Below are 57218 nucleotides of genomic sequence, written 5' to 3'. Positions count from 1 at the left end.
GCATGCTCTTCACCGGTATGGTTTCGGGCTGAGGAATGATGCGGTTTTCGATATCGAGCCGATAGCTCGCCAACCATTCGTAATGAGAGATCAGGCGCTCAATGGGATCACGAAAGAACGTGAAAATAAGTTTCTCACCCGGGATGTTGTCGATTTCCTGTTTGCGGTACCCATGACCGTATAAAAATTGATAACGATCAACCGTTCGTTGGGGAAGGTAGGCGAGCGACGCTCTTAGTTCATCGGGGAAAAATTTCTTTCCAAACCGGCTCTGATAGAACTGGGCCGCAATGTCGGAGCCTGCGGTCTTCTGCATATGCAGGAAAACGATCTTCTTTGACGTCATGTCCGTCGTCGAGTCTTTCGTGACGTGTGTTATGCCGGATCTGGTTCAGGCCGACAATCGAATGCTTTCGTGTTGACCCAAACTGCTGCGGCACTGCCCCATATCCAGATTGGAAGTGTGAATGGATTACGCGCTGCCGTTGGGCTAGGCGCCAGAAGCGCGTAGCGGGTCGGCATTCGATGTACCGATCGCCGACGCTTCAATGGGCTGGTCATGCGGCGGCATGTCGAGTTGAGACAGCGCTGTTACTACAGCTTCCTCAACGGTGCAACGGGAGGTGTCGATCTCGAGTTCGGCATGGAGCGGCGGTTCATAGCGGGCCGATATGCCGGTGAAACCGGGAAGTCGGCCGTGCTTCGCCAATGCATACATGCCTTTGGGATCGCGCTTCGCACACACCTCGAGCGGAGCGGAAACGAAGATCTCGATAAACCGTTTCCCGACAAGCGAGCGCGCCTGCGCCCTATGAACGGCGAGGGGCGAGATGCAGGCGACGATGACCACGTATTGCTCGTCAAAAAAAAGCTTTGCCACATGGGCGACGCGGCGGTTGTTTTCTGCGCGGTCTTCGTCCGAGAAGCCGAGATCCGCACAGATCCCTGCGCGGAGCGTGTCGCCGTCGAGAACAACAGCTTTTACGTTACGTGCGGCCAGCGTGTCACGTAGCGAGTTGGCGATGGTTGTTTTGCCCGAGCCGGGTAGACCAGTCAGCCATACGACGGCAGCCGGCTGAGTGTTGAGATGACGCGAACTCTTGTTCATGGAGCCAAGTACCTTTCGATATTGACGTAACTGTAATCGGCGATGAACGGGTTGTCATTCAGCGGAGTCCTATAGGAAATATCCGGAGTCGTGTGAATCGGTTTAACTATGGAGATCGGAAATGTCCTACTAAACGTTGTAGGACTACTTCAATATTTATCGCGATGTGTGACATCTATCTAGAACGCTCGCAACGTTTAGTCGATTTCTGATGTTGCGTAAAAGAGATGAAACATATTAATTAACAATGATGTGATGGGATTTTAAATATCATCCCCGTCGGACTTTGTTGTCGCTGCTGGCTGATGCTGCTCCGACTGTCTGTTCATGGCTTGGGAAACGCATGCGCTGGCGTGCGTGTACGAGCTGGAAGAAAATTCGCATCTGTTTGGAGATACAAATGAAAAAATCCCTGTTGTCCGCCGCGGTGCTCGCAGCGTTTTGTGGTGTGGCGCACGCACAGAGCAGTGTCACGCTGTACGGCGTTATCGATGAAGGCTTTAACTTCACGAGCAATGCTGGTGGCGAGCGCGCTTACCAGCTTGCGAGCGGCGTGCTTCAAGGCAATCGTTGGGGCCTCAAAGGCTCGGAAGATCTCGGCGGCGGTCTGAAGGCTATCTTTCAGCTCGAAAACGGGTTTAGCCTGAACTCAGGTGCACTGGGACAGGGGCAGCGCGAGTTCGGTCGCCAGGCCTATGTGGGTCTCTCTTCGAATACGGTCGGCACGATTACGCTGGGGCGCCAGTATGACTCGATGGTCGATTACGTGGGCCCGCTGACCGCAAACGGAAGCTGGGGCGGCACGTTCTTCTCGCATCCGCTGGACAACGACAACACCAACAATTCTTTCCGCATTAATAACTCGGTCAAGTACACGAGCGTCAATTACGGTGGATTCAATTTCGGTGGCTTGTACGGCTTCAGCAATCAGCCGGGTTCGCAGAAGAACAACCGCGCATGGAGCCTGGGGGCGTCGTACGACAACGGCCCGCTGAAGGCGGCGGTTGCGTATCTGCACCTCAATCGACCCGGGACGACTGCATACGGTGCTGTCAGTGACGATGCGACGTTCGCGGCCGGCCGTCAACGTGTTGCGGGCGCGGGCCTGAACTACACGTTCGGCATGGTCACGCTCGGTGGCGTCTTCACGTACACGAATCTCAACGATACGGGCGCGCTGTCGTCGCTGATTTTCACGAACTACGAGGTGAACGCCAAGTTCGCGCTGACCCCGGCGTTGTCCCTCGGCGCGATGTACGACTATACCCATGTGCGCGCGGGCGTGCAGTCAGCTGGCGTTTGGAAAGGCCACTGGAATCAGTTTGGCGTGATGGCCGACTACGCATTGTCGAAGCGCACCGACGTGTATGGTCAGATGGTGTACCAGCAAGGGCAAGGCATTGCGCTGGCGGACATCGCCGGTACCTCGGGCCCTTCGTCCAACGATCATCAGGTCGTTACCCGCGTTGGCATTCGCCACAAGTTCTGATCGTCGCGGTCCAATGATGGCCGCTTGATGTGGCGGCCAAAAGGCGTCCGCACGTCGCGAACGGCGCGTGCGGACGTTCAGCGAAAGTCTTGGCACAAGCGGTGCCACTGGTTCGTAGCATCGACGGAACATCGCGCCACTGGGCATCCCCGTTGTTATTCGGTATCGCATAGTGGTCGAGTTTCTTGACGGGAAGGAGAGGCAGCATGAAACAAAACATCGCTGTCGCACCGATTGCATGTGCATTCTCGGGCGCAGTTTTCGCGCAGGCTTAGTCTACTATCGCACCGGCGCCTTTGAGCCTGAGGGGAACCGTGGCTGCACCGGCACCCGAGGCGAGCGTCGCGCCGGTTAAGCATCAGCGTCATATGCACCCTCATCATCGCAAGCATCACACGAGCGTCGCGGCGCCGTCCATGGCAGCTAGCCAGTAAGACGTTGCACCTGGGCGCGGACTTTTTTCCGCGCATCCGGAGCGAGCTTGCTTAGGCGACGTAAGGGGCGGTTCCTGCATCCCTGCGTCGCTTTTTTATTACGAGCACTGACGTGCGCGTCGCCCTTGTTTCGCTACGCCTGAATTTCCGGACATCGGTCTGCGTGTATCAGAAGGCCTGCGAAGCCTTTAACAATCTTTGACGCATTTTGTTTCGAAGCGCCACGAGGGCCCGCGTACCATGATGATCGCGCGGCGCGTGCATGCGTCGATTGCAAACCTTTGGGAGATTTCAATGAGCATTTTCGGTGACATCGTAAGCAAGCTTTTCGGTAAGGCAAAGCCGGATCAGCCGGCGCCTGCTGCGCAGCCCACGCCCGACCCTGTTGCCGCACAGGCGGCGACGGACGCCGCACCAGCTGCCGCCCCGCTCGCGGATGTCGACGTGGCTGCCGTGATGGAGCAACTGGTGAGCGAGAGCGGTCAAACGCTGAACTGGCGCACGTCGATTGTCGACGCTATGAAGGCGCTGGGTATGGACAGCAGCCTGGAACATCGCAAGCAATTAGCTCAGGAACTGAAGTACGGCGGAGATATGAGCGACTCCGCAACGATGAACATCTGGCTGCACAAGCAACTGATGCAAGCGCTTGCAGCGAATGGCGGGAAATTGCCGCCGGAACTGCTGAGCTGATGTCGCGTACATCCGCTTGACCTGGTTGGTCCCGGCATACCGCGCGTTAGTTCTGCGTGTGGCATGCCGGCACGGTCAGGCGACCATGGTACGTTGCGTGGATCTTAGTGCTTGACGCCGGGTTCACTTCCTTGGCAGCCCAAGGTGGTGGGAACAACCGGTTTGTCGGCTCTATCCGCGCACCGTACCATTTGAAGCAAGTCGTGCCTTCTCAAGACGCCCCCGGCGTCGGCAAGCGTGTGTGATCGGAGCCTGTCGCGAGTCTCGTCAGTTGCTTCCAGGCAAGCGCGTACCGATGCGACGGCAATGAGGCGAGTTGTCGATCATGCAGGGTCAGAATCTGCTCGATGACGACGTAGTCGTCGTGGGGCAGTGCCCATTGGGCACCATGTTCTGCATTGGTCATGCTGCGATCGAGCACATGTTCCGCGTGACGGAGCAGCGCTCGTTCATCCAAGGCTGACTTGTCAAGCATGAACCAGGCGAGATAGACGACCTTTAGCAGACAACTGATGTGGTCCGCCTCGCCGTTACCTGAACGTATCGCGACGAGTGCAAGGTGGTTTTCCAGCGACAGCGCGCGCGTTGTCGCTAGTGGCAATGGCAGGAGCATTTCTCGCGTCAATGGCTTTTTTCGCGCCGAATGGCGATGGCTGCGGGCCATGGTTCAACCGCACTCCCGCGCGCGCCGCATTGGTCGCATGCCTTTCCGCAGTGGGTAAGATTTTCTCCGGCCTGCCGCTCGGCTCGTCGTTAGATGCCGCGGCGGTTCCAGCCCTAAGCTCATTCGTTGCTCGTAATTTTTGGGATGCACCTGCGTCAGAGTGAGGTTCTCGTAGCGCGGCGATTTATAAATGAGCATATCTGTGAATTTAAAAGTGTTGCGAATTTTTGTTGCGTGATTCTATCTACAAGCAATTGATGTCGTACAGTTAAAAAGTGGATAGAGATCGAAATCGTTACACATTTTCAAAATTTTTCTATGCATTGTTATAAATGAGCCTGGAATTATGTCTATTGAATATTTTTGGATAAATTAATGTACCGTTTGACAATTGTTCGCGATTTTAATCCGTCGAGTGAGTGTCGAGAGCGTGCGGGCGTTCCTGACTGATTGTTTCGACGGGCTGCGTGAGGATGTCTCGTTGGATATGCCAGATATTGTGTGGTTTGATGGGGCGTGAAATACGACTGCCATTTGCAAGTGGTCTTTGGTTAGATTGATGGCGGGCGCATTGGTACTCATGGAATCCCTCGTGGTGCTTCGGTGATTTCTTGAGGGATGACCCAGATTATTTTGGAGGATGAATCTCGATTGGCCGAAATTCGAGTGGAGCAAAGAAATTCGTTCTCAACGTTGTGAATCGAAAAATTCGATGTTGTCGTCAAGCCTGGACATGTAAACGGGCAAAGTGCAGAAGAGGGGCGGTCTGCAGCTCAAGCCATCCGTCGTCCCTACCTTCGCTTCGCACCACGTCCTGTCAGGAAATCCTGACACCGCAAGCAGTGCCTTCCTAATCGACATTCCGCCTGCGCCGACTGCTCCGGGTTCCAGCTCGCGCCTAAGATGGTCTCGTCAGCGCGATGAAAAGGGCAGGCTGGACGAGCAGCAATCCCTGCGGGAACGCCTGGGCAAGAGCATCTGCGGATCCGGAACCGTGTCCGCCCAGCTCTCGCTGCTGCACTGGCCATACCCTTCACAAAGCGTTGCGTATGTATTCACGTACAGTGCACGTACAGCGGCTCGCCGGCATGTCCGCATTCCTCTGCTTACGTCACGAAGGTTGTTCGTGGCACGTTTTCCGCCGCAGAGTACAACACCGAAAATCAACGCCTGCTAGCGGTAATGTGAGCGAGAGGAGAATGCGGGAACAGCAGAAAGGGCTGCACACAGCGAGGAGCTAGCCATGTCGGGTCAAACGAACGCACCGCTCGACCACGAAGCCAACCTGCGAGCCTGGCTCAGCGAGTGGTATGACTACGCAGTGTCGGTGGGTTTCATTCACCCACCCTATGAGCTGAAGGAGGCGGTTGCAGAGCGGCTCGAGGGCTATTTCAACGTGGGATTGTCGCCGCATGAAGGCGCTACGGTGTTCTTTGGCACGCTGCACTGACACAGACCGAAACTCGTCGCGGGCGCAGACATGTCCACGCCGTTCACGGCTGCGGATCCGGGCGTTTGCCGTATAGCAGCGACTCGGGATGCAGCTGCAACTGATCGGCGAGCTGTTTCAGCGTTTGCAGCGTACGTGTGAGTTGCCCGAGCGCTTCATGCATGTTGCCCGTCAAGGGCGATCCTTGTTGGAGCGTGGCCTGTGCTGCGCTGAAGGACTTCCGCGCGGCGGCGAGCGTATCTCGTGCCTCGGGTACGAGTTGCGTATCGAGCTGCTCGAAGAGATTCGATGCGCTCTTCAACGCGTTGTTCAGGTTGCGGCTCGTTTCGTCGAAGGGCACGCGATCGAGCTTTTTCACGATATCGGCGATCTGCGTCTGAAGCTCGTCGAGTGTGTTCGGCACGGTCGGCAGTTCCAGGGGCGTGCGGTCGACGTCGATGGACACGGGTGGCGCCGCGGGAAACATGTCGAGCGCGACATAGAGCTGGCTCGTGACCAGATTGCCAGTGCGAAGCTGTCCGCGCAGGCCATCGGCCACCATCTTGCGCAGCAGTGCCTTGCCGGCCGCGGCGTCGCCGGATCTGATGGATTGTCGGTAACTGCGGCCCAGCCGGTCCGGAAAGAGGATGACGCTGACGGGAACGGTGAATGCCCGCCGACGTGCATCGTACTCGGCGTCGATTGCCGTCACGTAGCCGAGCTCGACGCCGCGAAAGTCGACGGGCGCGCCTACTGCCAAACCGCGGACCGACTGCGTGAATTTCATGACGACGGGCGCCGGCGGTCCTTCGGGCTCGCGCATGGCCGAAGCCTCGTCGTTGGCGAGGGGAAACGATCGGCCGCTGGGCGCGGGGTCGCGGGACGCCTGGCGCGGTGGCGTTTCGAAGGCGAGCCCGCCGGTCATCACGGTCGCAAGCGACTGTGTGTTGAGCTTCACGCCATTCGAATCGAGCCGAAGCTCCACGCCGCTTGCATGCCACCAGCGCGTTGCGGCGCCAACGTACTGGTCGTAGGGCGCGTTCACGAAAACGTCGATGGTGACGCCTGTTCCGTCGGTATCGATCGCGTAGCCCAGCACGCGTCCGGCTTTCACGTGCCGGTAGTAGACGGGCGAGCCGATATCCACCGATCCAATCGACTCCCCGCGTAGGACGTAGTGTCGGCCGGCGTCGTCGTTTGCAACCGCGGGTGGCGTTTCGAGTCCGTTGAAGCGCGCGCTGGCCTCATGCGAGCGTCCCGGATCCGCACCAATGTATGCGCCCGAAAGCACGGTCTCCAGGCCCGACACACCTGCCGCGCCCACGCGTGGACGCACCACCCAGAAGCGCGTGTCGGCAACGGCGAATTCCTTTGCATCCGCGGCGAGCTGCACGTCCACGAGCACGCGGGAATGGTCATTCGAAAGACGTATCGCTTGGACCGAGCCAACGTTCACGTTCCGGTAGCGCACGCGCGTCTTGCCAGCTTCGAGCCCTTCAGCGGTAGCAAAGGCGATGGTAATGCCCGGCCCTTTGCTACTGACCGCCTTGATGATCAGCGCGAGGCTGACCAGCGCCGCGGCAAGCGGCACAAGCCAGATCAAAGGCGGCAGCCAGCGCATGATAGATACGGTAGCAGTCCGAAGGAACGGGAAGAGAGGAAATCAGTCGAGTTGGGCGACGAGTGCGTCTGCGCCTTTTTCGATGCCTGTTTTCGCCGCGCTCAATGACCCCAAGCTCGCGCCGATGTTCATCGGATTCGGATACTGCTTGCTCACATAGGCGCGCAGCAGACGGTTCGTCGAGGCGTCGTAGATTTCAACGGCGTACATCACGTAGCCGGTGAATGCGCCCTCGAGGCCACGAACAGCCTGCACGCCGTTGTAAAGACCGCCTGCGATGTCGAAGCGGGACAGCGTGCTAATGACGGGCGTCGTCGTGGCGCCGCCCGTCAACGTCAGCCTGAGCCTCAGCGTGTTCGGCGCGGGCGTGTTCGCGAGGTCGAAGCGCGTGCGCAGCTTCTTCGCGAACGTGGTTTGCATGTAGCTTGCGAGCGCTGATTTGTCTGGCGCGCTCATGTCGCCGAACTGGTGATCGGCGCCCTGATAGATGGTCACCGGGTCCAGGATCGCGCTCCGGTAGGTGCTCCAGTTCACCTGGGCGGCGTACTCGTACGGCACACGCCACGACTTGTCCTGTGCGTCTGCACGCAGCGACGGTGACGATGCGATGCCCGCATATTTAACCGGCTGCACGTTCGAGCATCCGGCGAGCGTTATTCCCAGGCACGCGGCTGCCACCACGAGTCGCACGGATTGACCTGACCTTTTCATCCGATTCTCCATTTTCGTCCTTGCGGACCGCCCGTTGCGGGCACCGCCGAGGCCCAACGTGAAAAGAGCCCGCAGCGTAGCACCGCCATTTCTGGATGTAAACCGTCCAGACGGTTTGTGTGTTAGGATGCACCCGATATTGCGATGGACGGACGGTGATTCCGTCTGAAGGGAATGGGCGATGAAGCAGACTATCGAACGGCTGGCGGAGATGCGGCGATCGGCGATTGGCCGGTTCGTCTGTGGCCTGTATGCGGTGATTGCGGGTCGCCTGTGAAAAACGTTGCCTGGAAGGGAGGCCGCGAATGCCGCTAGTCTCGACGTTTTCGCTACCGACGAGCGCGTCCGTGCACGAGCGCGTGCTGGCCGCAGCGGACTTCTTTGCCCTTAGCTTGCCGCCGGCGTTAATGGCCGCGCTCGTTTTCGTAGCGGCCTATCTGCTCGTTGCCGTTCCGCTGTATTGGCGGCGGGACCCGCCAGAAACGCGCCATGTGTTCGGGACGATAGCGGGCCTGTTTGCAGGGCTCGTCTACATCGTGTTTATCGTCGGCATTTATCCGGATTTACGTGATGGGCATGCGGCGGCCCCCCCGGCGGCGCAAGGCCAGCAGACAGCCGGCAGCGTCTTGAAGCGATGACTGCGCGAGCAACGGTGGGCCATCATTCGCCTGCACGCCCGGCGCAAAGGCACAGGCGAGCCTGGCGCGGGCCGGTACGCCGCCTTGATAGAATCGCGGGATTCCGCCCGCAAGCTGCGCTTATTCTTCTGATGTGCCGCACGCCTCGCGCCGACACGGCCATGCGGCCAGCAAGGCACGCTGCGAGCACACAAGACGTTTGACTCGAGAGGACATGGACAATCCCACCCGTTCGGAGCGATCCCGAAGCACCGCTATTCAGGCTGCGCTTGTCATCATCACGCGCGACGGCCCAGGCGCCTTGACGTTCGATGCGCTGGCACGCGAAAGCGGAATCAGCAAAGGAGGCCTGCTGCACCAGTTCCGGACCAAGAGCGGCATCCTGAAAGCGCTCCTCGAATATCAGCGGGAGTATTTCGAAAACTTCGCGCGCAACTATGCGGCCAATCAAGGTGCGTCAGCGCAGCATCCCGCGCTGCTTTCGCAGATCGCGGTGGCGCGGGAGTCGACCAATCAGCCGCACTCGCTTGCGCGCGCGGTCCTGGCCGCGCTCGTGGAGGATCCCAATCTGCTCGACGCGTTGCGAGAAGCCGATAGCGAGAAATTCGACAAGATTCGCGCCGAAGCCGCTGACCCCGAACTCGCCCTGTTGCGTCTTGCCGCGGCGCGAGGTCTGGCGTTCTACGCATTGCTGGGCCTTCTGCCGCTTCAGGAGGCCCAGCTCGACAGCCTCTTCGAGCGTCTGCTCGACGATGACAGGTGGCAATCGGCCGAGGCGGCCAACACCGCAGGCACTTCACGCACGAGGCGCTAAAGCGCGACGCGGGCTTCGTCAAGGCAGCGATATCGTGAGATTTGCCGACTCCGGTCCGACCTTGATCACCTGGGCATAGGGCGACAGCGTGCGCAATGTGTTGTCGCGCAGATACGTGTTGAGCCCGAGATACGCCACAAGACCCACGAGCGCGAACACCGCGCCGATCACCCATAGCGGCACCTCGCGCTTCAGGCGGTGCGCCACCTGGTCCGGCAGCGGCCAGTGCGGCGCGAACGCTGCACGCTTGCCCTTCATATGGGCGATCTCGTCGCCGAGGCGAGCCGTCAGATACGCGAGCTTCTCCGGACCTTCCAGCAGATACTTGCCCTGGAAGCCGAGCAGCAGGCACATGTGGAAGACCTCGAGCGACTGTAGGCGTCTTGCGCCCTGCGCGCGGCATTCTTCGAGGTACTGAAAGAATTTCTCGCCGGCCAGCTGTTCACCGAACAGCACGAGCTGCAACGGCCGGCGCTCCCATTCCGCGCGAATGCGGAACTGCGAAGCGAGCACGGATTCGTCAATAGCGGCACAGAACGCGAACTTCGCCGCGTACACGTCTTCGGCAGCCACGTCGAGCTTCTTCGCGCCGCGTTCGAAATCGCCGAGAAATTGCTGGATGCGCGCGCGGAATTCGTCGGCGTCGCCCGGCTCGCGTCCGTTCTTCAGCAGGAACAGCATGAAGAAGCCGTCGTACAGCAGATCGAGCAGCGAGCGGACCTGATAGGTCGGTTCGCTCGCGGGCGACGATGCGGGATTCGGGGTTGCCGTCGGCGTGCCGTTGCCGAAAAGGGAGGGCGCGTAGCTCATGATGTGACCGCGATGAGTTCGAGTTTGAGATCGTCGATGCCGGAGGGCGCGTAGATGGTCGCCGATTGGGCCTGCAGCATGCGCTCGTAGAGTGGACCGCGCGCTTCGAGCGAGAAGTAGCAGGCGCCCGGACGCACCGGAATGGCGGGCGGCACCTGCGGCGTGTAGACGAGGCGCACGCCGGGCATGGCGGAGAGCACGAGCTTGTCGACGTCGTCGGGTGCGCCCACCTTGAAGCGCGCCGGCACCGCTTCGACGAGTTCGACCGTCGGCATGTTCGCGGACACCGCAACGAAGAACTGCGTCTTGTCGTCGATCTTGCCTGAGTCGAGCCGCCCGGTATGGAACGACGGACGGAGCTCGTCGAGCGCAATCGCGAAGTAGCGTGTGGAGATGACAGTCTCGAGCAGATCGCGCAGCATCGTGTCGAGTCGCGCGAAGCCGGGACCCGGGTCGTCGTGACGATAGGCCGGCAGATCGGCGAGCGCGTAGCCCTTCGAAAACGTCATCAGTTGTCCTGTCAATCTCAGCAGTTCCTGGAACAGCCGCTCGGGATGCAGCGCCGCGTGCTGGTACAGGTGCGCAAGCGTTGCAAATGCTGCGTTAGCGGTATGCAACAGCCAGAACGAGGCGATGTCGCCCGAGCGGAACTCGATGATGTTTTTCGTCGGCTCGCGGTGAAAGCCGTACAGCGCGTTCACCTTGGCCTGCAGCGCGTCGATCAGTTGGCGCAGACGCTGATGCAGGATGGGCGATGCCTCGATGGCAAGACACGGCGGCACGAACGTATCGTCGATCTCGAAGCCCGACGTCGCCGTGCGTCGCACACGCACGAGCGGCACCGCAAGCAACTGGTCGCGCGGCTCGCTGTGCGCGATCAGCTTGACGCTGGTCTTGAGGAACGCGATGTCGGCCGCGGCGGCGTCGGTGAAGTGATCTGCCACGGGGGCCTGCTCGCTCACGTAGCGCGCGACGAAGCCGGCATCGCGATCGTCCGTATAGTTCGCGCCGGTATCGCGCAGCGGGTGCAGGGCGAGGAAAAACGTGAATTCGTTGATGCCGTCCGGCAGCGTATCGAGGGCTACGGGCGGCGGAGGGTCGTCGGCCTGCGGCGCCGAGTACAGCGTGCCGTCCGGAAAGACCAGCGCGAGATCGGCCACCCGCAGCACGTTGCTGCCCAGCGCGTCGCGATCGAAGCGCACGGAACGCACGCCCCAGTTGTACGGCTGGATGGACTGAATGGACTCGAACAGGCGTGCCTCATGATAGGCGTCCTGCCGCTGAAAATGCTGCGGCCTGAGAAACAGGCCTTCCCCCCAGAGCACCTTGGCTGAATAGCTCATCTCAAACCTGTCGTATGCGTGCGGCCGAATACAAGAACGGGGCCGGCCATGCCGGATTCAAAGATTGTTAAATGACACGCCAGCGTCATTCTTATCCGCAACTCACTGAAGACAGCATATTCAGCGGTTGCGACGGCATTCCCTGTTCAGGCGCGATCACTGTGCCATTCGTAACCGTCATGGCGCAGTTATGCAGGCCGACCATTATGCCGGATTTCTCCGATTTCGCAGGATCGAACGCGAATTTCCAGCGCTGCATGGCCGGATCGCGGAACAATGCCACGATACCCAGCGCCTGTGCTTCCCTGGAAACCTTTTCAGTGGCCGAATAGCGTTGACCGGGGATTAAAGTCACCTCCCGGACACTAAGCAAATCAGCTCCCAGAGTACTTTTTTCCTTTTGAGGATCTGTAAAGGTATCGAAAGGCGCCTGCTCGAACGAGGTGGGGTCTTTTAGCGCATAGACCCGCACCACGAGGGCGAGCGGCCGGTTGTCGTTGGCCGCATTGAGGTTTGGCGCGGCAAAGAGCGTCAGGCCGATATTGCGCGGCGGCTTCTGCGCGTCGGGTACGTCGGGTTTGCCGATACCCGCTGCCTGAAGGGCAGAAGAGGCCGCGGCGCCCAGCACTGAGATGCCTGCGGCACAGCCCGCGAGCGCCACGCTCGCTGCGAGTGCTGATGCATATTGAATAAAGCGCGGATTCATTGTGAATCGGCCGGCCGAGCGCCGGCGCCTCCCCCGTCAAGCCCTGGAAAATCAGAAAAACGGCCTTTTGCCACATATTTGCACATATTTAACGATGCTCGACGCATATGCCACACGGGCTCTCCGTGTGGCAGTTCAAGCCGCTTTCAGGAAACTTTTTCCGGGCCGGATCGGATATTCCAGATAATTTCGGAAAGAATTTCTTGCTGCTAGCGGTAAAGGCCAACTGCAATTCTTTTTGTGCAATACCTCTTCGCGCGGAAGTTGAATTGTAGAAATTTGGCCTGTACTATACCCGCGCACTTCACTTAAAGTAAAACCCGGTTTGCACCGGAATTAAAAAACTCGCCTGTCGGTGAAAAAGATGAAACAGCGGCTTCACACGAAACTATCTGGGGTGGTGTTGGCGTGCGGACTCGTCGCCGGCTGCGCGACGCAAAACAACGTGGCGACTACGCCGCAAGCTTTCGACAAGGCATTGGCGGACGCAGATACGGTATCGAAGGGCGGCGATCAGGATCGCGCCATCGCGCTGTATCAGCAACTCGCCAAGAGCGACCCGACCCGCGAAGAGCCGTGGTCGCGCATTGCGCAGATCCAGTTCTCCCAGGGTCATTACGGCCAGGCCATCGTCGCTGCGCAGGAAGCCCTGCAGCGCGATCAGACGGATCGCCAGGCGAAGAGCGTACTGGCGGTGGCCGGTCTGCGCGTGGCGACGCAATCGCTTGGCGAATTGAGGCAGGACGCCTCGCTTGCTGGCGACGCAAAGTCGGACGCCCAGGTCCTCGCCAAACAATTGCGCGACACGCTGGGCGAAGAGTCGTTGTTCCCGCCCGAGCAACAGGCTGAAAAGCCCGTGCCGAAGAAGCGCCGCATCGTGCGCCGCGTGGTGAAAGAGAAGCCGGCGGTGACCGCAAGCGCAACGGGCAGCGCCGCTCCTGAGGCGGCCCCGGCCGCCGCTCCGGCGCCCGCGCCTGCAAAGGCTGCGCAGAGCGGTGGCGCCTCGGACCCGTTCAGCGCGCTGCGCTGATTCACACTCAAACGACTGTTCGTCTGCACCTGGGAGCCGTTCATGGCGAAGAAGGAAAGCATTCAGAAGCGCTTGCAAAAGGTGCGGCCGCCCCGCGTGCAGCTCACCTATGAGGTCGAGCGCGGCGACGCTATCGAAATCAAGGAGCTGCCGTTCGTGGTGGGCGTGGTTGGCGATCTCGCCGGTCAGTCTGAAGTCGAGCAGCCGAAGCTGCGCGATCGCAAGTTCGTCAGCATCGATCGGGACAATTTCGACGACGTGATGCGCGGTATCGAGCCGCGCGCCGCGTATCAGGTGGAAAACCGCCTCTCGGACGCCGGCGGCAAGTTCGCGGTCGACCTGCGTTTTCGGTCCATTGCCGACTTCAACCCGGACGAAGTCGTCGCGCAGATCGAGCCGCTGCGACGCCTGCTCGAAGCGCGCCAAAAACTGGCCGACCTGCGCAACAAGCTTGCCGGCAACGACAAGCTGGAAGACCTGCTCGCCGAAGTGCTCAGCAATACGCAGCAACTCCAGGCACTTGCGCGGGTGAGCGGTGCAGCGGCGGGCGACCTGAAAGACGGCGAAGCCAAAGACGAATAAACGCAGTACGGGGTGTGCGAGGGGTATGAGATGAACCAGCAAACGGCAGCAGCGCAACTCACGAGCGTGGACGAAGCGGATGCGGCACCGTCGCTGCTCGACGAGATCGTCGAGAAGAGCAAGGTCGCGAAGTCCGAGTCGGAGCACGCGCGCGCGAAGGACCTGATCGGCGAGCTCGTGCACCAGGTGCTCGACGGCACGGTGATCGTGTCCGACAACCTGTCGGCCACCATCGACGCACGCGTGGCCGAACTGGACCGGCTCATCTCGGCGCAATTGAGCGCGGTCATGCACGCGGCGGAGTTTCAGCGCCTCGAAAGCACATGGCGCGGGCTTCACTATCTGTGCCAGGAGAGCAACACCGGCTCCACCATCAAGATCAAGGCGCTCAACGCGACCAAGCGCGACCTCGTGCGCGACTTCAAGACGGCTATCGAGTTCGACCAGAGCGCGCTCTTCAAGAAAGTCTACGAAGAAGAGTTCGGCACCTTTGGCGGCGCGCCGTTCGGCACGCTGATCGGCGACTTCGAAATTACGCGTCAGCCCGAGGACGTCTATTTCATCGAACAGATGGCGCACGTTGCCGCCGCGGCGCATGCGCCGTTCGTAGCGTCGGCTTCGCCCGAACTGCTGGGCCTCGAATCGTTCGCCGATCTGGGCAAGCCGCGCGATCTCGGCAAAGTGTTCGACACCGTCGAGTACGCGAAGTGGAAGTCGTTCCGCGATTCCGAAGATTCACGCTATGTCGGTCTTACGCTGCCGCGCTTTCTCGGCCGCTTGCCGTTCAATCCTAAAGACGGCGCCACGGCGGAAGGCTTCAACTTCGTCGAAGACGTGGACGGCACCGACCACAGCAAGTACCTGTGGTGTAACGCAGCCTGGGCTTTTGCTGCCCGTCTGACCGCTGCATTCGACGACTTCGGCTGGTGTGCCGCGATCCGCGGTGTGGAGGGCGGTGGGCTGGTGGAAGACCTGCCCACGCATACCTTCAAGACCGACGACGGCGAAGTCGCACTGAAGTGTCCGACCGAAATTGCCATTACCGATCGACGCGAGAAGGAACTGAGCGACCTCGGCTTCATTCCGCTCGTGCACTGCAAGAACTCGGACTACGCTGCGTTTTTCGCAGCACAGTCGGTGCAAAAGCCGCGCAAGTACAGCACGGATAGTGCGAATGCGAACGCCGTGCTCTCCGCGCAGCTCCAGTACATCTTCTCGGTCTCGCGCGTGGCGCACTACCTGAAGGCGATGATGCGCGACAAGATCGGCAGCTTTGCATCGGCTCAGAACGTCGAGGTTTTCCTGAACCGCTGGATTTCCCAGTACGTGCTGCTCGACGACAACGCCACCCAGGAGCAAAAGGCGCAATTCCCGCTGCGTGAAGCGTCCATCCAGGTCGCGGAGATTCCGGGCAAGCCTGGGTCGTATCGCTCGGTGGCGTTCCTGCGTCCCCATTTCCAGCTGGACGAGCTGTCTATTTCGCTGCGGCTCGTCGCGGACTTGCCGAAGCCGGCCAATTCCTGAAATCGAAGGCCATCGCCCGGGCGGGGGCCGCCCGGGCCGTCTGTCAAAACCACCTCTTTGGGGAGTCGATGAGTTATGAAGGACATCTATTTAAAATTCGGCAATCCTGCGATCAAGGGCGAGTCGGCCGATAAGGACCACACGGGCTGGATCGAAATCGATTCGTGGAACCACTCGATCCTGCAGCCGCGCTCGGCAACGGCATCGACGGCAGGCGGCCACACGGCGGAGCGCTGCGAGCATTCCGACATGCGGTTCACGAAGGACATCGACGTGGTGAGCCCGCTGCTGTACCAGCATGCGTCGGGTGGCACGACGTTCGACGAAGTCACGATCGACTTCATGCGCTCCGACGGCGAAGGCAACCGCATCAAGTACCTCGAAATCAAGCTCAAGTACGTGATCATTTCGAGCATCACGCCGAGCGTAGTGGGCGAAGGCCTGCCGACCGAGGACTTCTCGCTGAAGTACGCCGCCGTCCAGTGGAAGTACACGCAGCAGAAGATCGGCGGCAACCAGGGCGGCAACGCGCAGGGTGCCTGGAGTCTCACGAAGAACGACAAGACCTACGCGGTCTGATCGTGCGGCGAGGTGTGCGCATTCGGTAACGGGTGCGCCGCCTTGCCGTCGTTGAGCTGACGACTGCCTGATGAAGCGCTTCGAACCCAGCTTTCTCGACAAGCTGTTCGATGACGAACCGCATCTGCCGGCGCCGGCCGCGATGCGGCAATTGTCGCTGGACGAGCTGAAAGGCGCGGTTGCGCGCGACGTGGAAGCGATCCTGAACACGCGAATCGCGCTGACCGAGGAAGAGCTCACGTCGCTGCCGGAATGCTCGCGCTCGGTGTTGACCTACGGTCTGAACGATTTCGCCGGCTTAAGTCTCGCGAGTCATTACGACCGAACCTTCATCTGCAAGTCGATCCAGCAGGCCATCGAGCGTCACGAGCCGCGTTTGCGGCAGGTCGCCGTCACGCTGGAACTCAACGGGCAATCCACGCATGCGCTGTGTTTTGCGATTCAGGCCCTGCTCGTGGTTTCGGCGGCAGAAGAGCCGGTGAGCTTCGACGCGATGCTGCAACCGGCCACGCTTCAATACTCGGTCTCGCGAACACGCGCGAGAGCTTGATGCATCTTGCCCGCCACGGGGGCGGGCGCGGCAGCACGAGAGGGGTTCGGGGATAGATTGATGGAAGAACTGCTGCCGTATTACGAGCGCGAACTGTCGTTCCTGCGTCGTTATTCGCGTGACTTCGCCGAGCGCTATCCGAAGATCGCGGCGCGCCTCGCCATGACGAGCGAGCATTGCGAAGACCCGCACGTCGAGCGAATGATCGAGTCGTTCGCATTGCTGGGCGCGCGTATCAACAAGAAGCTCGACGACGACTATCCGGAATTCACGGAAGCGTTGCTCGAGGTGCTGTACCCCCACTATCTGCGGCCGTTTCCGTCGTGTTCGATTGCGCAGTTCGGTATGTCGGCTGCCGTGAGCCAGTTGACGGAACCGCAGACCGTGCCGCGCGGCACGGAACTGCGCAGCCGGTCCATTCGCGGCGTGGAGTGCCGGTTTCGCACGGCCTACGATGTCACGCTGGCGCCGCTCGCGATCAGTGATGCGAAGTTTCTGCCGCTCGCCATGGCGCCGGGCGCCACCGTGCTGCCCCCGAACGCCACCGGCATCGTCTCGATCACGTTCGCTTCGACTTCACCTCAGCTCGATCTGGCTGCGCTGAAAGTGCCTCGCCTGCGGGCCCATCTGCATGGCGAGCAGTCCTTCATCGCGGCACTCGCCGATTGCCTCTTCGTCAACGCACTCGCCACGTATGTAGAGCCGGACCGCTGCGGACGCTGGAAGGAAATGCGCGCCAAGCCGGTCACGCAAGCGGGTTTCGACGAAGCGGACGGCTTGATCGACTATCCGGCACGGTCGCATCCCGCCTATCGTTTGCTCACCGAGTACTTCGGCTTTCCCGAGAAATTCGATTTCGTCGATTTCGATCTCGACGCCATGCTGCGTACCGCGGGTCCGTGCCGCGGCCTGACGCTTCACGTCGTACTCAAGGACGTGCGCGGCGACTCGCATATGGCGCGCCTGCTGGAAACGCTTTCGGCAAGCCACTTGCGGCTCTTCTGCACGCCCGTCGTGAATCTCTTCAGGCAGCGCGGCGAGCCGATTCGCGTGAGTCACCAGGCCGTGTCCTACCCTGTCATTGCCGAAGGGCGCAACGCGTTCGCCTACGAGATCTATTCCATCGACTCCGTCCACCTCGTGCGTCAGCGTGCGCACGAAGAGAAGGTCATCGAGTTCAGGCCGTTCTATTCGCTGCATCACGGCGAGACGGAAAAGGCCGGGCATTACTGGTTCGCTCGGCGCAATGCCTGGGTGGCGGAGAACAGCCCTGGCTACGAGACGGAGATCTCGATTGTCGATATCGACCTCGAACCCTCGGCGCCGCAAACCGATACGCTGAGCGTCGATCTCACGTGCACGAATCGCGATTTGCCCTCGCGGCTCGCCGTGGGTCTGGAAGGCGGCGACCTGTTCGTGGAAGGGGGCGCGCCGGCAGGCAGCAGCATTGCGATGCTGCGTCGGCCTACGCCCACGGCGCGCTTCGAACGTGGACGTGGCGCGCACTGGCGGCTCGTTTCGCATCTCGCGCTCAGTCATGTATCGCTCGCAAACAGCGGCCTTGCTGCATTGAAAGAGATGCTCGTGCTCTACGATCTGCGGCGCTCGGCGGTGTCGTCGCGCCATATCGAAGGCATTGTCGGCATCGAGCAGCGTGCCGCCGTGCAATGGCTGCCTGGCAAGCCGTTCGCGACCTTCGTGCGCGGCGTCGAAATCCGGCTTACGCTGGACGAGGAGCACTTCGTCGGCACGAGCGTGGCCACGTTCGTGCGCCTGCTCGACACGTTCTTTGGGCTTTACGTGCATCTGAACAGTTTTGTGCAACTGATCGTCGTGTCGAAGCGCACCGGCGAGGAGATTCTGCGATGCAAACCGCGCAGCGGCGAGTCGATCCTGGTGTAATCGAGCGTCTGCTCGACGAGCCGCACGCGTTCGAATTTTTCCAGGCCGTGCGCATGCTGGAGCGCTGGTTTTCGGACAATGATGCCGCCGCGGCCACGCGCACCGGGGACGTGCTGGCGAAGCGTATCGGCTTTCGCAGCACGCTGTCGCTCGCGTTTCCGCCCAGCGAGATCGAGCAGGCTCAACCCTACGACCACAGCGGCGATGCGCTGAAAAACAAGGATCAACGCACAGCGGCGCTGGCCAACGGCGGACTCTCTCGCGTCGATATCACGCCGTCGTTTTTCGGCCTGTTGGGCGGTCAGGGCGCGTTGCCGCTGCACTACACGGAGCAGATCGTCTCGCGCGAGCAGTTGAAGCGCGATCGCGCGGCGCGCGAATTCTTCGACGTATTCGGCAATCGCGCGACGGCGCTCTTCTACGCGGCCTGGAAGAAGTACCGCCTGCCGTTCCATTACGAACTCGATCGCGACGAACGCTATCTGCCGTTGCTGCTCGCTCTGGCGGGCGTGGGCGATGGCGGCACACGCGAGAGCCTGCAAACGGGCAATGGCGCGTTGTTCGACGAAGCCATTGCCGGTTACGCATTGCCCGCGCGACATCGTCCCGTTTCGGCGGCCTATCTGCAGCGCACGCTGTCCGATTACTTCAAGGTGCCTGTGCGCGTGGACCAGTTCGTCGGCAAGTGGTATGACGTGCCGCGCGATCAGCTCACCGTGCTGGGCGAGATCAATGCGACGCTCGGCGCGTCGGCGCTCGCGGGCGAACGCGTGTGGCAGCGCGACATGCGGGCAAGGCTGATCATCGGCCCGCTTTCGAAGGCCGATTACGAGTCGTTCCTGCCGGGCTTCGATTGCGCTATCGCGCTCGAACGCATGCTCACGCTGCTGGCAGGCGTCACGCTGGAGTACGAAGTGTCGCTCGTATTGCGGCGCACGGAAGTCGGCCCGAGCCAACTGGGCGGCGGCGCGCGACTGGGCTGGGACGCCTTCCTGTGCACCCACGCAGCGGACCGCGATCGCGCGGATGCGCGTTACGAATTGCACGTCATCCACTGACGAAGATCTCAAAGAAGAACCGAACCGTACGAGAACCGGACGCACCCGATGAGCACGCCCCTCAAGACCCTCATTACCAAACTCAACACGACGTGCCGCCAGGCCACGGAGCGCGCGGCCAGTCTCTGTCTTGCGCGCGGTCACTACGAGGTGGACCTCGAACATCTGTTCCTCGCGCTGCTGGACGAGCCCGCCAGCGACGCGGCAATCGTCCTGAAGGCGAGCGGCGTGGACGTGCACGCGTTGCGTGCCGACCTCGAAGGCGAACTCGAGCGGTTGAAGACCGGCAACACCAGAACGCCGGTGTTTTCCGTGCATCTCATCGAACTGTTCGAGCAGGCGTGGCTCATTGCCTCGCTGGATTCGCAGATCGGACGAATTCGCTCGGGGCATCTGCTGCTCGCGTTGTTGAGCGCGCCGGATCTCGCGCAATTCGCGCAACGCATGTCGCCGCGCTTCGCCGGCGTACGGGTGACGGATCTCAAGCATCGGTTCGACGAAATCACGGAAGGCTCATGCGAAGTCGAGCGTGCGACCGCAACCGGAGCCGATACCGCCGAAGACGCACAAACGCGTCAGGCGACCTCTGGCGGTCCTTCCCGAACGCCTGCGCTGGACACCTACACCACCAACCTCACGGAGCGTGCCCGCGAAGGCAAGATCGACCCCGTGGTGGGCCGCGAACGCGAGATCCGTCAGGCCATCGACATCCTGATGCGCCGCCGCCAGAACAACCCCATCCTCACGGGCGAAGCGGGTGTGGGGAAAACCGCGGTCGTGGAGGGACTTGCGCTGCGCATCGCGGCAGGCGATGTGCCGGCCGCGCTCGCGGGCGTTGCGCTTCACGTGCTCGACATGGGGCTATTGCAGGCGGGCGCCAGCGTAAAGGGCGAATTCGAAAACCGCCTGAAGAACGTGATCGACGAAGTGCGAAAGAGTGCGCACCCGATCATCCTGTTCATCGACGAGGCGCATACGATCATCGGCGCGGGCGGCCAGGCGGGCCAGAACGACGCCGCCAATCTGCTCAAGCCTGCACTCGCGCGCGGCGAATTGCGCACCATCGCGGCCACGACGTGGAGCGAATACAAGAAGTACTTCGAGAAAGACGCGGCGCTCGCGCGGCGCTTCCAGGTGGTGAAGGTCGAAGAGCCGGACGAGACGCTGGCCGCAGCCATGCTGCGCGCGATGGCCGGCTTGATGGAGCGCCACTTCAACGTGCGCATTCTCGACGATGCCATTACCGAGGCCGTGCGCCTTTCGCATCGCTACATCAGCGGACGGCAACTGCCGGACAAGGCGATCAGCGTGCTCGACACGGCGTGCGCGCGCGTCGCGCTCGCGCAGAGCGCCACACCAGGCGCGATCGACGACGCGAGAAAGCGCATCGAACGCACGGAGACGGAAATCGCGGCGCTCGAACGCGAGGCCGCGGGCGATGCGCTTGAAGACCCGCAGCGCTCTGAGCGGCTCGCCGCGCTACGCGCACAACTCGCGGCGGACAAGGAAACCATGACTGCCGACGAGGCACGCTACGCGCAGGAACGCGAACTGGTAACGGAGATCGCCGCACTGCGCAGCCAGATCGATACGCTGCGCGAGCGCGCGGCCGATGCCGCGCAATCCGACGAACTGCGCGAGGCGCGCGAAACACTCACGCAACACGTGGCACGTCTGCACGCGTTGCAGGGCGCGCAACCGATGGTGCCCCTGCAGGTGGACGGCCACGTGGTGGCAGAAATCGTCGCGTCGTGGACCGGTATTCCGCTGGGACGCATGGTGAAGGACGAAATCGGTACCGTGATGAACCTTCAGCCGTTGCTCGCTGCGCGCGTGATCGGCCAGGACCACGCGCTCGAGGCCATTGCGCAGCGCGTGCGAACCGCGAGCGCAGGGCTCGAAGATCCGAACAAGCCGCGCGGCGTCTTCATGTTCGTCGGGCCCTCGGGCGTGGGTAAAACCGAAACGGCGCTCGCGCTGGCAGACGTGCTGTACGGCGGCGAGCGCAAGATGGTCACGATCAACATGAGCGAGTATCAGGAAGCGCACAGCGTCTCGGGACTCAAGGGCTCGCCGCCGGGTTATGTCGGCTACGGCGAGGGTGGCGTGCTGACCGAAGCGGTGCGGCGCAATCCGTATTCGGTCGTGCTGCTGGACGAAGTGGAAAAGGCCCATCCCGATGTGCTCGAAATGTTCTTCCAGGTCTTCGACAAGGGCATGATGGACGACGCCGAAGGCCGCGAGATCGACTTTCGCAACACGCTCATCATTCTGACGTCGAACGTGGGCTCCACCACGGTGATGCAGCACTGCCTCAATAAAGGCGAAGGCGAGTTGCCCGACGCGGACGAACTGGCCGAACTGCTGCGCCCACAGCTGTACAAGGCGTTCAAGCCCGCGTTCCTCGGCCGCATGAAGGTCGTGCCGTACTACCCGATTTCCGACGACGTGCTCGCGCAGATCATCGAACTTAAGCTCGATCGCATTCGCCGCCGCGTGGAAGCAAATCATCATGCTGCGTTCGAATGGGACGAATCGCTCATCGACGCCGTGCTCTCGCGGTGTACCGAGGTGGATTCGGGCGCGCGCAACGTGGACCACATCCTGAACGGCACGCTCTTGCCCGAGATCGCGCAGCACGTGCTCGAACGCATCGCCGACGGCGAACCCATCGCGAAGATTGCTGTGCATGCGCACGAGTCGGGCGAATTCGAATACACGGTGGAGTAACGCATGCCAATCGATCTAAAACTGCTGATCGAGCCCGTGAGCGAATCGTCGCCGTGCGGCGAGGACTTGCTGTTTTCTGCGGACTTCGACGCCATCCAGCACGCGCGCCGTTTCGACGATCCCTCGCTGGATCAGGGCGAGTGGGTGACGGACATCAAGGAAGCCGACTGGTCGTTCGTGGTCGCGCGCGCCTCGGCGCTGCTGGGCTCGCAGACGAAGGACTTGCGGCTCGCGGTGTGGCTGACTGAAGCGCTGGCGATGGAAGACGGCGTGCCCGGGCTCACGCAAGGCTATGCGCTCGTGACGGGTTTGTGCGAGCGGTACTGGGAGTATCTGCATCCGCTGCCGGAAGGCGACGACGCCGAATACCGTCTGGGCAATGTCGGCTGGCTCGTGGGGCGTACGGCTGAACTGCTGCGCGCAGCGCCGCTCACGCAGACGGGCGATAGCTCGTTCAGCGCGCTCGACTGGGAGGTCGCCACGCACGCGGCGCAGGCGGCGAAGCGCGACCCCGAACACGCGGACGACATCACGCGCGGCAAACCGGCCGTCGAGCAGATCGAGGCGAGCCGGCGGGCCACGCCCGCGCGCTTTTACGTGTCGCTGCTCGCGGAGTTGAGGGCGTTCGAAGACGCGATGCTGGGCCTCGAACGCGAGCTGGATCTGCGCGCAGGCGAAGTCGCACCGAGCTTTCGCAAGGCAAAAGACGCGTACGAGTCGGTGTATCGGCTGGCCGAGCGCTTCGCGCGCGAAGCCGGCGTGAACCCGGATGCGCCCGACGGTCAGGCGGCGCGGGAATCGAAGCAGGATCAGACGGCGGGTGCGCAGGAGCGTACCGAGCCGACATTCAAGACGCCGTTGCTGCACGAGGCTGCCGTGCCCACCACACTCGCTCCCGCATCACAGACCACGCACGTGTCGAACGTTGCGTACGCCGGCATTCAAAACCGCGCGCAGGCCGTGGCTCAACTGCGCGCGGTCGCGAAGTATTTCCGCAGCACCGAACCGCACAGTCCGGTGGCCTATCTCGCGGACAAGGCCGCCGAATGGGCCGACATGCCGCTGCACGAATGGCTTTCGACGGTCGTGAAGGACGACGGCTCGCTCTCGCACATTCGCGAGTTGCTGGGCATCAAGCCCGACGCGAACGGTTGAGGGTCGCAGCTGAGGAGCAGCGGGCGTTCGCTGTTCCTCGCGGCTCGCGCGCCGCGTGAAGAGGCGCCAGCGCCTCTTCACATAGGAGCCTCGCTGATCAGAGCCCCGCTCTGAATTCGATTCGCCGATTGCGGGCGCGGCCGTCGGTGGTGTCGTTCGAGGCGATGGGCTGATCGGGGCCCACGCCTGTCGTGCTCAACTGCTGCGGCGAGATGCCTCGCGCCACGAGGTAACCCTTCACCGCATCCGCACGCGCCTGGCTCAATGCAATGTTGGACGCCCGATTACCGAGGTTGTCGGTGTGGCCGATGATCTCGACGGTCTTCGTCGACATCTTCGAAAGTACCGTCGCCATCTGATCCAGAATCGCGCGGCCTTGCGGTGTGAGCGTCGCGCTGCCGGTTTCGAATTCGATAGTGCGGTTCGCGAGCGTGCGATCGAGCAGCCCTTGCTCGGATGCGCTCACACGCAGTCCGTTCTTGATGGTCCATGTGGGGTTCAGCGCGTTGGCCATGTCGCTTGCAAGCTGCTGGCGCTGCGCTTCGTTGCCCACTTCACCTTTCACGTCGATCTGCGTGCCGTCGATCTTGAGTTGCCCCTTGCTGATCTGCTTCAACTGCGGGCCGATCAGCTTCTGCACGTTCGTGCCCCAGTTGGGCGGCGTGGCGACGTTGCCCACTTCGATCTGATCGACCACGTTGGTCGCGCCATACGTGTCGCGCAGGCGTTGTAGCACGGCTGCCTTCGTGGCTTCATCCGGCACCTTGCCGCCTACCACGACCTGGCCCGGTGCCGTGTTCGCTGCGGGCGGCACATAGGTCGTGCCGCTGCCGGCCGAGGCGCCCGGGGTTGCTGCGGCGTTGATGCTGCCGCCCGTGCCTGTGGGCGCGCCTGTCGACGCGGGAGACTGCGGCGGCAGGATCGTCGTATGGATCTGCACGCCGCTGTTGTCCACGGGCGTGACGTTCGCCGGGCCGGCGTTGTCGGCGCGCGCCGGGCCAGCGGCGGCGAACAGCACGCAGGCCGCGGCGCATGCAATGGCGGCGGTGGACGGGCGCAAGGCGTGACGGTCGATGGCGCTCATCATGCGGTCATGCTGCGACGAACGCTTCGCGAAACGTGTCGATGGCCATACGCAACGAAAGCTGCGGTTGGTCGAGATAGCTGACAAGCTTGCTGATTCCATGGTCGTTCTGTGCATGAGCGTCGATCCACTCGGGATCGTCGATGTCGATGTTGTGCGCCGCGTACGCCTGCGGATCGACGACGCTGTGCAGCGTCTTCGCCGAGGCACCGTTGAAGCCCACCACGAGCCGCTCGCGCGAGGCGATCGTGCCGATGAAGATGGCCAGCTCGAAGTCGGCGTGCGCAACAAAGGGCGCAATCAGTTCGAGCCAGAACGCGGCAACGAGACTGCGATAGAACGGGTCTGTCGGCAGCGGCAGCGTGAGACCGCGCTCCAGATGCGACGAGCCGCTCGTCATCACGGGCCGCAGCAGCGAACCGAGCGCGAGCATCGCGCCGCGCAGTTTCACCGGGTGGCCGCTTGCGAGCAGCATCTGTTCGAGTCCGGCGAGCGTCTGGTGTTCCACGAAATCGTTGAAAGTGCCGTCGTGCGGGCTGCCGGGGCCTGCGCTCGTCTCGATGGGCACGAGCGTTTCGCCCAGCGCCTGGAGCGCGCCCGCCGGCTCGGAGGCGCCCAGCAGCGGTTTCATCTGCGCGGCCACACGTGACCAGAGCCGCGCAAACGCGAGCGGGCTACGCGCGAGAAACGCGAGCGGCTGGTTGACTTCGAGCGCCGTGGCGGCAAGGAACGGAAAGCGCCGCGACGACACGTCGTGGCTCGCCATCATGTGACCCGCAATGGCGAGCCGGCTGCGTGAGCCGAGAAACGCGAAGTGCATGGGCCGCGCGTCTTCGTAGACGATCTTCCAGCGCGGGTCTTCCGCGAGCAGCTCCATGGCTTGGGCGATCCAGTGGTCGAGCGTCTGGAGCAGTTGCGGGTTATGCGCGCTTTTCACGAAGTCGCCGCGCGACGGGATCTTGCCAAAGTAGGCGATCTGCGCCTCTACGGTTTGCGTCATTGCGCACTCCCCGAATGCGATGCTGCCGATACGACAGCGGATGACTGCGTGCCTGCGCCGGCGTTCGCGGCGGGTGCGACGCCCGGCGTGGCGACGCCCGACGCGGATGCTGCTCCGGCTGCCGGGACCGTCGGCGCGGTCAGCGCCGTGGCCGCGCTCACGTCGGCCACGGAGGAGGGCAGTCGCAGCCCACGCAGGCTTTGCTGCTGGGGCGCGTCGCCGGAGCCAGCGCTGCTGCCACCGCCGCCCGTCGGCTGCGAGCTGCTGATGATGCGCATGCTGACCGCCACGGTGACGTTGCCCTGCGTCCACGACAGATCGAACGTGCCGTCCGGGCGGCGCTTGCGTTGCGCCGAGTTGATGAGTTTTTCGAGACCGTAGCGTCCCGGCTCGTTCACGAGCTGCAGCGTGCGGCCGTCGAAGGTGGTCGCTGTGAGCGTGGCGCCCGGCGAGCCTTGCGGGTTCGGCCACACGAAGTTGGTCCATTGCGGCGGCGTGTTGCGGTAGCGCAGTTGCTGTCCGTCGATGGCGATCGTGTACTCCGTCGTGCCGGTGGCCGGCTGCGGCAGGATCTGGAATACGGTCTGCGGCTCGCTCGATGACTGGCCGCTGCCTGCCGCGCCGCCCGAAAGCGGCGCTACCCAGCGGGCGAAGCCGTTCGTGAAGTCGGGCGTGAGCGCGAGGCCCATGTCGCCCCATGTGCGTGCCGTGAGCGTGTCGCCGCGGCGTACCGCGAGCGGTCCGAGCGTCGTGCCAACAAACTTCGCAATGGCGCCGTCCGGCCCGAAGACCTGGGCGATCTCGCCCGCGCCGGCTTCGATCTTCGCGTCACCCGAGAACGGATACTTGTTCGCGAGCGAGGTCTGGAAGGTCTGGTACACCTGCGCGTTCCAGATCTTGTTGACTTCCACGGTAGCGGGTTGAATTACCACGGCGTAGGCCTGCATGAGCGGACGCACGAGCAGCGGGCGCAGCGCCTTGCGTTGCGAATCCGTGAGGCCCGTCAGCATCTGCTCGTCCACGAGCTTCAGCGAGTCGGCGAGTTCGGAGCCGTTGCCGTCCAGCGTCTGCTGCATGAGCTGACGCGCGCCCGGCCCCGGGTCGCCCTGGTTCTTCAGCACGTTGAAGCGCGTGCGCACCTTCGAGAGCGAATCCATGTAATTGCGCAGCAGCGACGTGCCCTCGTGCGTCTGCACGATGCGCGCGAGCCCGGTAAATTCCTGCCCGATGGGACCCATGGGCAGCTCGACCGGATTGCCGTTGATGTCGACGTTCGCTGTTTGCGCGGGCGCCGGAGCGCGCGAGAACAGGTTCTTGAACCAGCCCGTCACGCCGGCCTGCGCACTCTTCAACACGGTATTGGCAAGCGAGGGGTTATCCCACGACGTCTGGTCGTACGCGGTTTCCAGCACCTTGCGAATGGGCGAATCCTGCGGATCGCCCAGGCGGTTCATGGCGTCCACGGCCTGGTTGAAGCTGCCGAAGCTCTGCACGGCAATGCCCTGCATGAACTTCTGCCAGTGCTGCGCGTACTCGGTCTTGTACATCTGCACGAGCGCCTTCTGGATCTGCTCGGGGCTGCCTTCCAGCGTGAGGTCGTCGGTGGCCGAGGTGTTGAGCACCCAGTCCTTCGCCTGCAGTTCCTTCGTGGCGGCGTCGCGAATGGCGGGCTGCACGTACTGGAACCACGCTTCGCGCGTGAAGGTGCCCGGAATCGCGTAGCTGCCGGCCACGAGGCCGTTATTCGATTCGCCGACGATGCGCGCCACCGTCATTGGCGCAAAACGCGTGGAGGCACGTGCCTTGATTTCTTCGTAGACGCGCTGGCGTGCCGGCATGCCGCGCACCACGCGGCGCAGGTTTTCGCGGGTCTGGTCGACGAGCGCGAGGTTCTCGTCGATCATCGGCCAGTCGTCGTCGGTGACGCGCGAGAGGTAGAACGTGATCATGCGCTCGGCGCTGCGGATCATCTCGTCGCGCGGCATGTTGCCCCGGTTCGTTTCGAGCCAGCCGCGCCAGAATCGCGCGAGCTGGTCGGTGAGATGGGCCTGTTCCACGTGGCGCTTGTCCGAGAGCATGAGGTACGTCTTCAGCGCGTTGTAGGCGTCTTCGACGTTCGTGGGCGACGCGTCGCTATAGAGGCCGCCCTGGCTCGTGGAGGCCATCGCCGCGTGTGCGGAGACGGGCATTGCGCCGGATTCGGGCGCGCGCGTCATGGGCGCGAGCTGTTCGGGATGCGCGTTGACGTCCTTCAGGAACGACGCGAGGTTCTGCGAAACGGGCGTGAGCAGGATCTGCTTGACGCCGTTGTAGTACTCGGCGAGCAGATGTTGCTCCAGCCGGTCGCCCTGATACAGGCCGAGCGAAACCGAAAGCGGCTTGTCATGGCGGAACTGTTCGAGCTGCTCGATACGGTCTTCGAGAATGTCCATGGCCTGCAGGCGCGATTGCAGGTCGCTGCGGTTCTGCTGCAGGCGCACCACGTTATCGAGATCCGCCTGCACGTTGGCCGTGAGTTGCTGATTGCCGATGGTGGACCACGTCCAGCCGCCCAGCGCAAGCGCGAGCGCCGCGACGAAGCCGAAGAAGGTGGCGTAGCGCAGCCGTGTCTTCGCCGGGCTTGCGAACTGACGCACCGTTTGCTTGTCCGCGAAGATCACCTTGGAGAACAGGTCACGCAGGAAGAAGCCGTATCGCGAGACGGCGCCTTGCGGTTGCGGCAAGCCTTCCGCCGAGAGCCCGAAGCGGTTCGCGATGCGTTGCGCGGCGGCGCTGTTCGTTTCGCCTTCCTGCAATGCGCTCGTGAAATAGAAGCCGCGGAAGATGGGCTTGTACTGGAACGGGTTGTTCTCGAACAGCGTGGCGAGAAACGCGCGCAGCGCCGGCTTGATGGTGGAGAACTCGAGCGGAAAGCTCAGTTGCCCCGGCGAGAGCTTGTTGCCGCGGCTGATGGAGAGTTGCGCGACGCTGATCTCTTTCAGGCCTTCGTAGAGTTCTTCGAAACGTTCGTCGAAGAGCGCGACGATGTCGCGTTTCTCGTCGGGCTCGTAGGGCAGTGTGGCGCCCCACACGCGGTCGTATTCGTTGCGGTCGTTGCCGCCGAAGAATTCGCTGAAGCCCGTGATGAGGTCGGCCTTCGTGAACATCACGTAGACCGGCGCGAACACTTCAAGCTTCTCGGTAAGTTCCTGCACACGCTGACGCAGGTTCTTCGCGAGGTTGATTGCGAATTCGGGGCGATTGCCCGTGAGTTCCGCGATGCTCGCGGTCACGATGATGCCGTTGATGGGCGCCTTCGGACGGTGCCGCTTGAGCAGCGAGAGAAAGCCGAGCCATTCGCTGCGGTCTTCCTCGTGCACCGAATAGCGGCCCGCGGTATCGAGCAGGATGCCCTCGGTCGTGAAGAACCAGTCGCAGTTGCGCGTGCCGCCAATGCCGTGCACCACGGCGTTGTTCTTGTCGGCGAAGGGGAACTGCAGCCCCGAGTTCAGCACGGCGCTGCTCTTGCCCGCAGCCGGGTTGCCGATCACGATGTACCAGGGCAGCTCGTAAAGCGCCGAGCCGCCCGAGACCTGACCGATCTTGGACGTCTTGATGGTCTTGACCGCATCGATGAGGCGCGCGCGCAGCGTGTCGAGTTCGGCCTGACGTGCAGGCGGCGCGGCTGCTGCCGCGGCCTTGTCGGTCTCGGCCTGCTGTTCGAGCATTTCGCCCAGCTTGCGATTGGCGCGCCGTGCACGCAGGCGCCGCACGAGCCACACCACGAGCCATAGCGCGACGAGCGCACCCAGCACGAGCGCCGGCCATAGCGGCGGTAGATCGAGCAGGCTCGCGCCGACGAACAGGACCGCTGCGAGCGCGATGAAGCCGACGATCGTGAGCGTGCGTTTACTGGTCAACACGGTGAGAAAGCGTTGCATGGGTGCCGTTCAGTGCTGGTGATGTACTCGGTGTGGTGTGCTTTTCGAGCCGGTGGGCGCAGCGCGGATGGCATGCGGCCGCGTCGGCGTTCTGCTCAGCGGCGCTGGAGTCTCGCGAGCGTAGCGGGCCCCGGTTGCCGGATCGTGTCTGGATGGCGACAGATGCCGCCCGCAGCAACTGCATGGCGGTTATCGCAATTTCGTGAAGGAAAAATGACGAAGGGTTCGAAAGTCCCGTTTGCACAGGATTGAACGCGCCATTTCCTGGCGGTGGAAATTGTTAAATGCCCCATGCGCCCCCTTTCTTATGTCGTTTTCGCGCAATTTAGTGCGCGCGGCCCAATACGAACCCGGGCTTGTGATATTCGACGTGCCCCAGATCCATCATTTTCCAGCGGCCGCCCCATGTGAGACCGACCTGCTCGGCGGTCTGTCCGTACAACTCGTAGCCTCGCATGGCCCATGGATCTTTTTCTGAAATGACCAGCTTGCCGTCACGCAAAAAGGCATTGTCCGCGGCCAATCCATATTGGTGATAGCTCTGATACGCCGCGGCATTGGTCACGTTTCCCCCCATCTGCGCGAGCCGGTTTTGCCGTTCCGGGCTGCGATAGCCTTCCAGCAAGGCCATTTGATAACCGTATTGCTCATGCATGATCTTGTACACGAGCAATAAGCGCGTTCTGAAATCGGCGTCCAGCAGGTTCCAGTCGCGGCTCGCGTCCTGCAGCGCAGGCCGCACCTGCTCGACTTCCTGCGTGGCGAAGACCTCAGGCGGAAGCGGCGGCGGGGGCACGAGCTGCTCGCCATTCAGCAGGGCAGCGATTTTTTCGTCGGGCACCCGCACATTGTCGTCATATTGAAATAGCTGACGGCCTCTCAATGCAATTGCAATCAACGGCGGCGTGGCAAGAATACCTGTGGCAGTAAAAATCAGCAAGCGCCGGCGTATCAGCAAATTTTGCACGTCGACTAAAGTTGTTTGGGAAATTTTTGCCGATTTATGTAATTGCTCGCGAGTGCGCATTGCATGCGCTGATGCACGGCGCATCACGCGTCCGTGAATCTGGAAGGCCGCACCCAGAATGGATGCGCGCACTGCCGGCAAAAGGACCATTGCCGCGGCCAGCACGACGACAAGGAAATAGAAAGTAAGGACCGCTGCAATCAAGGTGCACCCCGCAATTTGCTGGCAATTGTATTTTGTAATGCGAGACTTTAGAATCAGCCTGCTCGCCAGGTTCGGACATTATTATCGCGGCGAATTAAACAAGGATTCAATGAGACAGCGAATGAGTGCGCCGGACAGCCCGAATTCCAGAACCCCGCCCAGCCTGCTTTCCGATACGGCTCCGGCAAGCGAAGCCAACGGTTCGCGCATCCTCGCGAACCTGGAAGGCCGTGTCGTACCTCCCGCAGAGAAGAAGCCGCCGCGCGCGAAGAAGCCGCTCGTGGTGGGCGGATTGCTGGTCGTGGCGCTGGCCGCAGTGGGCGCCTGGCAACTGCAAGGGCGCTACCAGACGCATCCTGCTGGCGCAGCGCAGGGTGACGCCGCGACTACTTCAGCGACAACTTCAGCAACAACTGCCGCGGCACAGGCGAGTGGCGCGAGCGCTGCTCAAACCACTGCGGCCAGCCCCGCGCCGGCTTCTGCGTCGCAAGCGGCAACCATCGTGGCCGACGATTCGGCGAGCGCACCGAATGCGTCAGGCGCGGCGTCGTCGCCGGACGTGGCATCGGCATCAGGGGCCGCCGACGGCAATCGCCTGTCCCGCGCCCTGGCGAATGGGGCTGAGGACACAGGCGCACCGGCCTCGGCCACCACGCTGGCGGTTGCGCCGGCGAAGAACGCGAAGTCTGCCTCTGCCGCTGCGCTTGCAGCGAACAGCAAGCAACATGAGACAGTCGCATCGCGCGGCAAACATGAGGCGCCGAGTGGCGGCCACCATGCGGCGAAACCGGTAGCCGTAGCACAGACGCAGAAGTCTCGCGACACGAAGGGCGGCAAGACCCACGACGACTCGGACGCGGACTTGCTGGCCGCGCTCGTCGCGCGCACGAAGCCGTCCACCGAGTCTGAGAAGGAAGCGCCTGCGAAGCCTGCGCAGTCGAAGCAATCTTCGGCGAAGCAGGCCAATGCGAAGGAAACCTCGAAGCAAGCCCCGACAAAAATCGCGGCATCGAACGCAGGCGATGTGCGCCTCGCGGAGCGCGTGAAGGAGTGCGGCCAGAAAGGCTTCTTCGAAGACCAGCTCTGTCGCTGGCGTGTCTGCGACGGGCATTGGGGTAAAGACCCGGCTTGCCCCACTGCCGCGACGACACGGCAGCCTTGACGCGCCCGCGCGGGTGCGCGGAACCGGTATCGCGCTACCGTTAGCTGTTCTTCAAACCCTCCGGATGTAGGAACGCCGCCCTGGTTGTTGTGCCCTCGCTCGGGCGCGCTGCAGGGCGGCTTCTGCTTCAGCGTCATCCGGTCGCGGTTCCGCGAGCTCTTCCGGATTCAGTTTTCTCCCCGTCGACAAGGCCACGCCCGAAACGCCCGCGTTGCCGGACTATTGCCATGTCACGCGAGGGCGCCGTCCTGGTGGCCCTCCAGCCGTCCCACTCCGCACGCTGCGCATTTCCTCTTGCGATTTGCATAGTCCTCCAGTACGATGCGCACAAAATCTAAATGCAAATGACTCGCATTTAGATTTTGTGCGCGGATCACCAGACCAACAAAGAGCGAATCGACAAAGCATGGGAACAGACTTCGGGGCTGTGCGGCACGCGGTGCCGGCGCAGAAGCGCAACCGGTGCGCGTGGCAAATCGCCTTGGCATTTTCCTGGCTCGCTGGCCAGCCTGCCTGGGCCGCGACGACAGCCGACAGTACGAATGCCGGTGTCTCAACGACGCCGTCCGCTGCGCCGGCGAGCGGTGCGAAGCAGGGCGACACCGTGCTACCTGCCGTGACGGTCAGCGCGGCGACGGCGGGGGAGTCCGAGCAGCATCTGGAAACGAAGGTCGCGACGGGCGCGCTCGGCAGCCGCTCGCAGCTCGATACGCCGTTCTCGACCACGGTAGTGGACGAAGAGGAACTGGCGGCGCTTCAGCCGGGCAAGCTCGGCGACATCTTCATGGGCGATGCCTCCGTCTCCGACAACTCCGACGCGAACAGCGCCTGGGCCAGCTACATCACCGTGCGCGGCTTGCAGCTCGACTGGCAGAACGGTTTCAAGATCGACGGCATGCCGTTCAACGGCTACGGCATCACGCTGCCTTACGAGCAGTTCGAGCGCGTGGAACTGCTGAAGGGGCTCTCCGGCTTCATGTACGGTTTCGCGACGCCGGGCGGCATCATCAACTACGTGACGAAACAGCCTGGCGCGACGCCTGTGCGTAGCGTCGACATCGGCTATCGCAACAACGGCGTGTTTAGCGAGCACGTGGATCTGAGCCAGCGCTTCGGCCCCGACCAGATGTTCGGTGCGCGCCTCAATGCCACGCACGAGGAGGGTAAGACCTATAACGAAGGCGAGTTGAATCGAAACTCGGTATCGCTCGCACTCGACGCTCAATTGACCCGCTCGCTCTCCGCCGATTTCAACCTGCTCTACCAGGAGCGCAGCGCGTCCAACCAGCCGCCGTCCATTTCGGTTGCGCAGTACACCGGCACGAGCCTGCCCGCGACGATCAGCGGCGGCAACGGGAATCTCAGCAGCGCAGGTCAGCATCTGAACACGAACCTGCAGCTCTATACCGGCGGCATTCATTACAAGCTCTCGCCGGACTGGACCGCGAGCCTCGTGTACAGCTATAGCACCGCGCGGCGAGATCGCAACGAAAGCACGCTTTATCTCGCGAACAGCTCGGGCGACTACACCGACTCGCGCTTCTACGGCATCGAAGCGCATCAGTACAGCCAGATGCAGGCGCTCGTGGAAGGCAAGGTGCGAACGGGCATGCTTGCGCATCAACTGGTGTTCGGTGCGTCGTGGCAAAAGCAGGTGAACTACTACGAAGACGGCAGCTTCTACGGCACCATCGGCACGGGCAACATCTATTCGCCGAACCTGAATGCCTACTATCCCTCCGTCAACGCAGGCACGTACCGCGCGAGCGACATCACGCAAAAGGCCCTGTTCGCGAGCGACACTGTGCAGATCACCGAACGCTGGTCCGTGCTCGCGGGCATTCGTTACACGAACTACGAGCAACGCGGATTCGATCTGACCGGCGGACAAACTTCGTCGTACGGCAAGAACGGCGTGATCACGCCATCGTTCGCGGTGATGTACAAGCTCGACCCGCGTACGACGGTCTACGCGAGCTATGTCGAGGCACTGGAAGCGGGCGCTTCCGTCGCATCGACGTACGCGAACGCCGGTGCGCTGCTCAACCCGCTACGCAGCAAGCAGTACGAAGTCGGCATCAAGACGGCGCACAATCGCTGGAGCGCAACGGCTGCATTGTTCCGCATTGAACGTGGCGCCGCCTATGCGAACAGCGCAAACGTTTATGTTCAGGATGGCGAATCGATCTATCAGGGTCTCGAAGTTGCGGGCGCCGCGCAGATCGGCTCGCAGTGGAACGTCGGCGGCAGCATGATGCTGCTCGACTCCTGGTACGCGAAAGGCAGCACCTACAACGGTAACCGCGTGGCGGGTGCGCCGCGCTTCGTGGTGGCAGGACATGTGGGTTACATCGTGCCCGCCGTGCCGGGGCTCGAGCTTGGCGTCGATGCGAAGTTCACCGGCAACACGTCGCTGCGCGAGGCGGGCGACCTGAGTGCAGCGGGCTTCCTGCTCGTCAATCTGGGTGCGACCTATCGCACACGCGTCGGCGCTCACGACGTCACGCTGCGCGCCGCGCTCGACAACGTGTTGGGCCGCCGCTACTGGGAATTCCAGTACGCCGACTACGTGAAGCCGGGCGATCCGCGCACGATCAGCCTGAACGCGAAGATCGATTTCTGAGCGGCGTCGAGATGTCCGTGAGACCCATCCTGGTTCGCCTGCATCGCTGGTTCGGGCTTGGAACAGCGGTATTCCTGTTCCTCTCGGGACTCACGGGCTCGATCATCGCCTGGCATCGCGAACTGGATGCTGCGCTCAACCCCGCGTTCTTTTATGCCCACACGTCCGGGCCAGCGTTACCGTCGCTCGAACTGGCGAAGCGCGTTGAAGCCGCGGACCCCCGCTTGCGCGTGACCTGGCTTCCGCTTGCAGCGGAGCCGGGGCGCACGTTGCAAGTGCTCGTCGCGCCGCGAAACGATCCTCATACCGGCAAGCCCTACGCGCTCGACTTCAATCAACTGGCTATCGATCCCGCCACGGGCGCGGTTCAGGGCCGTCGCGAATGGGGCGCGTTGTCGCTTTCGCGGCTCAATCTGCTGCCGTTCCTCTACGAACTGCACTACACGCTCTATCTGCCCGGCACGGCGGGCGGCCTGGCGACAGGCGTATGGCTCCTGGGTTTTGTCGCCATCGTATGGACGCTTGATAGCGTCATCGCGTTGATGCTCACGTTTCCCAGCTTCAAGACATGGCGCAAGTCGTTCGCGTTTCGCGTGCGTCGCGGCGGTTACCCGCTGGCCTTCGACGTGCATCGCTCGGGCGGCGTGTGGGTATGGGTGTTGTTGGGCGTGATCGCTGTCACGTCGATATCGATGAACCTCAGGGAGCCGGTTGTGCGCCCTGTGTTGTCGATGTTCTCCACGCTGGCGCCCGAGCCGGAGAGCGAAGCGAAGCCCTCAGCCCAGCCGCAGCCAGCGACCTTGAGTCGCGAACGCGTTCTCGAACTTGCGAGCGCCGCTGGGCGGCAGTTGAAGCTGCGCGCGGCGCCAGGCGGACTCTTCTTTTCACCGGATCGCAACTACTACGCGGTGGGCTACTTCGCCCCCGGTGACGACTACGGCGACTATCACCTTGGCAACGCCTGGACCTATTGGGATGCCACGACCGGAACGCAGATTGCGCGTACCGTGCCGGGCGTGGGCAGCGCAGGCGACCTCTTTCTGCAGGCGCAGTTTCCGCTGCATTCGGGGCGGCTGTTCGGTACGGCAGGGCGCATCGCCATCAGCTTCATGGGCGTCATGGTCGCGACGCTGAGCGTGACGGGCATCCTGATCTGGATAAGGAAGCGGGCAGGGCGGCGGGCAGCCGCGTTGCAGACGAGGCGCGAGGGCAAAGCGAGGCGAGCGAATCCGCAACGCGATGAACGACCAAGCGACGAGCGACGCATCAACGCGCCACATGCGGCAGAACCCGCACAGAAATAACCCGGCGAGAAGCGTTCACACACCCTTGCTACGCTCAGCATGAGCGACGACGGCCCTGCCGACCTCGTGCATCCAGACCACACACGCTTACGTCATCGAGTTTCCGCGCGGCGTGTTCTCCGTCGCATTCCCATACAGATCGCCCGTTTTTCCGTTGACGATCCGCTGTGCCATTTCGTTCAGATCGACGCTGTCGTTGCGCGCGAGCAGCACATAAGCGAGCTTGTTGGCACGCCACGTCACGGTCTTCATTTCGCCTACTTGCTGCGTGCGAAGCGGGGCGTCGCCGTGCGTATCTTCAATCACGCAGAGTGCCACCGGGTCGCCGCGTTCAGGCAGATACACCATCTGAATCAGCGGACGGTTGTGGTAGTAGAGCACCTGCACGCGCTTGAACTTGAGTCCTGCCTCGCGCAGGTCGGGCACACGAATCGGCATGCCCTGGCGCTGGCTCAGGTCCGTGAGAATCTGCTCGGTGGCGGTGTGGTCTTCCTTGAGGCTTGCTACCGTTTCGCGACCGTAGAGCACCTGATAGTCGGCCACGCTACGCACCCACGGATCAACGCCGGCGTGCAGCGCATTCCCGCTCGCGAAATACGCGGTCAACACACCGGAGCAGATCGCGCCCGCGACGAACGCTGCGGCGAGCCACGGCATCTGCGTGCGGCGAGCCGGCCGTGTTGCGCGTTGCGGCGGCGTGCTCACGCTCACGAGTTCGTCGATGCGGCGCGTGAGGCTCTGCGGCACGGGCGGCAGATGCTGGCGCTCGTAGGCCGCGCGATACGGCAGGCACGATGCGCGCAACGCCGCCACGCGTACCGACAGATCGGGCGAATGCGCGACGGCGGCTTCCACCTCGGCGCGCTGCTCGGGCGGCAGTTCGCCGTCCACGTACAACATCAGCAACGTATCGTCGACGTTCGTCATAGTGCTTCCCCCTTGCGGGTGGAGGCTGGCGCCTGTACCCCGAATTGTTGTCCGACCGTCAGCCTCGCGCGCGAGAGCCGGCTCATGATGGTGCCGATCGGCACGTCCAGCACCTCGGCGGCTTCGCGATAGCTGAGTCCTTCGATGGCCACCAGCACCATGACCACACGCTGCGCGTCCGGCAGCGATTCCACCGCGCGAATGACCTGGCGGTGCATGAGATCGACTTCGGGGTTGTGTCCAGAGGGGTCGGCGAACGACTCGATCTCGTCGTCCTGCCAGTCCATGCTGCCGCGGCTGCGAATGGAGCGCGAGCGCAGTTCGTTGAGCCACGTCGAATGCACGATCGAAAACAGCCAGCTGAGTGCCGACGTGCCAGGCTGAAGCTGATTTCTTCGTTCGAGGGCGCGAACGCACGCACGCTGCACCAGGTCTTCGGCGTCGTGCTGGTTCTGCGTGAGGCGCAGCGCGAACCGCCACAGCCGCGGAAGCAGCGTGGGCAGCACGGCTGGCAGGTCGTCGTCGTTCATCGAATCGTTCCGGTATCGGTCACGCGCGTACCGGAATAACAGACAGGACGAAGAATTATTCCACGCGAGCCGCGAAATTTTGGGCGGGGACTTCGCGACGCGAAGGGACCGATCTTGAAGTGATGATTGAAGGGGATATGTAAGGCGCCGCCGAAGTGCACGAGCGCAACGGCGCGCGACGCCCTGCGGCACGCGCCGATCACAAACGGCTTAGCGCGTACCCGTCCGCATTTCGCGATATTCGCGGCGCACGATGTCCATCAACTCCGCCACCGACGTGCTCGCGCAATCGCGTTCGTAAGTCACGCGGCCGCGCTGCATCAGCATGATGCGATCGGCAATGTCGAGCGTTTGCGCGTAGTTGTGCATGATCATCGCGATCGAAAGGTTGCCCTTTTTCTTGAGCCGCATGATGAGGTCGATGATGAGTCCCGCCTCGCGGGCGCCCATGGCGGCGAGGGGTTCGTCTAGCAGCAGGATGCGCGCGTTCGAATTGACCGCGCGCGCCACGGCAATGGCCTGGCGCTGGCCACCCGAAAGCTGCTCCACAGGCAGGTCCACCGAAGGCACGTGTACGCCGATATCTTCGAGGCACTCGGCCGCGCGAAGGCGCATGGCGCGGTTATTGAGCAGACGCAGCGGGCCGCGATGCACGATCTCGCGGTTCAGGAACATGTTGTGATAAATGCTCAGCGAGTTCGCAAGCGCGAGATCCTGGTAGACGCATTCAATGCCGAGCGCGCGCGCGTGGTCCACGGAGCGCAGCTCCGTTTGCTCGCCGTGCACGAAGAGCGTGCCGCTCGTCTGCGGATGAAAGCCCGTGAGGATCTTCATGAGCGTGGACTTGCCCGCGCCGTTGTCGCCGAGAATGCCGAGAATCTCGCCCTGGCCGAGGCGGATGTTCACGCCGTCCAGCGCCGTGACCGCGCCGAAGCGCTTCACGATGTTTTCGCCGCGCAGCGCATCCACGGTTGCCGCCGCCGTAACCGGAGTCGTAGCGGTGTCCGTCATCACAGCTCTCCTTTGCGCGCAAGCCGCATGACGTGGATGTTGATGATCATCGCGGCCAGAATGGCGGCGCCCAGAATCATGTTGAACGTGAACGCGTTGATGCCGATGAGCGTGAAGCCGTCGTTGAGAATGCCGAGCACCGCCGCGCCGATGAAGCCGCCGATGATCGTGCCCGAACCGCCCGCGAGCGGCGTGCCGCCAATCACCGCGGCTGCCACGGCGAGGAACATGATCTGGTTGCCGCCTGCCTGCGGGTCGATCGAACTGATGCGAAAGCCTTCCAGAATGCCCGTAAAGCCCGCCAGCAGCGCGGCAATGATGAAGTTGCCGAGCTTGAGCCGGCGGATCTGGATACCGGCCTCGCTCGCCCCCAGCGGATTGGCGCCCGCCGCAATGGTGTGCAGGCCCCAGCGCGTGTAGCGCAGCGTGACGTGCATCACGAGCGCAATCGCCACGGCCCAGATGATTTCGCTGTAGCCCCACGCACCCATGAACGAAGCGAACGCTTCGCCCTCGGGCGGCGTCACGGGCGTGCCGCGCGAAATGGTCAATGTGAAGCCGTTGACGAAGAAGAGCGTGCCCAGCGTAGTGACGAACGATGGAATGCGCAGATACACCGTCATGGCGCCATTCACGAAGCCCACCGCCGCGGCTGCAAGCACGCCGGCGAGCACCGCCGCCCACGCGGGCGCACCGGCCTCGCTCGCGAAATGCATGACGAAAGGGGCAAACGCAAACACCATGCCGGCCGAGAGATCGATTTCGCCGCCGATCATCAGCATGATTTCGCCGCACGCGATGATGGCCGCGGGCGCGATGAACTGCGAAAGGTTCTGCAGGCTCGCGCCTGTCAGAAGGAAGTCGCGGTTCATGAATTCGAAATAGGCGCTGAGAATCAGCGCCACCACGAAGATGCGCGTCTCGCTCGAACGTGCAATCGTGCCCAGCCGCCGTTGCGGCCGGGCACTGCTGGTCTGTCTGTCAGCCACGGAAGACATTACGACTTGATCCCGCCGCTGCGCGGCACGATTTGCGCCTTGGTGCTCTTGCCTTCATAGCGCGTCGACGTATTGAGATAAGGCTCGACCGTGCCCTTCGTCACGAACTTGAGACCGGTATTGATGTTGGCCGGGCCAACCAGCCCACCGGACGCGAGGAACACGAACGCCTCCAGAACAGTATAGAAGCCCTGCACGTAGGGTTGCTGGTCGATCGTGAAGTCGAGCACGCCTTCGTGAATCAGTTGCACGGTGCGCGGCAGCAGGTCGAAGCCGCCGCCGTGTACGCCCTTCGACTGAAGATTCGATTCCTTCATGACTTCGGCCACGCCCTGCGTGCTGCCCGCGTCGACGGCGAACATGCCTTTCAGATTCTGGTGGCCGAGGTAGAACGACTTGATCTTCGAGAGTTCCTCGTTGACCGTCGCGCCCGTGGCGATGGTTTGCGCATCGATGTTCTTGCCCGACTTCTTGATGGCCGCCATCGCGCCGTCGAGACGCGGCTGGATGTTGAGCTGCCCAGGCGTAGCGATGAAGAGCGCGACGAGTCCGCTGTCGATCAGGCTCACAATGCGCTCGCCCATCTGATACCCGGACAGATACAGATCCTGACCGATGTACGCAAGACGCGGATTTGTTGTACCCGAAGGGGCGTCCGCGTTGTACGCGAACACAGGGATGCCGGCGTCGAGCGCGTTCTGAATGGGTTTGTCGAAGGCTTTCGGATCGACAATGGGCACGGCGATCGCGTCGGCTTTTGCTGCAACGGCCGCATTCAGTGCATTCACCATTTCGCTGACGTCGGCATTGGCGGACCCGGTCCATTGATAGTCCATGCCGAATATCGCAGTCGCGTCCTGAATGCCATATTGCGTTGGCACAAAGAAAGGATTTGTCGTCACGTGATTGACGAATACGATTTTCCACCGCTTATGACCTGGAAATGGCGCAGCTTCCGCCGCCTGTGCCGGCGAAATTGCACCGCCAAGCAATGCCATTGCCGTGGCGAGCCCTGTTCCCAGTGCGGCTCCCTGCAATAGTCCGCGCCGGGAGTCGTTCACCTGATCCGCGTCGTCACGCTTTTGCGCCATGATGGTCTCCTGTTTCCGTCGTGTTGAGTGTCGTATCGTCAACGGCGGCGCAAGCTCGGAAGAGAGCAGGCACCGGGCATCACAACTTCCTGCGGCGGCCGCCGGCCTGTCGCTCATGCGTGGGTGGTGGGACGGGCTGCGGCGTGGAAAAAATGCTATATCAGGCGGTTTTGTCCAATAATCGCGGTATACCCTTAACTAGTCGGACTATTTTTATGGAGCTTTCTATATAGTGGGGTTTCAGTATTTCAATTGCCTACAATGGTAATACTATAGATATTTTTCTAGATATTGGGAAAACGCAGAAAAAGACTGGATTGCGCGTCCGCCCGCTTAATGAAGCTTTCGAAATGAAATAAAGGCGGGCAACCCGTAGACATATCGCGCTACGGCGAATATCCGCGTTTGCGCAGGCCACAAAAGGAAGGGCCGGTGCTGCGCTATGGGTATAGCACAGCACCGGCCCATGCAGCGGACCTAACCTTGCGTGTTTACTTCATGTACGGCGCAATCAGCGAAAGGTCTGCGGCGCCCAGGCGATCGCTTGCCGTTTGCATCTGGTGCCAGTACGGGTAGAGCAGGGGGGGCTGGCTGACCTTGTCGAGTCGCTCGCGCTCTTCCGCGGTGAGCTTGAGATTGGCCGCGCCCAGGTTGTCGCGCAATTGCGCTTCGTTGCGTCCACCGATGATGACGGACGCCACCGCGGGACGCCCCAGCAGCCACGCGAGCGCGACCTGTGCCGCCGAAACGCCGCGCGCGCCCGCAATGTCGACGAGCACGTCGACAATGGACCACAACCGTTCCTGATCGCGAATGGGCGGCTCTTTCCAGCCTGCAAGCTGACGCGTGCCTTCCGGCGTGACGTCGCGACGATGTTTGCCCGACAGCAGGCCGCCCGCCAGCGGACTCCACACGAGAATGCCGAGCCCCTGGTCAAGCGAGATGGGCACGAGTTCGTATTCCGCTTCGCGCGCTTCGAGCGTGTAGTGAATCTGCTGGCTTACGAAGGCCGGCAGACGATCGCGCGCGCTGACGCCGAGCGCTTTCATCAGGTGCCAGCCCGAGTAGTTCGAGCAACCTACGTAACGCACCTTGCCTTGACGAACGAGCAGATCCAGCGCTTCGAGCGTTTCTTCGAGCGGCGTCACGCCATCCCATTCGTGCACCTGATACAGGTCGATGACGTCGGTCTTGAGGCGCCGCAGGCTTGCCTCGCAGGCCTCGATCAGATGGTGGCGCGAGAGGCCGCGATCGTTCGGGCCATCGCCCATCGGAAAGCGTGCTTTGGTGGCGATGAGCACGCCGCTCTTGCGTTTGCCGCCCAGCGCTTCGCCCACGATCTCTTCAGACGCGCCGTTCGAGTACACGTCTGCCGTATCGATCAGATTGACGCCTGCGTCGAGGCACATGTCGATCTGGCGGCGCGCTTCGTCGAGTCCCACTGTGCCGACGTTCGCGAATTTGCCTTTGCCGCCCATCGTCATCGTGCCGAGTGTGAGGCTCGATACCTTGAGGCCGGAACGGCCCAACTGGCGATATTCCATGATGAAACTTTCTCCGCTTGAGGGGTTACCGTGATTGCGGCCGACGCGCGACCGATTGCGTAAGGAATTCCATGACGATATAGAACATCGACCTATCGTTCCAATGGAAAAATGTGCTTAAATTAAGCGCGATTTTCGATTAATCCTGCATTCATTCCGCTTTCACTTTGCGAGGCGCAGCGTGGACCTGAAGCAACTGGAGCATTTCGTTGCCGTTGCCGAAGAGCGGCATTTCACGCGTGCCTCACAGCGCGTGAACGTGGTGCAGTCCGGCCTTTCAGCTTCCATTCGCGCACTCGAAGAAGACCTGGGCGGTCCGCTCTTCGTGCGCAGCACGCGTCGTGTCGCACTCACGGCTGCGGGCGAAGTCCTGCTCGAAGAAGCACGCCGCGTGCTCGCGGCCGCGCGCGAGGCGCGCCACGCCGTGACGCAGGTGCATGGGCTTGCGCGTGGGCGGCTCAGCATTGGCGCCATTCACGGTCTTGCCCCTTTCATCGATTTGCCCGCATCGCTGGGCCGTTTTCGCGCGGCATTCAGCGGCATCGACATCGAGCTCACGCTCGACGGCTCACGCACGCTGATCGACGACGTTCGCGAAGGCCGCATGGACATCGCGTTCACGCAACCCGCCGTGCCGATTCCCGATGACCTCGGACTGCGCATGTTCGCGTGCGAGGGCATGGTGGTGGTGTGCGGGGCGCGCCATCGCCTTGCCGGCGCGCATGGATTGAGCCTGTCCGATCTGGCCGGAGAGACCTTCGCAGACCTGCGTCCCGAATGGGGCATGCGCCGGCTCGTGGACCGCGCCTTCGCGGCAGCGGGACTGCATCGGCACATCGGTTTCGAGGTCAACGACATTCCCATGCTGCTGGATCTCGCGGCCGAAGGGCTGGCCATTGCGATGGCGCCCGAATCCGTGGCCGCCGCGCGAATGCGCGAGACGCGTGGCGCACCCATTGCCACGGCAGCACTCAACGAGGCCGACGAGCCGTGCTGGGAACTGGCAGCCGTGTTCAAGGGCAAAGAGGGCGAACCCGCAACGCCTGTGGCGCGCGCTTTTCTCGACATGCTCGGTCTGCCCGAGGTGGCTGCGTAACGACGTCTTTTGGCTTCTTTCGTTTCACCCGCCACACTTTTCGCGCGCGCATTTCGCGACATCAATCGCCGCATCTCAGACGGCATCTCGAACCGCCCCACATGTCGCCATCGATGCATATAGGGCAAGGCAAACACGCGTTCTGCCCACGGTAAAGCGAGCTTCGCTGTCGTGCTCCATGTCGCTGTGAAGCATCCTCGCTGCATCCTCACCGGTCCGCGTATTCCCCATTGCAGCCGTTTTTTTTCCATGAAACACTGCGCTCTATCTGCTGTACCGGACGATGATCCGGTATATCGGACAGCGCGGCGACCAACCTTGATCTCGTCGCCGAACGCATCGTGCGCCTCATGCGGCGGTCTGCTTGTGCCCGTCTTTTTGCACGTATTCGCATGGGATTCTTTACTCCGTATCGGGATCGAAAAATGAAACACGTCAGAGTGAGCGCGAAGTTCGCCGGTTTGTTCGTCGTAGCGGGTCTGCTCGCTCTGGCAGGCTGCACGAAAGTGGCAAGTCCCGGCGAAGGCGCCGCCGCGGCCAGCGGCTCCGCGTTGCAAGGCGTGTTGCAGCGCGGCACGCTGCGCGTGGGCGATTGCCTCACGTTCGCGCCGTTCGGCTTCTACAACAAAGACGGACAACCCGATGGCTACGACGTCGACCTCGCAAAGGAACTGGCGAAGGAAATGGGCGTAAAGCTCGAGATCGTGAACACGACCAGCGCGAACCGCATTCCGAATCTGCAGACCGACAAGGTGGACGTGGTGTTCTGTAACTTCACGCGCAACCTGGAGCGGGCGAAGGAGATCGCGTTCACCACGCCTTATGTGGTGGCGAGCGAGGCGTTGCTCGTGAAGAAGAGCAGCGGCATCAAGTCGGTGAAGGACATGTCGGGCCGCACTATTGCCACCGTGAAGGGGTCGACCAACGGCGACGAAGTGCGGGCACTCAACATCCCCGTCAAGATTCAGGAGTACGACAGCTCGCAGGCGGCCATTCTCGCCGTGAAGCAGGGCCAGGCCGACGCGATGATCGAAGACAACAACTTCCTCGCGTACCAGGCGAAGCTCGACCCGGACCTCGCCGTGACGGACGAAGCACTCGTGCCGCTCGAATACAACGCGTTCGGCGTGAAGGCCGGCGACCAGCAGTGGCTCAACTACCTGAACCTGTTCCTCTTCAACATCAACGCGTCGAAGCTCAATGCACAGCTGTACAAGAAGTGGTTCGGCGTCGATCCGCGCTATCCGCTCAACCCGCAGTTCTGAGCATAGCGTGCGGCACGCGCAGAGGGAGGCGAGATGAGTTACCAATGGCTGACACTATGGGGCTATGTGCCCGAGTTCGTGCGGGCCGCATGGCTCACGCTGCAGGTGACGCTGCTCGCCTTCTGTCTTGCGTTGGCGTTGGGTCTCGTGACCGCGCTTGCGGCCGGTTCGCGTGCACGTGTGCTGCGTTTCGCCGCGAGCGGCTACATCGAGGCGATCCGCAACACGCCGGTGCTGTTGCAGATCTTCATCGTATTTTTCGGCCTGCCGTCGCTCGGCGTGAATCTCGATGCGTACACGGCGGGCGTGATTGCGCTCGGTGTGAACGTCGGCGCCTACATGGCCGAGGTGTTTCGCGCGGGCATTCAGTCCGTGCCGCGCGGGCAGATCGAGGCCGCCGGCATTCTCGGGCTGGAGCGGCCGCAGATCTTCATGGACGTCGTGTTGCCGCAAGCCGCGCGCGCCGTGTATCCCGCGATCGTCAATAACCTGATCCAGCTGTTGCTGGGCACTTCGTTGTTATCGGCCATCGCATTGCCCGAACTCACCGGGACGGCAACGGTCATCAACTCGCGCACGCTGCTCTACATCCAGACCTTCGCGGTGACGCTGGTGGCGTATCTCGTGCTCAGCAATGCGCTCTCGTGGATTGCCGGGCGTATCGGTGCCCATCTGTTCCATCCGCCGCTCGTGGCTCCCCGTCGTGCGCGTCGCGTGCTGCCGCTGTTGCGCGAGCCGAACCGCACGCGAGCGGGCTAAACGGAGACACTACATGTCAGCCGATCTGTTGATGTCCAGCCTCTCTATCCTGCTGCAGGGCCTGCTCATGACGCTCGCGCTTTCGGCCGCGTCCATCGCGGGCGGAACGGCGATCGGGCTCGTGGCGGCCGTGCTGCGCGCATTCGGCCCGTGGGGCACGGCCCGCGTCGCAAAGCTCTACGTCGAGCTTTTTCGCGGCACGCCGATACTCATCACGCTGATGTTCATCTACTTCGGCGTGTCGTACTTCGGCTATGCAATCGATGTGTTTGCCGCGGGCGTGGTGGGCCTGAGCATCTATCAGGGTGCGTACATTGCCGAGGTGTTCCGCTCGGGCATCGAAGCCGTGCCCAGAGGGCAGTGGGAAGTCTCGCAGATTCTCGGGCTCACGAAGACGCAGGCGTTTTTCTCCGTCGTGCTGCCTCAGACCGGCAAGATCGTGCTGCCGCCGCTCGTGGGCCAGTATCTTTCGCTCGTCAAGGACACGTCGATCGTCAGCATGATCGGCATGTCGGAACTCATGCACGGTGGGCAGGCCATCGTGGATCGCATCGGTCAGCCCGTGCAGATCTACGGCCTCGTCGCCGTGCTTTATTTCGTTGTCTGCTTCCCGCTCTCGCAGTGGGTGCGTCGCCACGATCGAAGGAGGCTGCCGTCATGACCACCGCGACTGCATCGAAACCTGTCATTAATCTCACGGGCGTCAGCAAGTCGTTCGGCGCCACGCAGGTGCTCAAGGACGTGAATCTGGACGTGCGGCCCGGCGAGGTGCTGGTGCTCATCGGCGCTTCGGGTTCCGGCAAGAGCACCGTGTTGCGCATCATGAGCGGTCTCGAAACCGCGGATGCCGGCGAGGTCTGGGTCAACGAGGTGCCGCTGCACGACGCACGCCGCGCGAAGGAAATTCGCGGGCACGTGGGCATGGTGTTTCAGCAGTTCAACCTGTTTCCGCACAAGACGGCGCTCGGTAACGTGACGCTCGCGCTCATCAAGGCACGCGGCATGAACCGTGAAGAGGCGAACCGGCGCGGCATGGAAGCGCTGGACCGCGTGGGTCTTGCCGATCGCGCGGCGCACTATCCGAGCCAGCTTTCCGGCGGGCAGCAGCAACGCGTGGCGATTGCGCGCGCGCTCGCGGTGGAGCCTGGCATCATGTTCTTCGACGAGGCCACCTCCGCGCTGGACCCGGAACTGGTGGGTGAAGTAACCGACGTCATGCGCGGCCTCGCACGCGAAGGCATGACGATGGTCGTAGTCACCCACGAAATGGGTTTTGCGCGCAAGACCGCTGACCGCGTGGTGTTCATGGACAAGGGCGTGATTGCGGAGCAGGGCGCACCCGAGCAGATTTTCGTGAACCCGCAGAACGAACGTACGCGGCAGTTTCTGCATCGCGTGCTGGACCACTGAAACGGCACGGCGCACATGCGCGTGCCGGGCGCTGCGGGCAGGCGCCTCGACAACATCGAATCGACACACGACACACATGGCCGAGAAAGACGAAGGAATCTCCGCGCCCGCATCGTCGCGGGCACGAGGCGTGGAACGCATCATCGACATCTTCAGGCAACTGCACACTGCCCGACGACCCATGACCATGCGCGAGCTGATCGAGGCAACCGGTGCGCCGCGCTCGAGCATCTACGAACTCGTGGCCATTTTCTCCGAGGCCGGCTGGCTCGAACTGAGCGGCGACGGCAGCGTGTTCTTCGGCCGCGAAATGCATTACTTCGGGGCGGACTACGCCGCGCACAACGACCTGATCAGCCGCGCGCATCAGTCCATCTTGTCGCTCGTGCGCAAGCACGATGAAACGGCGCAACTGTGCACGCTGGAAGGCAACAAGTACACGGTGATGCTCTCTGAGAGCAGCTCGCGGCCGTTCAACATCAGTTCCGACATCGGCGTGAAAGTGCCCATTCCATGGACCGCGACGGGCCGCCTGCTGCTGGGCCACCTGAGCGTCAACGAGATTCGCGCGCTGATTCCCGACGAAGACTTCGTGCTGGAAAACAGCACGCGCATTGCGTTCGACGACTTCCTGCGCGACGTACAGCACGCCGACGCACAAGGTTATTGCTGCACGGAAGGCCTCTCGCATACATTCCGGCTCTGTATGGCCGCGCCGATTCGCGACCGCGCGGGCACTGCGGTTGCGGCGCTGTGCTTCATGACGAGCCGCGACACGGACCCGAAGAAGCGCGAGCTGATGCTCGAGGACCTGATCAAGTCGGCAAAGGCTCTATCGGAGCCTTATTCGCGGCTGTAACGCAAACCTGCATCGAGCAATGGAGCGCAGCGACATGGAAGACACGACGCGGTTCTGGATGGTGGAGGGCGCGCCGACGCCCGTGGGCCCTTTCTCGCATGCCACGGAGAGCGATGGCTGGATCTTCGTCACCGGCCAGATGCCCACTTCGCCGGACGACGATAGCGCGCCATTGCCCGAAGGCGTTGTGGCGCAGACACGGCGTGTCATGGACAACCTCGTCATCGTGCTGGAAGGGCTGGGTCTCGGCCTCGAACACGTGGTGTCGACGCGCATCTTTCTTACCGAGTTCAAGCGCGACTACGCCACCATGAACGCGACTTACGCCAGCTATTTTCCCAAGGGCAGACTGCCGGCGCGAACCTGCATCGGCGTGACAGGTCTTGCGCGCGATGCGCTGGTCGAGATCGACTTCATTGCGCGTCGGCCGGGCTGATGACGTTCCCGGCACGTGCACCTCACGCGTAGGCCGCGATGGCTTCCCGCGTGCCGTGCTGCAACGCCGTGAGTGCGTCGAGCAATGCGCGTCTTAACGGCTCGCTCTGTGCCAGCGCAGCGGGAAACACCTCGCGCACGTCGAGCAGAGCCTCCATCAAGGCACGATTGTTCTCTCCTGCCGATACCGCGAGCCCGTGCAAGCGTTCGGCCAGCGGGTCGTGAATCTCGTACGACGTACCATCGTCGCGGCGCCCGCGCAGAAAACGCATCCAGGCGGCGACGGCGAGTGCGAGTCGATCGAAAGGCCGGTTTGCCTCGATGCGTTCGGCAATCGGCGCGACGAGGCGCGGCGGAATTTTCTGGCTACCGTCCATTGCGATCTGCGCGCAGCGATGTTTGAGCGCAGGGTTTGCGTAGCGTGTGAGCAATGCATCGCGATACGCGAGCACGTCGAACGAGGCGGGTACACGCAATGTGGGCGCAATGTCCAGCGTCATCATGGCGTGAATCAGACGGTGCAACTGCGGATCGGCAATCGCGGCGTCCACAGTGTCGATACCCGCCAGCATCGAGAGATAGGCCATCGTCGAATGCGTGCCGTTCAGCATGCGCAGCTTGGCCATTTCGAACGGCGTCACGTCGTCCACGAGCTGCGCGCCCGCTAACTCCCATGCGGGACGTCCGAGCGGAAAGCGGTCTTCGATCACCCACTGACGAAACGGCTCGCAGGGCACGGGCGCGGCATCGCCGTATCCGTGTGCGGCCGCAGCGGATGCGCGGTCGGCGTCTGTCGTCGCCGGCACGATGCGATCCACCATCGTGGACGGAAAGGCGACCTCGGCGGCGATCCAGTCGGCGAGTGCCGGGTCGAGTGCGCGCGCGAATGAAGAAACCACCTGCCGCAGCGCCGCACCGTTGTGTGCAAGGTTGTCGCACGAGAGCACGGTGAACGGATTGCCGCGACGCGCGCGCAGTGCCGCCACGAGAATGCCGGGCACGGTCTTCGGCGTGTCGGGATGAGCGAGATCGTGCGCGATGTCGGGATGGTCGAAGTCGACGTTGCCAGTGCGCGTATCGCGGCAATAACCCTTCTCGGTCACGGTGAGCGAGACGATGCGTACGTGCGGGTCGGCGAGGCGTGCAAAAAGCGCAGCCCGGTCATGCGGCATGGCGAGCACCTCGCGCAGCGCACGCACGACCGTGACGCGCTCGCCTTCGGGCCCGCGTTCCACCACGCTATAAAGGCTGTCTTGTGCCATCAGCGCGTCGCGCTTCGTCACGTCGCCTTGCAGCGTCACACCGCAAATACCCCATTCCCCGCCCGCTGCAATCATTGCCTCTTCGGTATAGAGCGCCTGATGCGCGCGATGAAAGTTGCCGATGCCGAGGTGCACGATGCCAGTGCGCGGTTCGTGCCACGCGGCCGAAAGCAAATGATGACCGAGCGAGGGCAACGCATGCCGCGTGAGACGTGATGTATGAGCGAGGGTCATGACGGCGCGGAAAATGGGTGAATGAAGTGAAGAAGTCGGGGCGACGCAAGTGAGTGTGCCTCAAGCCACGCGGTCTGGACGAGCCGCAAGCGCAATGCCGCGCGACGTCCGCGTTATCCCTGGGGCGACGAAAAGGCGATCTGGTCTTGCGCGAGAATACTTGTATGGTAGCATGACCAAACCTTATCGAAAGACACGAGCATGCAACGTGTGCGAGCAGACAAAAGCCTCGCCGCCGTGCGTCTGAAGGCATCATTTCCTCACCTCGCTGCAAGGATCGAAGAATGAAGATTGTTCGCGCGGACGTGATCGTCACGTGCCCCGGCCGCAACTTCGTCACGCTGAAGATCGTGACGGACGAAGGCCTGTACGGCATTGGCGACGCGACGCTGAATGGCCGCGAACTCGCGGTCGCTTCGTATCTCAAGGACCATGTGTGCCCGACACTGATCGGGCGCGACCCTGGCCGCATCGAAGACATCTGGCAGTACCTGTACAAGGGTGCTTACTGGCGCCGTGGGCCCGTCACCATGACGGCGATCGGCGCCGTGGACATGGCGCTCTGGGACATTCTCGGCAAGGCCGCGAATCTGCCGCTGTACCGGCTGCTGGGCGGTGCCTCGCGCGACGGCGTAATGGTGTACGGCCACGCCACCGGCCGCGACCTTCCCGAGGCGCTGGAGCGCTATGCCGAGCACGTCGAGGCCGGCTACAAGGCGATCCGCATTCAGTGCGGTATCCCGAACATGGGTTCGGTATATGGCGTCTCGAAGCGTGCGGGCGCCTACGAGCCGGCGACAAAGGGCGCGGTGGACGAGCAGAGCTGGTCGACGGAGAAGTATCTCGATTTCGTGCCGAAGCTCTTCGAGGCCGTGCGCGAGCGCTTCGGCTTCGACACGCACCTGCTGCACGACGTCCATCATCGGTTGACACCCATCGAGGCGGCGCGTCTCGGCAAGGCCATTGAACCGTACCGGCTCTTCTGGCTCGAAGACCCGACGCCCGCCGAAAATCAGGCCGCGTTTCATCTGATTCGGGAACATACGGTAACGCCCATTGCGGTGGGCGAGGTGTTCAACAGCATCTGGGACTGCAAGCAGCTCATCGAAGAGCAACTGGTCGACTACATTCGCGCGACGCTCACGCACGCGGGCGGCATCACGCATCTTCGGCGCGTGGCGGATCTCGCGTCGCTCTACCAGGTGCGCACGGGCTGTCATGGCGCGTCTGACCTGTCGCCCGTCTGCATGGGCGCGGCGCTGCATTTCGACCTGTGGGTGCCGAACTTTGGTGTGCAGGAATACATGGGCTACCCCGAAGCAGCGCTCGATGTCTTCCCGCATGCGTGGCGTTTCGAGCGCGGCGTGATGCATCCGGGCGAAGGGCCGGGGCACGGCGTCGATATCGACGAAGCGCTGGCGGCACGTTATCCCTACGATCCCGCGTGGCTGCCCATCGCGCGGCTCGAAGACGGCACACTGTGGAACTGGTGAGGAGCTGACCATGCTGGCTGCGGTATTACATGAGCCCCAACGCATTTGTATCGACGAATTCGATCCGCCCGAACCCGCCGCAGGCCAGGTCCGCGTGCGCGTACGCGCGGGCGGCATCTGCGGATCGGACCTCTCGTATTACTTCAAGGGCAAGAGCGGCGACTTCGCGGTGCGCGAGCCGTTCATCCTCGGGCACGAGGCCGCGGGCGAGATCGACTGCGTGGGTGCAGACGTGACCGGCCTCGTGCGAGGGCAGCGCGTGGCCGTGAACCCGGGGCTCGCGTGCGGCACGTGCCGCTTCTGTCGCATGGGCATGCCGAACCATTGCCTCGACATGCGCTTCATGGGCAGCGCGTCCACGTTTCCGCACAGCCAGGGCATGTTCCGGCAGTTCATCGTGGTGAGCGCGACGCAGTGCGTGCCGGTGCCGGAAAGCCTCGGCTTCGCGCAGGCATCGATGGCCGAGCCGCTTGCCGTCGCGTTGCATGCGGTGAAGCAGGCCGGCTCGCTCGTGGGCGCACGCGTGTTGCTCGTCGGCTGCGGGCCTATCGGATGCCTGTTGCTTGCCGTGGCGCGGCGTGCAGGGGCGCATCGCGTGGTGGCGGTGGATCTTTCCGACAAGGCGCTGCAAGTGGCTCGTTCGGTCGGCGCAGACGAAACCGTAAACGCCGCGGATACCCACCAGATCGCCGGCTGGTCAGCGCAGCGCGGCACGTTCGACGTCGTGATCGAAGCCTCGGGTAGCCCTGCCGGGCTCGATACCGCGCTGCGTTCGGTGCGTGCGGGCGGCACGGTGATGCAGGTGGGCAATCTGCCGGCAGGGCAATCGCCGGTGGCGGCCAACCTCGTGATGTCGAAAGAGATTCGCTACATGGGCTCGTTTCGCTTCGCCAACGAATACGCGGTTGCAGCCGATGAAATCGCATCGGGCCGCATCGACCTGAGCCCTTTGATGACGCATTCGTTTTCGCTTGCCGAAGCGAATCGGGCATTCGAGATTGCCCATGACCGTTCGCAGTCGATGAAGGTGCATTTGAGTTTCGATTAACGACCGCCGGACCTGGCCGCATCTGTGGTCCCATGTTTTTCACCAGACGCCCGTCAAGAGGCGAATATCAGGAGACACTTCATGATCAGGAGTCAGCGCTGGTTCGTCGTCGCCCTGTTTTTTCTCGCGGGCATCATCAACTATCTCGATCGCGCGGCGCTTTCCATCGCGGCGCCGCTGATCCAGCAGGACCTGCACTTCTCGCATGCGCAGCTCGGCATCGTCTTCAGCAGCTTTTTCATCGGCTACGCGTTGTTCAACTTCGTGGGCGGCGTGCTGTCTGACCGGTTGGGTGCGAAGCTCGTATTCGGTGTCGCGATGGGCGTGTGGTCGATCTTCTGCGGAGCCACGGCGCTTGCCACAGGAATCGTTTCGCTCATCGTGCTGCGCGTGCTGTTCGGCATGGGCGAAGGGCCGTTCAGCTCCACGAACAGCAAGATGGTCAACAACTGGTTTCCGCGCCGCGAAGTGGCGAGCGCCATCGGCGTGATCAGTTCGGGTACGCCGCTGGGCGGTGCGCTGGCGGGGCCTGTGGTCGGCTATCTCGCGGTGCAGTTCGGCTGGCGCTGGGCATTCGTCGGCATCATGCTGCTGGGTCTCGCATGGCTCGTGCTGTGGGTCACGACGACGACCGAGCGTCCACACGACCATCCGCGCATTTCCGGCGAGGAACTCGCGCTGATCGAGGCCGGACAGGCCGGGCAAGAATCTGCCACGCTCGCGCCGGAGGGCGCTGCCGCACCGCTCGGCTACTACCTGCGCAAGCCGCTCGTGCTCGCCACGGCGTTCGCGTTCTTCTCGTACAACTACGTGCTGTTCTTCTTTCTCTCGTGGTTCCCCACTTACTTGACCGAGGCACATCATCTGAGCCTGCGCGACATGAGCTTTGCCACAGTCATTCCTTGGCTGCTCGGCAGCATCGGGCTCGCACTAGGCGGTTTCGTGTCGGACGGCATTTTGCGCATGACCGGTAAGGCGCTGCTGTCTCGCCGCATCGTGCTGGCCGTCTGTCTTGGCGCCACGGCAGTGTGCGTCGCACTTGCGGGCCGTGTGGCAAGCGTGAGCGGCGCGGTGACGTTGATGTCGCTTGCCATCTTCTTCCTGTACGTTACTGGCTCCGTGTACTGGGCCGTGATTCAGGACACGGTGCCGCGCGAACACGTGGGTGGTGCAGGCGGTTTCGTGCACCTGCTCGCCAACCTCGCCGGCGTGATCGGCCCCGCGATTACCGGCTTCATCGTGGAAGCCACGCATGGTGCGTACGGCAGCGCCTTCGTGCTGGCAGGCGGTGTGGCCGTACTCGGATCGATCTGCTCGGCTATCTGGATTCGCGAGCCTCGTGCACGGGCTTTGAGCGTGAAACGCGCGTGGTAGGATGGCGCGGTTCGAGCCAGTCCACGCCGTTCACGCCTTGCCGCGTTTTACTGGACTGTGCTCTGCCCATCTGCTCCGCTCAACCGAGATGAAATCCGCTTCGAACCGTACCTCCGCCACTGCGCGTGTTGACCCGGCTGTCGCTCCGCGCGCTGCGGCGCCACGCGTGTCGCGTGTCACGCGCGCGGGGCGTGCCGCAAGCACGGCTGCGGCACGCGTCGCACTGCCCGACCTCACCGATCAAGTGCAGCACGATTCGCACGAACCCATCGGCAAGCAGATTTTTCGTGCGCTGCGTGAGGCCATTTTCGTGGGACACATGACGCCCGGCACGCCACTCTCGGAAAAGGAAGTCTCCGAGATGTTCCATGTTTCGCGCCAGCCCGTACGTGAAGCGTTCATCAAGCTGGTGGAAGCAGGCGTGCTTCAGGTGTTGCCGCAGCGTGGCACCTTCGTGAAGCGCATCTCGCCGCGCCAGGTTCGCGAAGGGCGGTTCATCCGCGAAGCGATCGAAACGGCAGTGGTGCGCAAGGCCGCTGCATCGATCAGCGACACCCAGTTGCAGGACCTTGCCGACAACATCCGCGAACAGAAAGTCGCGGCGCGCGCAAACGACACGGCAGCGTTCCTCACACTCGACGAAGCATTCCACCGCTCCATCGCGCAGTCCATCGACTGCACTGCCGCCTGGGACACCATTCAGGACATCAAGGCGCAGATGGACCGCGTGCGCTACCTCAGCTTGCCCGAGGTGTCGCCGCTCGATTTGCTGATCCGTCAGCACGCAAAGATTCTGGCGGCGTTGCGCACTCACGATGCCGGCGCCGCGGAGGAAGCAATGCGCGCGCATCTGCGTGAAATACTCGTCTCGCTCGGGCCCATCGCGGCACGCAACCCCGACTGGTTCGAGGCCGACGAGCCCGAGCGCGTTCCGCTTTCCACCTGAAGTCCACCTGAGCGCGGGCCGAGCCGGGGCACCCGCGTGCACGAATCCATCGAAGAGAGGCGAACATGGACAACGCGTGGCAGTTCCAGCTCAGACTCACGGCTTCGGAGGCGCTGGCGCCCGGGCTGCGCAGCGATCCCTCCGGGCACGCGTACGCGCCGTTGCACGAGGTGCTGCAACGACATGGCGCGCAGTTGGTGTGTCAGTACGACGCCTTTGCCGGCTATGTCAGCGAGGCCGAGAAAGAAGGCGTCGAAAGATATCCGCTTTATCAGTGGACGAAAGACACGATCGAAAACCCCGCGAAACAGGCGAAATACCTGAAGTCGTTCACGGTGTACGTGAAGGGCGACGAGGTGTACGGGAAGGATGTGGCGGACGCGCTGGAGCGTGAGCTACTGGTACTCGTGAATGAGGGTAGCGGTATCGAGCGCGTGGCGAAGTTCGATACGAATCCGGCCAACAATCCGCAGCCGCCTCAGCGCTGACTGCGGATTGCGCGGGCCGCGTGCGCAGCCTGCTACGAGCGGCGTGCCGAACTCTTGCGCACGGTGGCGTCGAACAGCGCCTGCGCGGCGGCCAGTTCGTCCAACGCCTGTTCGAGTTCCAGCACGGCGCGCGAGTGATCGCGCTGCGCGCTGTCCGTTGCGGACGGCTCGGCACGCGTCGCGCGAAACGCCATATCGACCTTGCGCGTTGCCCAAACGAATCGCTCCGCCGCGCTTGCTTCCCGTGAATGCGAGCTCATTGCCATAGGACTCTCCATTGTTCATGGTCTTCGCGGTGTTCGGGCCGCGAGCCAACGTAGAGAGATAGCTTGCCAGGAAGCGCGCACAAACACCAGGACAATGTTGCTCACGGCACACGCAAAATGTGCATCGGCGATATACCGTGCACGTACCGCTGTTAACTTTCCGCGAGCGGTGTTAACCTTGCCGTTTTTCCCGCTCGGCGGCGGCGCTCACACTCCTTCGCGCCATCGCAGTCCTGGTGGTTCATGCCTTGTTTCAAGCTGGTTTTCGCGCGATGACGGTGGGGAACATCCGCGCATCGTCGTCGATGAATTCGACTTCCGTGAAACCGGCTTCTTCGAGTTGCTGCGCCGTCTGGGCATGCGTGCGATACGCACTCCACTTCGCATCGATCACGCGCACGAACAGCAGATATTGCAGCTGGAGCAGGGCGGGCTGCGTCTTCGCCATGTCCCAGGGCGAGTCGGCCGACATCGTGGGCGCAGGCGTGAGGAAACTCGTAATGAGCGTGCCGCTCGGCTTGAGCGCCTTGAAAAACGAGCGGTACAGCGCGACGACGCGCACGTCGTCCGGCTCGTAGATGTTCAGGCCGTTGCTGGTCAGCACGTCCACGGCGTTTTCGAGCGACAGCGACCAGGCGTCTTCGCGGCGCAGCGTTACGCGCTCGCTCAGCCCGCGTGTTTCGGCGAGCTTGCGCGCGGCATCGAGTGCCTGTTGATCGAGATCGATGCCCGTCAGCGTGACGTCTTCGAGCCCCTCGTAGTCGAGCAGCAACAGTTCGCCCATCAGCCCGCACGGCACCGATGCCAGCGCCATGCCGGGCGCGAGCCGCCTTTGCAACTGCTCGCGAAAGATGCCGAAACGCTGACGCGTGGCGAGCGTGGCCGGCAATGCTTCGAACACGCGTCGCTCCAGATCGGTGAGGGAATTCGCGTGTGCCGCCGAGGGGTCGTAGGTCACGAGTTGATGGGTCCACCACGCGTTGAGCCCGCGGTTCACCAACAGAAAGCGGCCCAGCTCGAAGCGGGAGAGTTCGTCGAGCAGCGCCAACTGCTGGTCGAGCGTGACGCCGGGCAGCGCCGGGGCCGCACGCAATCGCGACCTGGCCGATTCCAGCACGGCCTCAAAGCTTGCTTCTTCGCCGGGCCCGTGGGAGATCAGCCGGCCTTGCGCGGCGTCTGAAAGCGAGGTGGTTTTTTCCATGACTTTTGCACTTACCTTTCGTTGACCGATGCATCCCGACAGGACACGGGCGGCGCAAGCAGAGCGACGTTGCCTTTTCGAAGCGCGACGGCGCCTGGTGCTAACCCGAGGAGCGTTCGACTATTGCACGCGGGCGTGCGATTATCGAACGTCGACATTTCGGGCCCGATTGCTCTCGTGCGGCTGCCGCCACTATCCTGCAAGCCACGGACGATATCACCGTGGCGCGCATGGCGGCGGCGATCCGCGCAACGCTCGCCGCCGCGCCGAAGACATATCCAGATAGAAAGTTCAGGAGACACATCATGCATTCAGCCGTCGATTCATCGCGCCTCGCGTACGGGGACAACACGCGCAGCGAAGCCCGGCGGGCGGCGCTCGGCAGCTTCGTCGGCGCGGTGGTGGACTGGTACGACTTCCTGTTGTACGGCATCGTCGCGGCGCTCGTGTTCAACAGCGCCTTCTTTCCGAACGTGAGCCCCACGATGGGCACGCTCGCCGCATTCGCGACGTTCGGCGTCGGCTTCCTGTTCCGGCCGCTCGGCGGCATCGTATTCGGCCACTTCGGCGACCGCCTCGGCCGCAAGCGCATGCTCGTGCTCACGGTCATGATGATGGGCCTCTCCACCATGTTGATCGGCTTCTTGCCCACCTTCGCGAGCATCGGCTGGTGGGCGCCCGTGTTGCTCGTGACGCTGCGCGCCATTCAGGGCTTCGCGGTGGGCGGCGAGTGGGGTGGGGCGGCGCTGATGGCCGTGGAATCCGCGCCGGCGAAGAAGAAGGCGTTCTACAGCAGCGGCGTGCAGGTGGGCTATGGCGTGGGGCTCGTGCTGGCCACGGGGCTCGTCTCGCTGCTCAGCCATCTGCTCGACAACGCCGCGTTCAAGTCGTGGGGCTGGCGCCTGCCGTTCGTGTTTAGCGTGGTGCTCGTGCTGATCGGTCTGTGGGTGCGTTCCAGCATGGCGGAGTCGCAGGAGTTCGTGGAAAAGGTCGAGAAGGGCCACCGCAAGCTGCGCATGCCCGTGATCGAGGCGCTGACCCGGCATCCGAAGGCGTTTTTGCTGATCGTTGCGCTGCGTCTGGCCGAGCTGTTCTCCATGTACATCGTGACGGCGTTCGCGCTCAGCTACTCCACGACGAACCTCGG

The 57218-nt window shown here is 62.7% G+C and carries 51 protein-coding genes (2 of these 51 only partly in view); 30 read left to right on the top strand and 21 right to left on the bottom strand.

Annotation, left to right across the window (positions count from 1 at the left end; all coding sequences use genetic code 11):
• Both PXJ20_RS22225 and cysC read right to left on the bottom strand, forming a co-directional pair.
• Positions 1–346 carry the beginning of a sulfotransferase family 2 domain-containing protein gene (locus PXJ20_RS22225; protein WP_421031188.1) on the bottom strand. 863 nt of this gene lie to the left of the window's left edge, so only the first 346 of its 1209 coding nucleotides appear in the window; it begins with the start codon at positions 344–346; the stop codon falls past the left edge of the window.
• Positions 347–490: 144 nt separating this feature from the next.
• Positions 491–1108: an adenylyl-sulfate kinase gene (gene cysC / locus PXJ20_RS22220; protein ID WP_421031187.1), complete on the bottom strand. Its 618-nt coding sequence runs from the start codon at positions 1106–1108 to the stop codon at positions 491–493.
• Positions 1109–1508: 400 nt separating this feature from the next.
• Between cysC and PXJ20_RS22215 the strand changes: the two genes are divergently transcribed.
• Both PXJ20_RS22215 and PXJ20_RS22210 read left to right on the top strand, forming a co-directional pair.
• Positions 1509–2597: a porin gene (locus tag PXJ20_RS22215; protein ID WP_421031186.1), complete on the top strand. Its 1089-nt coding sequence runs from the start codon at positions 1509–1511 to the stop codon at positions 2595–2597.
• A gap of 728 nt (positions 2598–3325) precedes the next feature.
• Entirely contained in the window at positions 3326–3724 is a 399-nt protein-coding gene (locus tag PXJ20_RS22210; protein ID WP_026121948.1) for a DUF3597 domain-containing protein, read from the top strand.
• A gap of 211 nt (positions 3725–3935) precedes the next feature.
• On the opposite strand, the gene PXJ20_RS22205 is transcribed toward PXJ20_RS22210, so the two are convergent.
• Entirely contained in the window at positions 3936–4388 is a 453-nt protein-coding gene (locus PXJ20_RS22205) for a hypothetical protein (RefSeq protein WP_421031185.1), read from the bottom strand.
• A 1243-nt stretch (positions 4389–5631) separates the two neighbouring features.
• On the opposite strand from PXJ20_RS22205, the gene PXJ20_RS22200 reads away from it, so the two are divergent.
• Positions 5632–5838 carry a hypothetical protein gene (locus PXJ20_RS22200; RefSeq protein WP_042301234.1) on the top strand — a complete coding sequence of 69 codons (207 nt, stop codon included), beginning with the start codon at positions 5632–5634 and terminating at the stop codon, positions 5836–5838.
• Between the two features lie 43 nt (positions 5839–5881).
• Here PXJ20_RS22200 and PXJ20_RS22195 read toward each other — a convergent pair whose 3' ends face one another.
• Positions 5882–7438, bottom strand: coding sequence for an intermembrane transport protein PqiB (locus tag PXJ20_RS22195; RefSeq protein ID WP_421031184.1), 1557 nt, complete (start codon positions 7436–7438; stop codon positions 5882–5884).
• 42 nt (positions 7439–7480) lie between these two features.
• Positions 7481–8149, bottom strand: coding sequence for a DUF3313 domain-containing protein (locus PXJ20_RS22190; protein WP_421031183.1), 669 nt, complete (start codon positions 8147–8149; stop codon positions 7481–7483).
• A gap of 347 nt (positions 8150–8496) precedes the next feature.
• Between PXJ20_RS22190 and PXJ20_RS22185 the strand changes: the two genes are divergently transcribed.
• Together PXJ20_RS22185 and PXJ20_RS22180 are read left to right on the top strand one after the other, a co-directional pair.
• Positions 8497–8787 (top strand): hypothetical protein, encoded by a 291-nt coding sequence (locus PXJ20_RS22185; protein WP_176048895.1) that lies wholly within the window; start codon positions 8497–8499, stop codon positions 8785–8787.
• Between the two features lie 214 nt (positions 8788–9001).
• Positions 9002–9601, top strand: coding sequence for a TetR/AcrR family transcriptional regulator (locus PXJ20_RS22180; RefSeq protein ID WP_421031181.1), 600 nt, complete (start codon positions 9002–9004; stop codon positions 9599–9601).
• Between the two features lie 18 nt (positions 9602–9619).
• On the opposite strand, the gene icmH is transcribed toward PXJ20_RS22180, so the two are convergent.
• The 3 genes from icmH to tssJ all read right to left on the bottom strand — a co-directional run bounded on the left by icmH (position 9620) and on the right by tssJ (position 12460).
• Entirely contained in the window at positions 9620–10411 is a 792-nt protein-coding gene (gene icmH, locus PXJ20_RS22175) for a type IVB secretion system protein IcmH/DotU (RefSeq protein WP_017777314.1), read from the bottom strand.
• Positions 10408–11754, bottom strand: coding sequence for a type VI secretion system baseplate subunit TssK (gene tssK, locus PXJ20_RS22170; protein WP_017777315.1), 1347 nt, complete (start codon positions 11752–11754; stop codon positions 10408–10410). The genes icmH and tssK overlap by 4 nt, the downstream gene beginning before the upstream one ends.
• A gap of 91 nt (positions 11755–11845) precedes the next feature.
• Complete coding sequence (gene tssJ / locus PXJ20_RS22165; RefSeq protein WP_017777316.1) at positions 11846–12460, bottom strand: type VI secretion system lipoprotein TssJ; 615 nt, start codon at positions 12458–12460, stop codon at positions 11846–11848.
• A gap of 364 nt (positions 12461–12824) precedes the next feature.
• Here tssJ and PXJ20_RS22160 point away from each other — a divergent pair, with 364 nt between their 5' ends.
• The 9 genes from PXJ20_RS22160 to tssA all read left to right on the top strand — a co-directional run bounded on the left by PXJ20_RS22160 (position 12825) and on the right by tssA (position 23570).
• A complete protein-coding gene (locus tag PXJ20_RS22160) occupies positions 12825–13490 on the top strand; it encodes a tetratricopeptide repeat protein (RefSeq protein ID WP_026121950.1) in 666 nt (221 codons plus the stop codon).
• Positions 13491–13532: 42 nt separating this feature from the next.
• Complete coding sequence (gene tssB, locus PXJ20_RS22155) at positions 13533–14072, top strand: type VI secretion system contractile sheath small subunit (RefSeq protein ID WP_017777318.1); 540 nt, start codon at positions 13533–13535, stop codon at positions 14070–14072.
• Between the two features lie 30 nt (positions 14073–14102).
• Positions 14103–15596: a type VI secretion system contractile sheath large subunit gene (tssC, locus tag PXJ20_RS22150; RefSeq protein ID WP_421031180.1), complete on the top strand. Its 1494-nt coding sequence runs from the start codon at positions 14103–14105 to the stop codon at positions 15594–15596.
• A 75-nt stretch (positions 15597–15671) separates the two neighbouring features.
• On the top strand, positions 15672–16175 hold the full coding sequence (locus PXJ20_RS22145) for an Hcp family type VI secretion system effector (protein ID WP_017777320.1): 504 nt from the start codon (positions 15672–15674) through the stop codon (positions 16173–16175).
• A 70-nt stretch (positions 16176–16245) separates the two neighbouring features.
• Positions 16246–16725: a type VI secretion system baseplate subunit TssE gene (tssE, locus tag PXJ20_RS22140; protein WP_017777321.1), complete on the top strand. Its 480-nt coding sequence runs from the start codon at positions 16246–16248 to the stop codon at positions 16723–16725.
• Between the two features lie 60 nt (positions 16726–16785).
• Entirely contained in the window at positions 16786–18627 is a 1842-nt protein-coding gene (tssF, locus tag PXJ20_RS22135; RefSeq protein ID WP_413214250.1) for a type VI secretion system baseplate subunit TssF, read from the top strand.
• Positions 18591–19685: a type VI secretion system baseplate subunit TssG gene (gene tssG, locus PXJ20_RS22130; protein ID WP_421031179.1), complete on the top strand. Its 1095-nt coding sequence runs from the start codon at positions 18591–18593 to the stop codon at positions 19683–19685. The genes tssF and tssG overlap by 37 nt, the downstream gene beginning before the upstream one ends.
• 48 nt (positions 19686–19733) lie before the next feature.
• Entirely contained in the window at positions 19734–22415 is a 2682-nt protein-coding gene (gene tssH, locus PXJ20_RS22125) for a type VI secretion system ATPase TssH (RefSeq protein ID WP_421031178.1), read from the top strand.
• 3 nt (positions 22416–22418) lie between these two features.
• Positions 22419–23570, top strand: coding sequence for a type VI secretion system protein TssA (gene tssA / locus PXJ20_RS22120; protein WP_421031177.1), 1152 nt, complete (start codon positions 22419–22421; stop codon positions 23568–23570).
• A 97-nt stretch (positions 23571–23667) separates the two neighbouring features.
• On the opposite strand, the gene PXJ20_RS22115 is transcribed toward tssA, so the two are convergent.
• The 4 genes from PXJ20_RS22115 to PXJ20_RS22100 all read right to left on the bottom strand — a co-directional run bounded on the left by PXJ20_RS22115 (position 23668) and on the right by PXJ20_RS22100 (position 30745).
• Positions 23668–24654, bottom strand: coding sequence for an OmpA family protein (locus PXJ20_RS22115; RefSeq protein WP_421032597.1), 987 nt, complete (start codon positions 24652–24654; stop codon positions 23668–23670).
• A gap of 7 nt (positions 24655–24661) precedes the next feature.
• On the bottom strand, positions 24662–25654 hold the full coding sequence (tagF, locus tag PXJ20_RS22110) for a type VI secretion system-associated protein TagF (RefSeq protein WP_017777327.1): 993 nt from the start codon (positions 25652–25654) through the stop codon (positions 24662–24664).
• On the bottom strand, positions 25651–29574 hold the full coding sequence (tssM, locus tag PXJ20_RS22105) for a type VI secretion system membrane subunit TssM (RefSeq protein WP_017777328.1): 3924 nt from the start codon (positions 29572–29574) through the stop codon (positions 25651–25653). The genes tagF and tssM overlap by 4 nt, the downstream gene beginning before the upstream one ends.
• Positions 29575–29899: 325 nt before the next feature.
• Positions 29900–30745, bottom strand: coding sequence for a M15 family metallopeptidase (locus PXJ20_RS22100; protein WP_026121951.1), 846 nt, complete (start codon positions 30743–30745; stop codon positions 29900–29902).
• A 121-nt stretch (positions 30746–30866) separates the two neighbouring features.
• Between PXJ20_RS22100 and PXJ20_RS22095 the strand changes: the two genes are divergently transcribed.
• From PXJ20_RS22095 to PXJ20_RS22085, 3 genes are all read left to right on the top strand, one after another.
• The gene (locus PXJ20_RS22095; RefSeq protein ID WP_421031176.1) at positions 30867–31907 is read left to right on the top strand and encodes a hypothetical protein; all 1041 of its coding nucleotides are present in this window, start codon (positions 30867–30869) and stop codon (positions 31905–31907) included.
• Between the two features lie 406 nt (positions 31908–32313).
• On the top strand, positions 32314–34530 hold the full coding sequence (locus PXJ20_RS22090) for a TonB-dependent siderophore receptor (protein ID WP_421031175.1): 2217 nt from the start codon (positions 32314–32316) through the stop codon (positions 34528–34530).
• Positions 34531–34541: 11 nt separating this feature from the next.
• Complete coding sequence (locus tag PXJ20_RS22085; RefSeq protein ID WP_421031174.1) at positions 34542–35834, top strand: PepSY-associated TM helix domain-containing protein; 1293 nt, start codon at positions 34542–34544, stop codon at positions 35832–35834.
• A gap of 87 nt (positions 35835–35921) precedes the next feature.
• Here PXJ20_RS22085 and PXJ20_RS22080 read toward each other — a convergent pair whose 3' ends face one another.
• From PXJ20_RS22080 to PXJ20_RS22055, 6 genes are all read right to left on the bottom strand, one after another.
• Positions 35922–36761 carry an anti-sigma factor family protein gene (locus tag PXJ20_RS22080; RefSeq protein WP_017777333.1) on the bottom strand — a complete coding sequence of 280 codons (840 nt, stop codon included), beginning with the start codon at positions 36759–36761 and terminating at the stop codon, positions 35922–35924.
• Positions 36758–37291, bottom strand: coding sequence for an RNA polymerase sigma factor (locus PXJ20_RS22075; RefSeq protein ID WP_017777334.1), 534 nt, complete (start codon positions 37289–37291; stop codon positions 36758–36760). Before PXJ20_RS22075 ends, PXJ20_RS22080 begins: the two co-directional genes overlap by 4 nt.
• Before the next feature lie 210 nt (positions 37292–37501).
• Entirely contained in the window at positions 37502–38302 is an 801-nt protein-coding gene (locus PXJ20_RS22070) for an ATP-binding cassette domain-containing protein (RefSeq protein ID WP_126876533.1), read from the bottom strand.
• Positions 38302–39300: an ABC transporter permease gene (locus tag PXJ20_RS22065; protein ID WP_126876532.1), complete on the bottom strand. Its 999-nt coding sequence runs from the start codon at positions 39298–39300 to the stop codon at positions 38302–38304. The genes PXJ20_RS22070 and PXJ20_RS22065 overlap by 1 nt, the downstream gene beginning before the upstream one ends.
• On the bottom strand, positions 39300–40391 hold the full coding sequence (locus PXJ20_RS22060) for a sugar ABC transporter substrate-binding protein (protein ID WP_017777337.1): 1092 nt from the start codon (positions 40389–40391) through the stop codon (positions 39300–39302). The genes PXJ20_RS22065 and PXJ20_RS22060 overlap by 1 nt, the downstream gene beginning before the upstream one ends.
• 491 nt (positions 40392–40882) lie before the next feature.
• Positions 40883–41935 (bottom strand): aldo/keto reductase, encoded by a 1053-nt coding sequence (locus PXJ20_RS22055; protein ID WP_017777338.1) that lies wholly within the window; start codon positions 41933–41935, stop codon positions 40883–40885.
• A 181-nt stretch (positions 41936–42116) separates the two neighbouring features.
• Here PXJ20_RS22055 and PXJ20_RS22050 point away from each other — a divergent pair, with 181 nt between their 5' ends.
• From PXJ20_RS22050 to PXJ20_RS22020, 7 genes are all read left to right on the top strand, one after another.
• The gene (locus tag PXJ20_RS22050) at positions 42117–43031 is read left to right on the top strand and encodes a LysR family transcriptional regulator (protein ID WP_017777339.1); all 915 of its coding nucleotides are present in this window, start codon (positions 42117–42119) and stop codon (positions 43029–43031) included.
• 425 nt (positions 43032–43456) lie between these two features.
• A complete protein-coding gene (locus PXJ20_RS22045; RefSeq protein ID WP_421031173.1) occupies positions 43457–44296 on the top strand; it encodes a transporter substrate-binding domain-containing protein in 840 nt (279 codons plus the stop codon).
• Positions 44297–44329: 33 nt separating this feature from the next.
• The gene (locus PXJ20_RS22040) at positions 44330–45055 is read left to right on the top strand and encodes an amino acid ABC transporter permease (RefSeq protein ID WP_421031172.1); all 726 of its coding nucleotides are present in this window, start codon (positions 44330–44332) and stop codon (positions 45053–45055) included.
• 13 nt (positions 45056–45068) lie between these two features.
• Positions 45069–45716 (top strand): amino acid ABC transporter permease, encoded by a 648-nt coding sequence (locus tag PXJ20_RS22035; RefSeq protein WP_421031171.1) that lies wholly within the window; start codon positions 45069–45071, stop codon positions 45714–45716.
• Positions 45713–46465: an amino acid ABC transporter ATP-binding protein gene (locus tag PXJ20_RS22030; RefSeq protein WP_421031170.1), complete on the top strand. Its 753-nt coding sequence runs from the start codon at positions 45713–45715 to the stop codon at positions 46463–46465. Before PXJ20_RS22035 ends, PXJ20_RS22030 begins: the two co-directional genes overlap by 4 nt.
• Before the next feature lie 76 nt (positions 46466–46541).
• Positions 46542–47324 (top strand): IclR family transcriptional regulator, encoded by a 783-nt coding sequence (locus tag PXJ20_RS22025; RefSeq protein ID WP_233411454.1) that lies wholly within the window; start codon positions 46542–46544, stop codon positions 47322–47324.
• 34 nt (positions 47325–47358) lie between these two features.
• Positions 47359–47760 carry a RidA family protein gene (locus PXJ20_RS22020; protein ID WP_421031169.1) on the top strand — a complete coding sequence of 134 codons (402 nt, stop codon included), beginning with the start codon at positions 47359–47361 and terminating at the stop codon, positions 47758–47760.
• A 22-nt stretch (positions 47761–47782) separates the two neighbouring features.
• Here the strand turns inward: PXJ20_RS22020 and PXJ20_RS22015 are convergent, their stop codons facing one another.
• Positions 47783–49255: a mannitol dehydrogenase family protein gene (locus PXJ20_RS22015; RefSeq protein ID WP_421031168.1), complete on the bottom strand. Its 1473-nt coding sequence runs from the start codon at positions 49253–49255 to the stop codon at positions 47783–47785.
• Positions 49256–49539: 284 nt separating this feature from the next.
• Here PXJ20_RS22015 and manD point away from each other — a divergent pair, with 284 nt between their 5' ends.
• The 5 genes from manD to PXJ20_RS21990 all read left to right on the top strand — a co-directional run bounded on the left by manD (position 49540) and on the right by PXJ20_RS21990 (position 54604).
• The gene (manD, locus tag PXJ20_RS22010) at positions 49540–50748 is read left to right on the top strand and encodes a D-mannonate dehydratase ManD (RefSeq protein ID WP_421031167.1); all 1209 of its coding nucleotides are present in this window, start codon (positions 49540–49542) and stop codon (positions 50746–50748) included.
• 10 nt (positions 50749–50758) lie between these two features.
• Positions 50759–51796: an L-idonate 5-dehydrogenase gene (locus PXJ20_RS22005; protein WP_421031166.1), complete on the top strand. Its 1038-nt coding sequence runs from the start codon at positions 50759–50761 to the stop codon at positions 51794–51796.
• Between the two features lie 81 nt (positions 51797–51877).
• On the top strand, positions 51878–53170 hold the full coding sequence (locus PXJ20_RS22000) for an MFS transporter (RefSeq protein ID WP_421031165.1): 1293 nt from the start codon (positions 51878–51880) through the stop codon (positions 53168–53170).
• Between the two features lie 88 nt (positions 53171–53258).
• A complete protein-coding gene (locus PXJ20_RS21995; RefSeq protein ID WP_421031164.1) occupies positions 53259–54116 on the top strand; it encodes a GntR family transcriptional regulator in 858 nt (285 codons plus the stop codon).
• 65 nt (positions 54117–54181) lie between these two features.
• Positions 54182–54604 (top strand): hypothetical protein, encoded by a 423-nt coding sequence (locus tag PXJ20_RS21990; RefSeq protein WP_421031163.1) that lies wholly within the window; start codon positions 54182–54184, stop codon positions 54602–54604.
• Between the two features lie 32 nt (positions 54605–54636).
• On the opposite strand, the gene PXJ20_RS21985 is transcribed toward PXJ20_RS21990, so the two are convergent.
• Entirely contained in the window at positions 54637–54870 is a 234-nt protein-coding gene (locus PXJ20_RS21985) for a hypothetical protein (RefSeq protein WP_126876519.1), read from the bottom strand.
• Positions 54871–55123: 253 nt separating this feature from the next.
• Positions 55124–56071, bottom strand: a complete 948-nt coding sequence (locus tag PXJ20_RS21980) for an SAM-dependent methyltransferase (protein WP_421031162.1) — start codon at positions 56069–56071, stop codon at positions 55124–55126.
• Between the two features lie 305 nt (positions 56072–56376).
• Between PXJ20_RS21980 and shiA the strand changes: the two genes are divergently transcribed.
• On the top strand, positions 56377–57218 hold the 5' portion of the coding sequence (gene shiA, locus PXJ20_RS21975) for a shikimate transporter (protein ID WP_413214267.1). 463 nt of this gene lie beyond the right edge of the window; the window shows 842 of its 1305 coding nt (coding positions 1–842); the start codon lies at positions 56377–56379; the stop codon falls past the right edge of the window.

This window comes from Paraburkholderia sp. A1RI_3L, from assembly GCF_048957895.1.
Lineage (GTDB): Bacteria > Pseudomonadota > Gammaproteobacteria > Burkholderiales > Burkholderiaceae > Paraburkholderia > Paraburkholderia kururiensis.
Note: the sequence above shows the minus strand (reverse complement) of the source record. Positions and strands in the feature narration are given on the sequence as shown.

Bases quoted from the DNA above. Each gene is read 5' to 3' on its own strand.
- cysC (WP_421031187.1), bottom strand. From the start codon at position 1,108: ATGAACAAGAGTTCGCGTCATCTCAACACTCAGCCGGCTGCCGTCGTA.
- PXJ20_RS22215 (WP_421031186.1), top strand. From the start codon at position 1,509: ATGAAAAAATCCCTGTTGTCCGCCGCGGTGCTCGCAGCGTTTTGTGGT.
- PXJ20_RS22210 (WP_026121948.1), top strand. From the start codon at position 3,326: ATGAGCATTTTCGGTGACATCGTAAGCAAGCTTTTCGGTAAGGCAAAG.
- PXJ20_RS22205 (WP_421031185.1), bottom strand. From the start codon at position 4,388: ATGGCCCGCAGCCATCGCCATTCGGCGCGAAAAAAGCCATTGACGCGA.
- PXJ20_RS22200 (WP_042301234.1), top strand. From the start codon at position 5,632: ATGTCGGGTCAAACGAACGCACCGCTCGACCACGAAGCCAACCTGCGA.
- PXJ20_RS22195 (WP_421031184.1), bottom strand. From the start codon at position 7,438: ATGCGCTGGCTGCCGCCTTTGATCTGGCTTGTGCCGCTTGCCGCGGCG.
- PXJ20_RS22190 (WP_421031183.1), bottom strand. From the start codon at position 8,149: ATGAAAAGGTCAGGTCAATCCGTGCGACTCGTGGTGGCAGCCGCGTGC.
- PXJ20_RS22180 (WP_421031181.1), top strand. From the start codon at position 9,002: ATGGACAATCCCACCCGTTCGGAGCGATCCCGAAGCACCGCTATTCAG.
- icmH (WP_017777314.1), bottom strand. From the start codon at position 10,411: ATGAGCTACGCGCCCTCCCTTTTCGGCAACGGCACGCCGACGGCAACC.
- tssK (WP_017777315.1), bottom strand. From the start codon at position 11,754: ATGAGCTATTCAGCCAAGGTGCTCTGGGGGGAAGGCCTGTTTCTCAGG.
- tssJ (WP_017777316.1), bottom strand. From the start codon at position 12,460: ATGAATCCGCGCTTTATTCAATATGCATCAGCACTCGCAGCGAGCGTG.
- PXJ20_RS22160 (WP_026121950.1), top strand. From the start codon at position 12,825: ATGAAACAGCGGCTTCACACGAAACTATCTGGGGTGGTGTTGGCGTGC.
- tssB (WP_017777318.1), top strand. From the start codon at position 13,533: ATGGCGAAGAAGGAAAGCATTCAGAAGCGCTTGCAAAAGGTGCGGCCG.
- tssC (WP_421031180.1), top strand. From the start codon at position 14,103: ATGAACCAGCAAACGGCAGCAGCGCAACTCACGAGCGTGGACGAAGCG.
- PXJ20_RS22145 (WP_017777320.1), top strand. From the start codon at position 15,672: ATGAAGGACATCTATTTAAAATTCGGCAATCCTGCGATCAAGGGCGAG.
- tssE (WP_017777321.1), top strand. From the start codon at position 16,246: ATGAAGCGCTTCGAACCCAGCTTTCTCGACAAGCTGTTCGATGACGAA.
- tssF (WP_413214250.1), top strand. From the start codon at position 16,786: ATGGAAGAACTGCTGCCGTATTACGAGCGCGAACTGTCGTTCCTGCGT.
- tssG (WP_421031179.1), top strand. From the start codon at position 18,591: ATGCAAACCGCGCAGCGGCGAGTCGATCCTGGTGTAATCGAGCGTCTG.
- tssH (WP_421031178.1), top strand. From the start codon at position 19,734: ATGAGCACGCCCCTCAAGACCCTCATTACCAAACTCAACACGACGTGC.
- tssA (WP_421031177.1), top strand. From the start codon at position 22,419: ATGCCAATCGATCTAAAACTGCTGATCGAGCCCGTGAGCGAATCGTCG.
- PXJ20_RS22115 (WP_421032597.1), bottom strand. From the start codon at position 24,654: ATGAGCGCCATCGACCGTCACGCCTTGCGCCCGTCCACCGCCGCCATT.
- tagF (WP_017777327.1), bottom strand. From the start codon at position 25,654: ATGACGCAAACCGTAGAGGCGCAGATCGCCTACTTTGGCAAGATCCCG.
- tssM (WP_017777328.1), bottom strand. From the start codon at position 29,574: ATGCAACGCTTTCTCACCGTGTTGACCAGTAAACGCACGCTCACGATC.
- PXJ20_RS22095 (WP_421031176.1), top strand. From the start codon at position 30,867: ATGAGTGCGCCGGACAGCCCGAATTCCAGAACCCCGCCCAGCCTGCTT.
- PXJ20_RS22090 (WP_421031175.1), top strand. From the start codon at position 32,314: ATGGGAACAGACTTCGGGGCTGTGCGGCACGCGGTGCCGGCGCAGAAG.
- PXJ20_RS22085 (WP_421031174.1), top strand. From the start codon at position 34,542: ATGTCCGTGAGACCCATCCTGGTTCGCCTGCATCGCTGGTTCGGGCTT.
- PXJ20_RS22080 (WP_017777333.1), bottom strand. From the start codon at position 36,761: ATGACGAACGTCGACGATACGTTGCTGATGTTGTACGTGGACGGCGAA.
- PXJ20_RS22075 (WP_017777334.1), bottom strand. From the start codon at position 37,291: ATGAACGACGACGACCTGCCAGCCGTGCTGCCCACGCTGCTTCCGCGG.
- PXJ20_RS22070 (WP_126876533.1), bottom strand. From the start codon at position 38,302: ATGACGGACACCGCTACGACTCCGGTTACGGCGGCGGCAACCGTGGAT.
- PXJ20_RS22065 (WP_126876532.1), bottom strand. From the start codon at position 39,300: ATGTCTTCCGTGGCTGACAGACAGACCAGCAGTGCCCGGCCGCAACGG.
- PXJ20_RS22060 (WP_017777337.1), bottom strand. From the start codon at position 40,391: ATGGCGCAAAAGCGTGACGACGCGGATCAGGTGAACGACTCCCGGCGC.
- PXJ20_RS22055 (WP_017777338.1), bottom strand. From the start codon at position 41,935: ATGGAATATCGCCAGTTGGGCCGTTCCGGCCTCAAGGTATCGAGCCTC.
- PXJ20_RS22045 (WP_421031173.1), top strand. From the start codon at position 43,457: ATGAAACACGTCAGAGTGAGCGCGAAGTTCGCCGGTTTGTTCGTCGTA.
- PXJ20_RS22040 (WP_421031172.1), top strand. From the start codon at position 44,330: ATGAGTTACCAATGGCTGACACTATGGGGCTATGTGCCCGAGTTCGTG.
- PXJ20_RS22035 (WP_421031171.1), top strand. From the start codon at position 45,069: ATGTCAGCCGATCTGTTGATGTCCAGCCTCTCTATCCTGCTGCAGGGC.
- PXJ20_RS22030 (WP_421031170.1), top strand. From the start codon at position 45,713: ATGACCACCGCGACTGCATCGAAACCTGTCATTAATCTCACGGGCGTC.
- PXJ20_RS22025 (WP_233411454.1), top strand. From the start codon at position 46,542: ATGGCCGAGAAAGACGAAGGAATCTCCGCGCCCGCATCGTCGCGGGCA.
- PXJ20_RS22020 (WP_421031169.1), top strand. From the start codon at position 47,359: ATGGAAGACACGACGCGGTTCTGGATGGTGGAGGGCGCGCCGACGCCC.
- PXJ20_RS22015 (WP_421031168.1), bottom strand. From the start codon at position 49,255: ATGACCCTCGCTCATACATCACGTCTCACGCGGCATGCGTTGCCCTCG.
- manD (WP_421031167.1), top strand. From the start codon at position 49,540: ATGAAGATTGTTCGCGCGGACGTGATCGTCACGTGCCCCGGCCGCAAC.
- PXJ20_RS22005 (WP_421031166.1), top strand. From the start codon at position 50,759: ATGCTGGCTGCGGTATTACATGAGCCCCAACGCATTTGTATCGACGAA.
- PXJ20_RS22000 (WP_421031165.1), top strand. From the start codon at position 51,878: ATGATCAGGAGTCAGCGCTGGTTCGTCGTCGCCCTGTTTTTTCTCGCG.
- PXJ20_RS21995 (WP_421031164.1), top strand. From the start codon at position 53,259: ATGAAATCCGCTTCGAACCGTACCTCCGCCACTGCGCGTGTTGACCCG.
- PXJ20_RS21990 (WP_421031163.1), top strand. From the start codon at position 54,182: ATGGACAACGCGTGGCAGTTCCAGCTCAGACTCACGGCTTCGGAGGCG.
- PXJ20_RS21985 (WP_126876519.1), bottom strand. From the start codon at position 54,870: ATGGCAATGAGCTCGCATTCACGGGAAGCAAGCGCGGCGGAGCGATTC.
- PXJ20_RS21980 (WP_421031162.1), bottom strand. From the start codon at position 56,071: ATGGAAAAAACCACCTCGCTTTCAGACGCCGCGCAAGGCCGGCTGATC.